Raw genomic sequence first — 42,894 nt, 5'->3', positions numbered from 1 at the left:
TTCAACGGGTATACTTATATATTATGAAGTACAGAAAATTATTCATTTAATTAAGTTATACTAATTGTAAAATTCAGAGTATACAATGTAAAAATAATATATTATAATTATATTAGTATAGCATAAATATTAAATAAATTTACACAGGGAGAACTGCATTATGGAAATAAAAGATAGCTTGATTGAAAAGGATTTACGTTATTTAAAACTCCTTTCTAAGGAGTACCCAACAATATCCAGTGCAAGTACTGAGATTATAAATCTTCAGGCAATACTTAATTTGCCAAAGGCTACGGAACACTTTATAAGTGATATACATGGAGAATATGAATCTTTTACTCATATGTTGAGAAATGCTTCAGGAGTAATAAAAAGAAAAATAGACGATGTATTTTTAGATACTCTTACGCAAAAAGAAAAGGCAGAACTTTCAACTATTGTATATTATCCTGAGGAAAAACTTAAAATTATTCAAAGTAAGAATTATAATTTGGATGAATGGTATTCAGTAACTCTATATCAGCTTGTACAGCTTTGCAAAAATATTTGTTCCAAATATACACGTTCAAAGGTAAGAAAGGCTCTTCCTAAAGATTTTGCATATATAATAGAAGAACTTTTACATGAACAAGGTGATAAAATAGATAAAAAGGCATACTATAGAGAAATAATAAAGACGATAGTTAGAATAGGAAGGGCAGATAAGTTCATTATAGCTATCTCTAAAGTTATCCAGTATTTATCAGTAGACAGACTGCATATTATAGGAGATATATATGACAGAGGACCTGGTGCTGAAATAATAATTGATGCTTTAATGAAACATCATTCTGTAGATATTCAATGGGGTAATCATGATATTCTATGGATGGGGGCTGCATCTGGTTGTGAAGCTTGTGTAGCAAATGTATTGAGAATATCATTGAGATATGCTAATTTAATTACTGTTGAAGATGGCTATGGAATAAACTTACTTCCCCTTGCTACATTTGCCATGGATACTTATGATGATGATCCATGTAGTGAGTTTAGTCCAAAAACACTAGATAAAGATATAAATAAAAGTGATTTAGAACTTTTTGCAAAAATGCACAAATCAATATCTATAATACAGTTTAAACTGGAAGGAAATATAATAAAGAATCATCCGGAGTTTCAGATGAATGACAGAATGCTTTTAGATAAAATAGATATAAATAAAAAACAAATAGATATTCATGGAAAAATGTACAAGCTAAATGACATTAATTTTCCAACTGTAGATTGGAATGATCCATATAAACTTACAGACACGGAAAAATATATTATAAAAAGATTGACCAAATCTTTTGTAAACAGTGAAAAACTTCAAAGACATATTAAATTTTTATATAATAATGGAAGCATGTATCTAGTATACAATTCAAATGTAATGTATCATGGATGTATACCTTTAAATGAAGATGGAAGTTTTAAAAAAGTCAAAATCGGAAAATTTATTTACAGTGGAAGAAGACTTTTAGATAGATATGATAAATTGGCAAGGGAAGCATATTTTCTCAAGAACAATATTAGAAATAAAAAATATAGTATGGATATGATGTGGTATATGTGGTGCGGCGAAAATTCGCCACTATTTGGAAAAATGAAAATGACAACTTTTGAAAGATATTTTATATATGACAAAAGTACCCATCATGAAGAAAAAATTTATTATTACAAATATAGGGACGATGAAAAAGTATGCGAAAATATACTTAAGGAATTTAATCTCAAAGTTAGGGGTTCACATATTATAAATGGTCACATACCTGTAAAAACCAAAAATGGTGAAAGCCCTGTAAAAGCAAATGGTAAGTTGCTTGTAATTGATGGGGGATTTTGTAAAGCATATCAACCTGAAACTGGAATTGCAGGATATACACTTATATATAATTCATATGGATTCCTGCTGACTTCACATGAGCCATTCACATCTATTAAAGATGCTGTTGAAAATGATAAAGATATTATATCATCAACTATAATATTGGAGCAGGCAGCAAAGCGAAAAAGTGTAGGAGATACTGACATTGGTATTGAACTTAAAAAACAGGTATTGGATTTAGAGACACTGCTAATTGCATATAGAAAAGGATATATAAAAGAGCAGGTATAACAGTTATTGAGTTAAAGCAGTGCTGAAAACATTCTGCAGAAAGCCTCGAAGGCCTTTATGAAAGGGGACAGACCAATAAAATATTCTTCTGTTACCCTTTTGCTCTTCAGTAGATCTTGAAAGAATAAATTTTCTAATTCTTCTGTAGTATCCCGGTCATATATAACAGCATTTATTTCATAATTTAGTTCGAAACTTCGTATATCCATATTAGCAGTACCTATAGTACACAAATTCCCATCTATAGAAACGGTCTTTGCATGTATGAAAGAGTTTTTATCATAAAAATATATTTTAACATTGCTTTTCACCAATTCTTCCAAATAAGTCCTGGAAGCATAGTAAACTAATATGTGATCATATCTTCCAGGAAACAGTATACGAACGTCTATACCACTTAATGATGCTATCTTTATAGAATTCAATATACTTTGTGTGGGAATGAAATATGGAGTGGTTATATATATATGATCTTTAGCCATGCCTATCATTTTGAAAATTGCCTGTTCAATAGATGGAAATTCAGAATCGGGACCGCTTTTTACAAGCTGCATTAATTTATTATTTATATTTGATGTTTTTGGAAAAAACTCTTCAAAGTTTCCACTATAGAAGAAATAATCTCTATTTGCATTTTTTATAGTAGTAAAATCATCTAAAAATACAGCTTGAAGACCGAATACAAAATCTCCCTTTACCATAATATGAGTGTCTCGCCAATAGCCAAAGTTGCTATTTCCAAGATATTCATCACCGATATTTACACCACCTACAAAGCCTACTTTACCATCTATAACTACTATTTTTCTATGATTCCTGTAGTTTATTTGTGTATTTATGTGTTTTAAAAGAGGTGCTAGAAAATAAGAATATTGTACTACTGTTACTCCAGCATCTTTTAATTCCTGTATGAATTCCTTCTTTAATTTTATACATCCAACTCTGTCGAGTATTATTCTTACAACAACACCTTCATGAGATTTTTTAATTAAAAGATTTTTTATTTTGTTGCCTATTATATCATCTTTCATAATAAAATATTCCATATGAATATGATGATTTGCTTTTGAAAGTTCTTCTTCCAAATATGTAAATTTTTCCACACCATCTTTAAATATTTTTATATTGTTATTTGTAAAAAGTGGTGATTCACTATTTTTAGACAGAAGTTCTATTAAAGGCTTGTAGGTGTCATCTTCTAATTTTTTAATTGCTTCATTTATTAATTTTTCGATTTTAATATTTGTTTCATTATTAAGTTTATTCTTTTTCCAGTTTCTTCCCAAAAATATGTAGGCGATTAGTCCAAAAGGTGGAAGAAGTATAAAAATAGCCAGCCAGGCAATGGTTTTTTCAGGATTTTTTCTTTCAAGCATTATAACTATAATTGAAACTAATATATTGATTTCAAATATTAAAAATAGAATATTTTTCATGATTTTCATCCTAACGTTAAAGTGTATTTTGTTGTTTTAGATGTTTATTATATTATATTGTATAAATTTGATTTTAGATATAAGATTTGAAATAATGATTAAAATATACTCTCTGATAGTTATATTTTAGATAACAATTAATATTCTGTAAAATACTTATATTATGGACTTAAAATACAATATTTATATGTGAAATAAATTTTAAGTTATGATATAATGTATTTAAATTAATTACAAGTAAGTGGACAAGTGATACTTACAAAAGATAATATCTCTATATAATTTAATATCTTAAAATTTTTAGGAGGTAAGCTATTGTTCAAATGCGAGATTTGTGGTAAACTAGCTGATAAACATCATATAGTTTATAGAAGTCAAGGAGGAGTTGATTTTCCATTAAATTTCAAATATCTTTGTTCAGAACATCATAGGGGAAAGAATGGACCACATAAGAGTAGAAAGATTGATTTGGAGTATAAGCTTGAATTACAATATAAACTTGAAAAATTATTATATAAGGAATTTTATACTTTAGATGAATTGGTTAAATTGATTCAAATAAATAAAGGTATGCTAAAAAAACTTCTAAGAGAATATAAATTATATAAAGAAGGATACAAAAGTGTAGATGTAATATTCAGATTAATGGGAAGAAAGAAATACACACAATATATGCTTGAAGAATATTATGATTTTATAGCAAGATGTTAATAGTTTTTTGAAAATATAATATTGATTGAATATATGACTTATGCAGATGACAAGTGAGGTAGACTTAACACTTGTCATTTATTGCAAGTCAATATTTTTATTTAAATTAATAAAAAATTTATAGTTAGGTAAAGGGGGCTGTTTAATATGAAGGAGAACATACTCATGTTACTAACATTGGAGGAAATAAGCAATATAACAAAGGGGTTAAAGATTGCAGTAAATTCTGTATCCGAGGGTGGTACAAAAATAGATGAAAAATTAGAAAATAATATAGAGGATGTATTAAAGAAGTTACTACAAGTTGAGGCTGAATGTTCTAGATAGTATCTGAAATCTCTGGTTTAATTTTGAATACCTCCATTGTTCATATTAAAATTAAAAAAAGGTTTTTAAAATTTAGGGAAGTGTTTGCTTCCCTAAATTTGAGGCTGTGTTGATTTTTACTTTTAATACTTACAGTTCCAATGGATACCAATAATTATATATTGCTTATAATATAAGCAAAAATGTATTTGTGGAGCATATTTGTTCTACAAATACGAAACAAAATATTGAGGAGAATGATACTTTGAATATAGCGTTTTTTATTACACCGAAAAAAGATGTTGTCTGTGAAACTCCGAATTCTACTATGAGACAGGCATTGGAGAGAATGGAAGAACATAGGTATACGGCAATTCCATTAATAGATAAATCTGGAAGATACGTAGGAACTCTTACAGAGGGTGATTTACTTTGGAAACTTAAAAATACTCCTGATCTGAATTTTAAAAATACAAGTAAGGTAATTTTGAAAGATATACCAAGACATATGAATAATAAACCAGTTAGCATTAATTCGGATATGAAGGATTTAATATCAATTGCAGTAAATCAGAACTTTGTACCTGTAGTAGATGATAATGATATATTTATAGGGATTATAAAAAGAAGCGATATAATAAATTATTGCTATGAAGAAATGTTTAAAAATCAAAAAAATAATTGTATTGACAATATTAAAATTAAATGATATTATAATAATATTATAAATATCCTTTGATAGGGAAGAGTAACTATTTAGTTTAGTTAAAGAGAGTTTAGAATGGTGTAATCTAAGCACAATAATGAATAGTGAATGGGCCTTTTAGGAGTAAAGCGAAATCTTTGGAGAGTAGTAGTTACCGTAATCCATACGTTATAATGGACGGAACATGTTAGTGTTTTAGATTAAGAGGTGCTTTTATGGCACAACTTAGGTGGTACCGCGGATTATCCCGTCCTAATTTTTTAGGATGGGTTTTTATTTTTTATATTTTATTAATATTTGAAATTATATTTTAATTTTAGGAGAGTGTTGTTCATGAATTTAAAAAAGATGATTATAAACTCTATATTACTTGCTATAGGTGCAATATTACATCAGATAGCACCACCACTTTTACTTGGAATGAAACCGGATATATCTTTGGCTATGCTTTTTATAATAGTTATACTTAATAAAAATTACAAAGTTTGCCTTTGCGCTGGTATAGTGGCCGGATTATTGGCAGCAGCAACTACAACTATACCAGGTGGACAGTATGCCAATGTAATAGATAAATTTATAACAGTAAATGTTATGTTCTTATTTTTAAAACCACTTAGAGATAGAGTAAACAATCAAATAAATATAGCATTGACTACAGCATTGGGAACTATAGTAAGTGGATCTATATTTTTGACAATTATTCTAATTACAGTAGGTCTTGCTTCTGGATTTAATGTAATGTTTGTAACAGTAGTATTACCAGCTGCAGTTATAAATACTATAGTAGCTGTAATATTGTTCAACATAATAAATGTAGCATTAAAAAGAGGAGCTATTAAACAAATTTAAATAATTTAAAACTTTCCTTGTTTTGCAAGTAGGGAAAGTTTTTTTATGTATATTCATGCAAAAATTTTCTTGATTTCAATTAATTTTATAGTTTATAAATTTAAAAAATGCACAAACTTTAAGTACACAAAACATAAAATGCTTTAATCAAAAAAATTGTTGAAACAAGGAGGAATTAATTATGTCAAGAAGAAATAGGGTATTAGTTCCAGAAGCAAAGCCAGGTTTGGATAGATTTAAGACAGAAGCGGCAAGAGAAGTTGGAGTAACTTTAAAAGATGGCTATAATGGAGATATAACCTCCAGAGAAGCTGGTTCCATAGGTGGCCAGATGGTTAAAAAGATGATAGAAGCATATGAAAATAATTTAAAATAATAGTTGAAATAAAAGACTGGATGATTTGATTCATCTAGTCTTTTGTTAAAAATAACAAATTCAGAGGGGATAGTTGTATGCCAGAAAAGTATTGGCCCGAAACTATTGTACTTTGGGGTGCCGGAGCTACAAAATATTTAGGCCTTCATGGAACTAAACAATTGATAGAATTAATTTTAAAAATAACTAAAGATGATTTTTCTTTTTTACATGGTAAAGATGAGAAATTGATAAATGCATTTAAAAAACTGATAAATTATGATCTAATTAATGATAAAAGACTTTCAAAAATATATGATATAAAAGCTTTGAAGATTATAATAAAAACAAATGCCAAACTTGATATGCATGAATTATTTACTATGATGGATCAACTTATAGAAAATAATATGGGATACAATGCATTTTTAAATGGTAATAATCATTTTTTGAGAGTAGAAAGAATACAGGCTGCAAAGAGATGCCTTATCCTTATTATTGAAGAATTAGAAAGAATAAGTGTACAAAGTAAACCTGGATATTTTGACAGACAGAATATAAGTCCGTATTATGAATTATCTAAAACTTTAACTGAACTTATGGTGGAAGAGGGGAAAGAATTTGAAAGAAGAGGATATAAGAGAGATAGCAGAAGATTTTATCTATATTCTTATGCAATAATTTCTTTTAATTGGGATCCAGTTTTATTGTGGAATTTGTGTAATACAAATAGAGAAATAAATAAAAAAAATATAAAATTAAAAGATGGTTTGAGTTTAAAATTATATGAGGATTTTGGAATACAAACAGCATTTATTGGATCAAATTATAGTGAATCGGAAATAAAATATACAGTGGATGAATCCCAGTGTAAAGGAATAAATGACTATAATTATCCATCTCGAATAATTCGTATGGGAAAAATATTGTTCCCTCATGGAATGTTTGGCTCTAGAGTTTGCCCGGAATGTGGCAAGTATATAATAAATTTATCTAACAGCTGTAATAAAATGTCAACCAATATATTTGGACCATCACTTTTAAAAGATCTTCAAACTGGCTGGCAGTATAGAACTTCTAAAGAAAAAACTTATGAAAGAGGTTCGATAGAATGCCCTTATTGTGGACAAATAACATATCCCTATGACATGCCCATTATAATGCAAACATTGGCTAATAATAAAAGAGTTTCCTGTCTTAGAGAAATTAAAACTGAAATGGGACTTATTATAAAGCATGCTAAACACATAGTATTTGCAGGATACAGTCTACCTATAGATGATATAATGGTAAAAACTTTTTTTATGTCATCTATATCCGGAAATGATAAAAAAAATTTAAAATGTTCATTGATAAATTATGATTCTGATTATTGTGGAGGAGAAAGCTGGCTGACAGGACAAAATATATCAGAGTATTTAAATGCAAATAAAGATAGTTCTAAAGTAGAGTGTATTAAAAATATATGTGATATATTCAATATTGATAATGTGAGGATATCACTTAAGGGTATACCAGACATATTTATGGATAAGGGTAAATGCAGTAAAGAAAAAGTAGTAGATTTATTGTATCCACAAGAATTTTTCAGAGAAGGTTTTCCCATAATAAGAGATTGATAATTGGCATATTGTGTTTTTTTTAACTAAGTATATTGAAAATATACTTAAATATGATAGAATAAAATTGTCGGTATCTAATAAACTGAACTAATTATAAAAAAGGAGGTTCCGAGTTATATCCTTACGGGGAATAACAGCGGAGAGAATTATGGAAAAACAAATAAAATTTTGGCCTAAATTAACTGTTAAACAGTTGACGGTAATAGGTATGTTGTCTGCAATTTCTATTGTGCTTGGGGTAACTGGACTTGGATTTATACCAATTCCACCTGTTAAAGCTACTATAATGCATATACCGGTTATAATAGGAGCAATTTTAGAAGGACCACTGGTTGGAGCATTAGTTGGATTGATATTTGGAGTGTTTAGTATAATTCAGTCTATTACAAGTCCAACACCTATTTCATTTGTATTTATGAATCCAATAGTATCTGTTTTACCGCGAATATGTATTGGCATAGCATCCTATTATGTATATTACTTAATAAAGAAGAGAAAAAAATCTGTTTCTATTCCAATAGCTGCTGCAATAGGATCAATTATAAATACTGTTGGGGTTTTGGGATTCATATTTGTTATTTATGTAACACCCTATGCAAAAGCTTTAAACATAAGTGTATCCGCAGCAAAGAAAGGCATTATAACAGTAGGAGCAATAAATGGAATACCAGAAGCTATACTTTCTGTAATAATTACTACTGCCGTTGTAAGTGCTGTTACTAGAATTAGACGTAGGTGATTATGAAATATAAAACTCTAAGCGTTGTTTTTTGCTTGGAGTTTTAATTATTAATAAAGGAAAATATGAGGTTATATATATGAAAGAAATTTTACTTAATGAAATAGATGGAATAAATATAGGAAATGCACAAAGTCTAAAAGGACAAACGGGATGTACCGTTATAATTTGCAAGGATGGTGCAACTGCAGGAGTGGATGTTAGAGGAGGATCTCCAGGTACTCGTGAAACGGATTTATTGGATCCGGTAAATTTTGTAGATAGAATCCATGCTGTAATACTTTCTGGAGGAAGTGCATTTGGATTGGATGCAGCAGGTGGCGTTATGAAATATTTGGAAGAAAAGAACGTGGGATTTGACGTAACTGTTACCAAGGTACCTATAGTATGTAGCGCGGTACTATTTGATCTCGTGGTAGGAGATTATAGGATAAGGCCCGACAAATCAATGGGTTATGAAGCATGTAAGAATTCAGAAATAAATGTGTGTAAAAATGGAAATATAGGAGCTGGAACAGGTGCTACTATAGGCAAGATACTCGGACTCGAACATTCAATGAAAGGTGGTTTGGGAACCTATGCTGTCCAGGTAGGAGATTTAAAAATAGGTGCAGTTGTTGCAGTTAATTGCCTTGGGGATATAATAGATCCCAAAAACGGAAAAATAATAGCAGGGGCATTGAAAGAAGATGGCAGATCTTTTGCAAATACCCAGCAAATAATGTTGAATAGATATAATGAAAAGAGAAATTTATTTAGTGGAAATACTACCATTGGAACCGTAATAACTAATGGAAAATTTAACAAATCAGAGATGAATAAAATTGCATCCATGGCGCATAATGGATATGGCAGAACTATGAGGCCTGCACATTCAGTATTTGATGGAGATACCATATTCACCATGGCTACAGATGAAGTAGATGCAGATATAAGTACAGTCGGATTTCTAGCTGCTGAAGTAATGGAAAAGGCCATTATAAGAGCTGTAAAAAGTGCGGAGTCAATTTCAGGTCATAAATCATATAAAGAATTGGCAACTCAAAGTTGACAGTAATTGATTTTACTGTCAACTTTTAAATATTTAACTTTTCAATTATATCTTTTAGTGTATCAGCTGAAGTTTGCAAAGCTGTTTTTTCTGCACTGTTTAGTGGAACACGGAGGGTTTTTTGAATTCCTTCAGATCCTATTACTGCAGGAAGGCCCATGTAAACATTATCTATATCGTATTCACCACTAAATAGTGCAGAAACTGTCATTATTGAATTTTCATCTCTTGACAGTGCTTCTACAATTCGTCTAACGGCTAGAGCAACAGCAAAATAAGTTGATCCCTTTCGTTCTATTACCTCATAAGCTGCATTTCTTACATTATTTATTATCCTATCCTGATAATCCGAATCGCAACTGGTATCCATCAAATTGCAATATTGTTCTAGAGGTATTCCGGCAATAGAAGTAGAACTCCATGTAGCTATTTCAGAATCTCCATGTTCTCCTATTATATAGCTATGAATATTTCTTGCATCTATATTGAAATTTTCACTTATCATATATCTGAGTCTTGAGGTGTCTAGAACGGTACCAGAACCTATTATTCTTTCAGGTGGAAATCCAGATAATTTATAGGTTATGTAAGTTAGTATATCCACGGGATTTGAAACTACCAAAAGTATAGATTTAGGGCTGTATTTTACAACTTCAGGTACTATGGATTTAAAGATAGAATAATTTCTATTAATTAAATCCAATCTGCTTTCACCAGGTTTTTGACCGGAACCTGCTGTTATTATAACAATATTCGATTCTTCTGTATCCTTGTAATCGCCAGATTTTATATCAACAGGTTTTACAAATGACACTCCGTGAGCTAGATCCATTGCTTCTCCTTCAGCCTTATCTTTATTTACATCTACGATTACTATTTCTGAAGCCAAGCCAGAACTCATAATTGAGAAAGCAGTAGTCGAACCTACAAAACCAGCACCAATTATGGATATTTTTATACCTCTAATTTTCATAAAGTAATTACCTCCATTATAAATTTCAGTCCGTACTAATAGAATTTTTACCAATTATATAAATATTATTCTTTATTATACTTTATATAATAAATGGAAACAATATCAATAATTAATAGCATCTATTTTATAATCCATATTTGTGATAAAATTAAGGTATAACATAATAATGACAAGGAGTGTAATAATGACCAATAATGAAGAAAATCTAATGAATAAATATATCAATGGAATAAATTCAACTATGGACAATATTAAAATTGGAGAGATAGTTTCTGGAAAAGTGATTTCCATATCAGATGAGAATGTAATTGTAAACATAGGATATATGTATGATGGTATACTAAATAAAAAAGATATATCTAAGGAAAATTTGAAGCCGGCTGAAATGTTTAAACCAGGTGATGAAATTGACGTTTATATAGAAAAAATTAATGATAAAGAGGGACTTCTGATTTTATCAAAAATAAGGGCTGACAAAAAAATACATTGGAATAATTTAAAAAATGCATTTGAAAATGAAGAGAATGTTGAATGTAAGATAAAAGAAGTAGTAAAAGGAGGAGTTGCAGCTTACTTAGGTGAAATTAGAGGATTTATACCAAAATCTCAACTTTCTGTAAAGTATGTAGAAAATTTAAATGAATTTGTAGATAGAAAACTAGAAGTAAGAATAATAGACATAAATGAAGCAAAAAATAATATAGTTTTGTCACGAAAAAAGGTAGAAGAAGTTGAACTTGAAGAAAAGAAAAATGATACTTTGAATAAAATCAAGCCTGGTGATAAGGTAAAGGGGAAAGTAACTAAATTGATGAAATTTGGAGCTTTTGTAGATTTAGGCGGAGTAGAAGGCTTGATACATATATCGGAGCTTTCGTGGGAAAGAGTAAAAAATCCTTCGGATGTAGTTTCCATTGGAGATGAAGTAGAAGTGTATATATTGGATATAGACAGAGGAAAATCCAGAATTTCACTCTCCCTAAAAGATATAACCCCTAATCCATGGGATAATATTGATAAAAAGTATAAAATGGACGACATTATAAAGGGAAAGATCGTAAAAATTATAAATATAGGGGCTTTTGTACAAATTGAACCGGGGGTAGAGGGCTTAGTGCATGTTTCTGAAATATCAGATGAACATATTGCAAAACCTGAAGATGTACTTCAAGTTGGAAATAATGTAAATGTAAAAATATTAAGCATAGATTCTAATGCAAAGAAAATATCTTTAAGTATAAAGGATGCAGAAAATACTTCTAAAGAAGATTATAGTGAATATACTAATAATAGCGAAGAAGGATTTTCTATAGGAGAAGTTTTTAATGGAAAATTGAAAAATTTGAAATTGAATTGAGATTATTCACAATATATATAAAAGTTGGTGTAAATTATGGAATCTAATTTCTCAAAGGTTATTGATTCATATGAAGTTAAAACTTTACTTCACAGTTTTTATAGTTTAATGGGTATAAAATGTTTGATAAAGTATAGGGAAAAAACTTTTTATAAGCATCCAGAGTTTAGGCCTTTAACGGACTTTGGATTTAAAAAATATGATGAAAATATTGTGAAACAAATTAAAGAAAACAGAAAATATGGTATTTTTAAAAGTAAAAGTGGATTAATGTATTTTGGAGTTCCTATATATGTGGATGATAATACTGTTGCTATAATGTTTACCTCTCCTATATTGTATCAAAAACTTAATTTAAAGTATTTGAGCGGAGAAATTAGTGATTTCAAGGCTCATCAAGATGATCTTGTAGATGTAGTAAAACATATACCTTATTTTTCAAAAGAAGTAATTGGAAAAATAATAGAGTATTTTTGCAATATATCATATATTATCAATAAAAACATAAGAACATATGGTAAATATAGTGAATTGCTTGAAAGCAAAAAAAGACTTGAATCAAATTATAATAATATGGTTAAAATGGCATATTACGATGAGCTTACAGGATTGGGAAATTGTAATTACTTGAAAACGGAAATGAAAAAGAGTATTGAATTATATTCCGAAAGAAGTTTTATATTATTCCATGTAGAACTATCAAATTTTAAAAATGTAAATGACATACTTGGCTATAAATATGGAGACAAGCTCTTGCAAAAAATAGGTAATACTATAAAGAAACTGTATAACAATGACATAGTTTCTAGAAATTACGGAAATGAGTTCTTGATTCTTAAAAAATTAGAAAATCATAAAATCAATTTGCATTCGGAAGCCAAGCATTTGCTCAATTCATTATGTGATGTATGGAATTTGGATGATATTGAGGTACCAATATCAGTAAGTATAGGCATGACGGTATATCCAAAAGATGGTAAGAATGTAACTGTTATGATGAGAAATGCGGATATAGCCTTAAACAAAGCTAAATCTAACGGAAAGAATTCCTACATAATGTTTGAAAATTACATGTATGATGAAATATTGATTAAAAGTGAAATGGAAAAGGAATTGAGAAAGGCCATAAGAAATGAAGAATTTGAATTATATTATCAACCTCAGGTAGAAGTAGCTACTAATAAAGTAGTTAGTTTTGAAGCACTTATTAGATGGAACAGTTCTAAATTGGGCTGGGTTATGCCGGGGGAATTTATAGGATTGGCAGAAGAAACGGGAATTATAACATCTATAGGAGAATGGGTTTTTGAAAAAGCATGTTTTCAAATTATGCAGTGGAAAAATAAAGGATATGATTATGATTTTATATCCATAAATGTTTCACCGGTTCAAATCAGAAAAGATGGATTTGTTGATATGATTAAGAGAGTGGTCAAGAAAACGGGAGTTGATACCAATTTAATTGAACTTGAAATAACAGAAAGTGTAGTAATGGAATCGCTTGAGAGAAGCTGTAGTGTTATTGATGAATTGAAGAGAATGGGAATAAGAATTGCACTGGATGATTTCGGAAGTGGCTATTCTTCACTGAATTATCTGAAAAGTTTACCTATAAACACTATTAAGATTGATAAAACTTTTATAGATGGAATATGCAAATACTCTTATGAAAATATAATAGTAGACAGTATAATAAATCTTGCTCATATAATGAAACTTGATGTAGTAGCAGAAGGAGTGGAATATGAAGAACAATTTATATCATTAAGAGAAAAAAGATGTAATAAAATTCAGGGTTACTATTTTGGAAAGCCAATGCCTTGTAAAGAGGCAGAAAAAATGTTAGAATTCACCTCATTGAGATAAATGAGGGAATTCTAAATGTTTAACCAACACCAAAGTCAGTATTATTCCAGAGGACTTCTATATTTTTTTCATCTTGGAGAAAAGAAAAATTGTCATAAAACCAATTCACTAAGTTTTCATCTCTTTTTATATTTGTGGAATTTTCTATAAATACATTTACGCATCCATATTCAAAGTATTTAAGCAAGTATTCAATATCTCTTTTTACAATATCTTTTGTCTGGCCTTTAATTCCTACTAAAAGACATATGGATTTAAAATACTTTGCTACTTCCTGGGGACTGGAAAATATTGCTCCTTTATTTAAAAACTTGTTTCTAAAGTTATTGTCAAAGGATTCTATACCACATTTAAATATTATGGGAATGTTAAAAAAATTCTCAAATTCATGAAGTCTATTTCTATATAACCAGTGACTTTCAAAAAATAGTTTTTTTATATTTTTAGAAGCTGATACAGACTCTATATCGGTTAAAGTTTCTTTCGGCAATTCAAAACAGCTTCCTGAGTTTATTACTTCTAGAGAGTTGTATTTTCCTGTAATATTTTTTAATATAGTTTTATTTAAATAAATATCCTTGTTGATATCTGAATCATTATCATCTATGTAATCACAAAAGGAACATTTTCCCCATATGCATGGTGATGATTTTAAAAGTACAATTTCTCTTTTGTTTTTAGATTCAACGATACTGTAGCGGATCATAAAGTTAATTCCTCCCTTATACATTCCTTTATATAGTACTACATATTTGATGCTTTTACATTAATATTACTATTTAAGCTAAAAAATTTTCAAAAATGTGTTGACTTTAGATGTACCCTGGAGTAAAATGTATAAATGTGTGATACACAAAATATTTTGGGGTGTAGCCAAGTGGTAAGGCAATGGACTTTGACTCCATCATTCGTAGGTTCAAATCCTGCCATCCCAGCCAAACTTTGGTTCACTAGCTCAGTTGGTAGAGCACATGACTTTTAATCATGTTGTCCGGGGTTCAATTCCCCGGTGAGCCACCATATTTTTAGTTATTAATGCTATATTTTACTTTTATGCAGGTGTGGCGGAATGGCAGACGCACTAGACTTAGGATCTAGCGCCTATGGCGTGGGGGTTCGACTCCCTTCACCTGCACCAATTATTAACAATTTTAAATTGTACTGGCTTAATAGAATTAGATATATATCTAATTCTTTATTTTTATTTGATAGTAATATGTTAGTTGAAAGGTAGGAAGAAAGTAATGGATTTAGATAAAATATTTTATAGAAAATTTCTTAAGGGAGCATTTTCAGATCCTGTTAAAGTAAGATATTGGGATGGGACTGAGGAAGACTATGGTGATGGACAACCTAAATTTGAAATTATATTCAATTCTCATATTCCTAAAAAGGAAATTTTAAGAGACCCATTTTTAACACTTGGGGAATCATATATGGATAAAACACTTGATTTTAAAGGAAATATTAGAGAAATTATTGAATCCGTTTATAAAAGTAATGGAAGCTTTTTACATAGTGCTGGAGCATTTTCAAAATTATACAAGGTAATTCCAAATACAATTAAGAAGAGTAGAGAAGATATACAATATCACTATGATGTAGGAAATGATTTTTATAGTCTTTGGTTGGATAAAACTATGACTTATTCCTGTGCATATTTTAAAAATGAAAATGATTCTTTATATGACGCACAGATAAATAAGGTAAATCATATATTGAAAAAAATGGATTTGAAAGAAGGTCAAAGGCTTCTTGATATAGGATGCGGTTGGGGCGAACTTATAATAGCTGCTGCTAAACAGTATGGAGTTAATGCTGTCGGTATAACTTTAAGTGAAGAACAATATAGCAAAGTTAAACAGAGAATAAAGGAAAATAATTTAGAAGATAAAGTAGAAGTAAGATTATCAGACTACAGAGAATTGGTAAAAGATAAAGAAAAATTTGATAGAATAGTAAGTGTAGGAATGATTGAGCATGTAGGAAGAAAAAATTTACATTATTATATGGAAGGCGTAAATTCCATGCTTGTTCAGGGTGGGGTATCACTTCTCCACTGCATAACTGCACAAACAGAATCAGAAGTAAATGAATGGATAAAAAGATATATATTCCCGGGTGGGTATATTCCATCAATAAGGGAACTTGTAAGTTTGATGGCTGATAATGATCTTCATCTTGTGGATGTTGAGAGTTTAAGACTTCATTATTATAAAACGCTTAAGATATGGTCTGAAAATTTTGAAAATGCTCTTGACGAAGTTAGTAAAATTAAAGACGAGAGATTTATAAGAATGTGGGATCTCTATTTAAATGCTTGTTCCGCATCATTCCACTATGGAGTAATGGATGTTCACCAATTTCTGTTTACCAAGGGATTGAACAATGAATTACCTATGACACGAAAAAAATTGTATGAAGACTAAATATATTGTAAAATCAGGGTTGTATACCCTGATTTTTTTGTGTAAACAAGAATTTGTAGTGTGAAGGTGATGAAAATAAAATATTATGAATTAAAAAATATGATTTTAAAAAATGATTTTCATAGAAAAAATTTAATTGTAGAAGGTACAGGTGGAAGCGGCAAAACCACTCTTGCCCAGGAAAAGTACATAAATATGATAGAAAGAGAAAAAATTAAAAGCGAAGATATCATGGTATTTGTACTCAATTCTCATCAAAAGGTAGATTGGACGGGTAAAATGCAATTTGATTTATGGGGACAGTCTAAAATAGATACATACAATAATTTTATAATTAAAGAACTAACAAAATATTGGCCTGTAATAGAGAAGAATTGTGAGCAAGTCAAGAAATACATAATAAAACCTGGAATTGTATATCAGGATACAGCTATATATATGATGGAAATATTAGTTGATTATTTTAGAAAGAATAGAGGATACTTTTTAGATATAGCTGAACAGTCAAAGAAAATTGCAGAAGAATTTATAAATAGCATGAATATTTCAGCACTTTCTCTAAAAGAATTAAAAAATATAGGAAAAACAATATATTCTTCAATAAGACTTAAAGAAAATAAAAATATAGATAACTACATACATATGGATGAAATAATAGAACATTATACAAAAAGCCTATTGTCTTCGGGGAGTATGGATATGTCTATAGCTATTTATTTGTACAATAAGTATCTTTTAAATGATGAAATATATATAGAACGTTTAAGCAGTATAAAATGTCTAATTGTTGATGATGTGGATCAAATATCAAAAGCCCAGCTAAAACTTTTAGAACTAATAGGGGGAAGAGCAGAAAAGGTCTATTTGTTTTTTAATCCACAAGGAGGATTTTGCAATTATTATGGGGCAGATATAGAATATTTGAATAAATGTAAGTTGTTAAGTTCTGAAAGATTGAAATTGGAAGATCATTTTTTGTGTAGTGATAATTTATATTTGTTTTCTAATACATTGAAAATGAATTGTGATAGTGTGCATATAGATTTGTCCTCCATATTTAGAAGTGAAATGCTTAATAAGATATCGGAAAAGGTGTTTAATCTTATTGAAAATGGGGTTGCTCCCGATGATATATGTATTATATCTCCAGTAAATGACGATATTTTAAATTATGAGATGAAGACAAGATTTGCATCCGAATCAATAAATATAAAAAATCTTTCTAAAAAAAACATGCTTATTGATAATATATATGTTAACAGTATTATAATAATATTGTGTAAATGTATAGGATATATTAATCATGATTTTACCCAAGATGATTATAGAAGATTTTTTTCTTCCGTTCTTGGTATAGATGCAATAAAGGCATATAGACTTGTTGAAAATGTCATGAATTTTGGAGAATTTACAGATTTAACTGATGAAATGAAAAATCTTATTGGCGGTGATGCAAGTATAAAATATCATCATATACTGGATTTTATAAAAGAGTGTAAGTATAAATATGAAAAAAATGAATTAAATATATCACAGATTATAAGGCTGATATTTCTTGATGTATTGATAGACATTGAGAATTCACAACAAAATATAGGTGTATGCAAAAATTTAAGCGAATTTTCAGAAAAATTTATATCAAGTTTAAAAAATTTTAAAACCATAGAAAATCCACAGCAAAAATTTATAGATTTTGTGAGAAGAGAGGCAATGGATTTCTACTCTAGATATGATATTGAAAAAATGCATATTGAGGATAGAGGAATAATTATAGGTACCCCTTATAGTTTTTTAACAAGTAACATGAAGTGTTCTGTACAAATATGGACAGATATTCAAAGTAATATGTGGTGTCCAAGAAATATAAAAGAATTTTCAAATAGCTATTTGTTTAAAGAAAACTGGGAAAACGGATGTATATATACAGAAAAAATAGAAGAAAAAAATAGATTACAGCTCTTGAAATTGTTGACAAAAGCGCTAATTAAAAAGTGCAGCAAAGGTATATACTTGTATGGAAGTGAATATTCTGTGAATGGATACGAACAGAATGGGCTCCTTTATAATTTAATAACTGGTGAATGATGCTTATTACGAATTTAAAAAAGGTGGAATATTATGAAATTCAGAGAAGATCAGGTTCCAATACTTGAATATAATGGAGGAACTATGGCTGTTTCGGCAGTACCTGGTGCGGGAAAAACTTTTATTGTAGCCTACTTGGCATCTAAAATAATAGAAAAAAAATCAGACAAGGGAAAAGTTCTGATAGTAACTTATATGAATAGTGCAGTAAATAATTTCAAAAGCAGAATCTCTCAAGTATTGGAAAGCCATGGAATAGACTCAAGTAGGAGTTATGAAGTAATGACAATACACAGTCTGGCTATGAAAATAATTCAGGAAAGGCCTGATGTAGTTGGATTAGATGAAGATATAAAAGTTTTGGATGATATCAACAAGTCAATTTATATTGGTAGATGTATAGATTTATGGAGAAGGCGAGGAGGGGAAAAGACATTTAAAAATTTGCTTAATGATTATGGAACCAAAAAATATGATGTAAAGGAAAAATATTGGTGGCAAAATTTCACTTCTGCAATAGAAGTAATTATAAGTGAGTTGAAATTGAATTCTATATCATGTGATAAAATAGACAATAGTTTAGAGATTTTAGGGAGTAATAGTATAGTTAAAATTATAAATTATATTTATAAAGATTATGAGAAATTGCTTAAATTAAATGGATATGTGGACTATGAGGATATAATAGTTCTGGCATATAGTGCATTGAAAACAGATGAAAATTTAAGAACCAAATTTCAAAATAAATATGATTTTGTATTTGAAGATGAATGTCAGGACTCCAATATGATACAATATAAGATACTATCCTTGATTTCCCAAAGTCGCAGTAATAATAATTTAGTTAGAGTTGGAGATTTAAATCAGAGTATAATGGGAAGTTTTACGTCATCAAATCCAAGGTATTTTGAAGATTTTATAGATAAAGCTGATAAAAAATACATTATGAATATGGCAGGGAGAAGCAGTAGGGAAATAATAGATCTCGCCAATTATATAGTTGAATATACTCAAAAACATCGTAGCGAAAAAAGTTGCAGAAATGCTTTGAAAAATCAAATTATAAAGCCTGTGGAAGATATGGATGATTTAAAAAATCCGCAAATGAATGAGTATGGGATTAAGACCTATTGTATGAGTTCCTGGGAGAAAGAAAAAGAGTCTACTATAAGAGCTATAATTAATTTTAAGAAAAAACATCCTGATATGACTACAGCAGTACTTGTACCATTTAATAAACATGTATCTGAAATATCTCAAGAGCTTATAAAAAATCATATAGATTGTGATGAACTGTCTAGTACATCAGGTCAAAGAATTAAAATTACAAATATATTAGGTAAATTGCTTGCATTTTTAGCTCAGCCAGATAGTATTGATAAATTTAAAGATATCATATATGAAATCATTGATGGAGATATTGAAAAGAAGGATAAAATAATAGAGTGTATTTCAAAATCAAGTGTGGAAGAAATGATTTCAGAGAATGAGTTTAGAATTAGCACTATAAACAAATTTAAAAAGATAGATGAGAAAATGGCCAATACTTTTGTAGATGTTTGTTATAAGTTAAAGAGTATTCTGGAAAATTCCAATAAGGATATTCTAAACCTGTTATTATATATAGAAAATGTATTTAGGTTTAATTCCGAAGATAGTGCCATGCTTCAATTAATAGCTTCTTATATAAAGTATGAAAGATTTCAAAATCCAAATATTACTCTTGATATGATCTCAAACCAACTTTTAGATATAAATAATTCTGTATTCAGACATATGTCTGAAGTTATTTATAGTGTGAATGGATATGAACCGAATCCTGAAAAAGTAGCAGTTGCGACTTATCATAAATCTAAAGGACTTGAATGGGATTGCGTATTTTTACTTTATCTTAATAATTATACCTATCCTTCGTCATTTAGTAGTAAATTTAGATCTGAATACTATTTTTTCAAAGATGAATTTAAAAATCCTACAGCACTTGGAAAGGCAGAGATAGAGAAAATATTAGGTAATAAAATTACATCAAATCCTATTGTTCAATCGCGAGTTGAAATATTATGTGAAAAGATAAGACTTCTTTATGTCGCTGTAACAAGGGCTAAACGATATCTTATCTGTATGTCACATTATGATAAATCAAAACAAGATTTTCCATCTGAATATTTTAAAGTAATAAAAGAATTTGTATATAAGAAATGTGGTGATTTCTCTGGACATTAGAAAATTAGAATATTTTTATTATAGTCAAACTTCCCTAAATATTTTTAGAACATGTCCTATGAAGTTTAAATTTAAATATATAGACAATATATCATGGAAAAGAGATGACTTTATAGAAAGTGGATATTATGATAATATAGATATAGGTATAGATTTTCACCTTATATGTGAAAGATATTTTTCAAGACTTCCTATAGGAAAATTAGATAAGAATCGAAATTTGGCCAAATGGGTGGATTCATTGCAGAAAACATTTTTATTATATGATGAAAATACATATTTAACGGAGTATGAAATAAAGATGAAGTCTGGTATTATAAAGCTTCAGGCAAAATATGATCTTATAGTAATAAAACCTGGTGGTAAAATTGAAATTTATGACTGGAAGACGGAAAATAGAAAACTTTTACTTGAAGAAATGGAAAACAGAATACAGACTCTTGTATATCTATATGTACTATCTGAAAATGCAGAGAAATTATTTGGAATTAATACAAAATTTGAAGACATATCCATGACTTTCTGGCAGCCCCAGTATGGTGATAATGTTTTGAACATAAAGTATTCAGAATATAAACATTCAGAAGGTGAAAAATATTTAAAAAAATTAATAGATACTATAAATTCTTATGATTTCAATTGTGATTTTGATAAAGAAGTATATAGATCCAAGTGCAAATTTTGCGAATTCAATCATATATGCAATGTACGAAAAAATAGTTATTTTTAATATGGAGGATGATTTAGTGCATAAGAGTAGAAATATAATAATTTCAGTAGTAATAATTTTAATAGTTGTTGTTGGAGCATATTATGTATATAATACAAAAAAGCATAATTCTGAAAATGCTAAAAGTACTCAGAGTACCAGCATGGAGGTAAACAAGCCTCAAAAACAGGACAAGTCAACAAATACTAATAAAAACACAAGTAGTGAGAATAATACGAATACAGATGTCCCAGAAACAAAAGATAGTGCTAAACATACTGCTAAAGAGACTAAAGACGTTAAAGAAGATAATAAAGATAATAAGACTGAAACAGACAATAAAATAACTCAGGATAAAGCAGTTCAATTAGTTGAACAATCATTGAAACAGAAGGACTCAAATACTAAAGTTGCATTTGATCATGATACAACAAGGAATAATGTAGAATATTATGTTATACATAGTTTTGATAGTATGAAGGATCATATTGCTACTAGCGGCTGGTACTATGTTGACAAATCCAATGGAAAAGTATATGAATGGGATCTGGCAACTGACAAATTAAATGCCATAAATTAATTACAAGCTTCAGAAGAGTTTAAACTTTTCTGAAGCTTGTAATATTTATCTGGATATTTTAAAGTGGTATTCAGGAGTTTTTTCTGTAATTGTTCTAAATTCATATCCCAATTCTTTATAGTGTTTAATTATTTTAGGAAGTGCTTCACAAGTATTTTTATTTTCTCCACTACAGTGTGCCAGTAAAAATACCTTGTTTTGATTTATACATTTTTTTGTACCTTCAATATATAATTTGTTTACAGGGGTATTATAGTTTATACCGTCGGACAAACATAAATTCCAGTCAAATATTTTATATCCACATGAGTGTAATTTATCTAAGAGATTTGGATTTAGATGATCTTTGCTTCCTGAAGGGAATCTTATTATTTTAGGAGAAAATCCTATTATGTTTTTCAACTCAACTCCCGATTTATTCATTTCATCTATAAATGAGGAATCATTTGCATATATTTTTTTGTAATCGTGAGTGAATGTGTGAAGACCTATACTATGTCCTTCATCTTTTATTCTCTTTAAAACAGATTCTCTTCCATCAAATTTATAGCCTATTACAAAGAAAGTGGCTTTTACATTCTCATGCTTTAAAATATCAAGTATGTTATTTGTAACTGTTTCACTTGGACCATCATCAAAGGTTAAATAAATTAATTTTGAAGTATTATCTTTTGCAATAACTTTTATTGGATTAAACAGTATACTTATTGTTAATAGTGAAATCACAAAATACCATGAAATATTTTTAAGTCTCATGCTGAAACTCTCCTTTTTCTAGATTTTATAACTGGATTTAGTATTTGCACATATTTATTTATTATTAGACATTCTATATAAAAAATAAAAATAAATTTTGTTATGTCGTTTAATTGTGATATTATATGTATTATTGACTATACTGAGTTTTATTTAATTCAACACGAAATAGGAGTGAATAAATTGGAAGTATATTTTGACAACAGTGCCACTACAAAACCATATTCAGAAGTTATGGATATTATGGCATATACAATGAAGAATTATTATGCAAATCCATCTTCAGCTTATTCTATTGGAATGAATGCTGAACGAAAAATAGATAAATCCAGAGACATAATAGCTCTTAGTTTAAATTGCAGCAGGGATGAAATAATATTTACGTCAGGTGGAAGTGAAAGCAATAATTTTCTTATAAGAGGATTCTTAAGTGCAGGTAAACATATTATAACTACTAAAATAGAACATCCAAGTGTTATAAATACATGCAAGTATCTTGAAAGTCAGGGTATAAGGGTTACATATTTAGATGTAGATAAGACTGGTAGAATAAACATAGATGAGCTTTTGAAAAATATGAATAAAGAAACAGTTCTGGTAAGTATAATGCATACTAATAATGAGACTGGAGTTTTGCAAGATATAGAAAATATAGGAAAAGCTCTAAAAGAAAAGAGCAGTAGAGTAAAATTTCATGTAGATGCAGTTCAAGGATACGGAAAGTATAAAATAGATGTAAAAAGATGTAATATAGATTTGCTTTCTGTAAGTGGACATAAAATACATGGACCTAGAGGAATAGGCATAGCTTATTTAAAAAGTGGATTAAGGCCCAAACCGCTTATATACGGTGGGGGACAGGAAAGAGGATTTAGGTCTGGAACTGAAAATTTGACAGCTATAGCTGGTCTTGCAGAGGCAGCAAAGATTACATATAAAACATATGAGGACAATTTTAAAAGGGTAAGTGAAGTAAAAGATTATTTTATAGATAAGCTAAAAGATATTCCCAATGTTAGGATAAACAGCAATGGACAGATCTATTCACCATATGTTTTAAGTGTTTCATTTTCAGGAGTTAGAGGAGAAGTTCTTTTACATATGATGGAGGACAAGGGCATATTTGTTTCTACAGGTTCTGCCTGTTCAGCCAGAGATAATAAGGAAAGCCATGTGCTAAAGGCCATTGGATTAACTGAAAAAGAGATAAGAGGTACTATAAGGTTTAGCTTTAGTCAATTTAATACGAAAGAAGAAATTGATTATACTATGGAAGTATTGGACAAATCTTTAAAATTTTTGAGGAGAATTAAAATATGAGAAAGTTGATATTAGTTAAATATGCACCGGAGATATTTTTAAAAGGATTAAATAAGGGAAAATTTGAAAGAAAACTTATGAACAATATAAAAAATGTCATGAAAGGAGTGGAATATGACTTTGTAAAAGATGAAGGCCGCTGGTTTATAGAATGTGAAAATATAGATGAAGGCGTAAATAGGCTGAAAAAAGTTTTTGGTATATCCGAAGTGTGTATTGCTTATGAGATATCAAGAGATATGGAAAGCATAAAAAAGCAGGCTCTCTCATGTGCACTTAAATGCAGTGGAAATACATTTAAAGTTGTTACAAAGAGGGCGGATAAAAAATTCCCTATAAATTCTATGGAAGTTAGTAGATTGATAGGGGCGTACATATTGGAAAATATTAAAGATATTTCAGTAGATGTAAAAAAGCCTGATTTTTTAGTCAATATAGAAATAAGAGATAATGCATATGTTTATTCAGAAAGGATAAAAGCAGAAGGCGGAATGCCGTATGGAACTAATGGAAGCACAATGCTTATGCTTTCAGGTGGAATAGATTCACCGGTAGCTGGATATATGATGGCAAGAAGAGGAGTCATATTAAATTGTGTTTATTTTCACAGCCACCCATATACTAGTGAAAGGGCAAAGGAAAAAGTAAAAGATCTTGCAAATATATTAAAAAGTTATACAGGAAGTATAAATCTTTTTGTAGCACCTTTTACTGAAATACAGATGCAGATAATTGAAAAATGCAGGGAAGATGAACTTACCATAATAATGAGAAGATTTATGATGAGAATAGCATGTAAACTTGCAGAAAAATACAATGTGGATTCTGTAACTACAGGAGAGAGTATAGGACAGGTTGCAAGTCAGACTATGTCGGGACTTGTAGTAAGCAACGATGCTGCAGACAGACCTGCATTTAGACCATTAATTGCCATGGATAAAGTTGATATAATGGACGTAGCTAGAAAAATAGGAACCTATAATACATCTATACTTCCATATGAAGATTGCTGTACTATATTTGTTCCGAAACATCCAAAAACGAAACCGCGTCTTGAAGAAATAAAAAAAGCTGAAAGTATTCTGGATATTGATGAATTAGTGAAAAAATCTATTGATAATACAGAGTTATTTAATTAAAAAAGTAGAGAATAGAATTTATCTATTCTCTATTTTGTCATGAGTCAACAAAAACAATATATAGGGGGTAGTGTGATTAAATAAGGATATGCAATATACCCTGGCACTTAATCAAAAACAATATTGAATAATAATTAATATTGTTTGATATAATTTATTATATTATACATAGTATTATAAAGCAATAGTTTTATTAAATTTCGTCTATAATTTTAATTAATGAACTCAATGCAGACTCTAGTTCTTTCTCTGAAATAACAAGAGGAGGAAGTAGTCTAACTACACTAGGTCCTGCAGTTAATACGAGAATACCATTTTCTAAAGCTTTTTTCTGAACTTCAGAGGATTTTTCCGAGTTTAGCTGAATTCCAAGCATAAGTCCAATTCCCCTAACGTCTAATACATTTTTAGAAGCAGCATTTTTGAAGAAGCTCTTAATAAAAGAGCCTTTTTTAGCTATGTCATCTAAAAATCCCGGCTTTTTCAATGTATCAACTACACAATTTGCTCCAGCCGTACTAATAGGATTCCCCCCAAATGTTGAACCATGATCTCCTGGAACAAATGTATTTTCAAGTTTCTTGTTGCATAGTACAGCTCCAATAGGAAGACCTCCTGCTAATCCCTTTGCAGTTGAAACTATATCTGGTTCTACTTCATAATTCATATATCCAAATAATTTTCCTGTTCTACCCATACCACATTGAACTTCATCGAATATAATAAGTATGTCATTTTTTTTACTTATTTCAACTACTTTGTCTATGAATTCTTTTGGTAGAGGATATACTCCACCTTCACCTTGAATTGCCTCCATCATGATTGCACAAACTGTTGGATCGATGGCAGCTTCAAGAGACTTTACATCTACATCAGTATATTTGAAACCTTCAGTAAAAGGATCAAAATATTTGTGGAATTTTTCCTGGCCTGTAGCTTTTAATGTAGTTATAGTTCTTCCGTGGAAGCTTTTATTAAGAGTAAGTATTGTACTTCTTCCTTTTCCATATTTCAAGTAGCTGTATTTTCGTGCAAGTTTAATTGCTCCTTCATTTGCTTCTGCACCGGAGTTACCAAAGAATACTTTGCTCATACTACTTGCTTCAGTAAGTTTTTTAGCCAATGTAAGTTCCGGTATATTTAAAAATATATTTGAGATGTGAGCTAGATTTTTTGCCTGCTCAGTTACAGCTTTAATCCATTCTTCATTTCCGTAGCCTAAAGATGATACTCCTATTCCTGAAGTAAGATCCAAATATTCTTTTTCTTCAGTGTCGTAAAGTTTGCAGCCCTTACCATGGGTAAATACCACGGGAAACTGGCCATAAGTGTTCATAAGATAATTTTTTGAATAAGATAAATAATCCATATAAATTTCCTCCTAATAAATCATAGTTCCTATGCCTTGTTTTGAAAATAGTTCAAGAAGAAGAGAATGAGGAATTCTTCCATCAATAATATGTGCTCTTCTTACTCCAGCTTTGATTGATTCTGTGCAACAATTGATTTTTGGTATCATTCCACCATTTATTATATTGTCTGTATATAATTTCTTGATTTCTTCTAGATTTAATTTTGACATAAGAGTTGAAGGATCATTTATATCTTTCATAACTCCTGGAACATCTGTAAGAAGTATTAATTTTTCAGCTTTTAATGCAGATGCAATTTTAAAAGCACAGGTATCCGCATTTACATTGTAAACTTCAGAGTCATATCCAAGTGCAACACTGCTTACTATAGGTATATAGCCGGTGTCCATACAATTTTTGATGACTTCTGTGTTTACTTCTGTAATTTCTCCTACATGTCCTAAATCTACATCGGAACAAATCTTTTTAGCTTTGATCAGGGAACCGTCTATACCGCATAGACCAATGGCTTTTCCACCGCAAATTTCAACTAAGTTAACAAGATCTTTGTTTACTTTTCCACACAGGACCATTTGAACTATATCCATTGTTTCATCATCTGTATATCTTAGTCCATTTATAAATTTACTTTCTTTATTTAGTTTTTTCAAATAAGAAGAAATAAGTGGCCCCCCGCCGTGAACCACTACTAGGTTTATGCCCACACATTTCATAAGTATTAAATCATTTATGACATATTTTTTTAAATCTTCATTTATCATGGCATTTCCACCATATTTAACTACTAATGTTTTACCTCTATATTTTTGAATATATGGCAGTGATTCTGCCAATACACTTCCTATTTCATTGTGATCCAAAATGTATGCCTCCTTTAATTTGCACTTTTTTTATTTAGGATCTGTAATCTCCGTTAATCTTAATATAATCATAAGTTAGATCACAGCCCCAGGAAGAAACAATAAAAGAACCACAATTCATATTTACAATTATTAAAATTTCATCTTCCGATAATATTTTTTTCGCAAGATCTTCCGAAAAATCTACAGGATATCCATTTTTGAATACTTCTATAGTTCCTTTTGAACTCTCCATGGATAATTGTAGTTTGTTTATATCAAAGTCCACACCAGCATATCCCAGTGCATCTAATACTCTTCCCCAGTTGGCATCAGCACCGAACATGGCAGTCTTTACTAGATTTGAACATATTACAGACTTGCTTAAAATTTCAGCATCATGTTCATTCGGAGCATTTATTACTTTGCATTCTACTAATTTAGTAGCACCTTCACCGTCTTTTGCCATCATTTTAGCTAAAGTTATATTTATTTCATTTAATGCTTGTGAAAATATTTGGTAATCCTGATTTTCTTCATTTATAACTGGATTTCCAGCAAGACCATTGGCAAGTATAAGGGCCATATCATTTGTTGATGTATCTCTATCTACTGAAATTCTGTTGTAACTAACTTTAACAGAATCTTTCAATGCTTTGTTCAAAAGAGCAGGAGATATGTTTGTATCTGTAGTAATAAAAGCAAGCATAGTAGCCATATCAGGATGTATCATTCCAGAACCCTTTGTCATTGCTCCTATAGTTGCAGTTTTATCACCAATTTTGAAACTCAGTGAAACTGTTTTTAGTACAGTGTCAGTAGTCATTATGGCATTTGCAGCATTTTTATGTTCATCTCCACTTAATGAATTTACTAAATCAGGTATAGATTTTTTTATAGCATCTATATTTAACTGGACTCCTATGACTCCAGTAGAAGCTACAAGAACATCTTCTTTTTTTAATTCAAGTAGATCAGCACAACATGAGCACATTTCCTCTGCATTTTTAATACCTGTATCTCCAGTACATGTATTTGCATTTCCACTGTTTATAATTATGGCCTGTGCCTTAGAATTATTTAAATGTTCTTTTGTAACTATAAGTGGAGCACCCTTAACTACATTTTTAGTATAAACACCAGCAGAATTACATGATTCTTTTGAATACACCAAGGCTAAATCTTTTTTATTTTCTTTCTTGAGACCTGTACTGACACCAGATGATTTAAAACCTTTAGGTGATGTAACGCCCCCTTTTGTAATCTTAAAATTCATATTCAATTATCCTCCTTTTAATGTACAAATAATCTATTAAAAAATAGATGGTACGAAATTAAGACCTTCTTTTTCATCAAAACCCAAGGCTATGTTCATATTTTGAATTCCCTGACCTGCTGAACCTTTGATCATATTGTCTATGCAGGAAATCAATATTAACTTGCCATTTTCCTCATCGTAGTGAAGAGAGATGTCACAGTAGTTTGAAAGCCTTACATTATTTATCTTGGAAACTTCCCCTAATGGAAGTACATTTACAAATGGCTCACTAGCATAAAATTTGCAGTATTCATCATGAATTTTTTCCATATCTACTTTTTGATTTGGAGTAGTATATATGGTAGATAGAATTCCTCTGTTTATTGGCAGAAGGTGAGGAGTAAATGTTAGTTTTATATCACTATTTGAAATAGAGTTTAATGTTTCTTCTATTTCAGGTGTATGTCTGTGTTTTGCTATTTTATATGCACTTAAGCTTTCATTACAATTAGTAAAATGTGATGATTCACTAAGACTTCTTCCAGAACCAGTTACTCCTGATTTGGAATCTGAAATTATTCCCTTTTCCTCTATAATGTTTTTAGAAATCAAAGGAAGAAGAGCAAGTTCTATGGAAGTAGCATAACATCCTGGATTTCCTATTATTTTTGCATTTTTTATCTTCTCTCTGTTAAGCTCTGGAAGACCATATATTGATTTATCATGTAAATTAGCTATGCTAAAATCTTTTCCATACCATTTCTTATATGTAAGTCCATTTTTGAATCTAAAATCGGCACCCATATCTATGCATATCTTGTTTTTATTTAATATTTTTTCTGCAATATTTTCACTTAAACCGTTAGGTAAAGCTATAAAAATTGCATCACATTTCTCTATTACAGTATCTTCGTCTTCACATATGAGATCATTTATATTATAAAAATTCGGGTATATACTTGAAAGCTTTTTCCCTTTATAACTGACTGAAGATATAGCTGATATTTCGACTTTGCTGTGGCTTGATAAAAGTCTTATTAATTCTGCTCCTACATAACCTGTGCCACCTATTATTCCAACTTTTAGCGATTTAATTACCCCCTTACTAACTATAAAAACATATTTATTATTATAAAACTTTATGAATAATTATGCAATACAGTTTATAAAAATTAATACTTGTATTTACTAATTTATAAAGACCTCTATAAATTAGTAAATACAATAAAATTATAATTTTTTATTTCATAATAGTCAATGATTTTTGTAGTAATTATATTGTGAATTATTCCTTATAATATATGTATAAGTATACATATCCTCATTAATAGATGCTGTTAATACAAAAAAGTGGAAATAGCTATTTACAACTACTGGTATTTGTTATAATGTTAATAATGAAAAATTTATACATTATGGAGGAGAAAATGAATAAAAAGGATTTATCAGATATTAGAAAAGAATTCAAAATTGATAGTTATGCACTTCCAATAAAAGAGGTATACAGTGTATATTTAAAAAAAGATAATGGACAGATAATAACAAATGAATTAACTCCATTTGAAATGATGGACATTGAAACCAGGGAATTATACTTAAATAATTTTAAAAAGGTAGTAACTGGTACAATAGACTCAAAAATATTTGAACTCAATTTTAAAAATCAAAATTTTGAAGAAAATTTGCCTGAAAGTACACAAAATATATTGTACAGTGCACTAAGCGAGAAAAAAAGCATACCTGATTTTGCCGATAAAATAGTTGATAAAATTCGTGACAATTTTAATTATGATACGGATATAGTGATAAATTTTATTAAATGTGAATACTATAGGGGAAATAAAAAAAGCAAAAATCAAGATGAAAATGTAGAAGATTATATACAAGCTATAGAATTCATACTTTGTAGTGTAAACAAAGTAGATATTCCAAAGAAAGTATTAAAGTTTGATTATTCTGAGATGAAGTTTAAATCGAATTCTATTTTAGATGTTACTATAAATTTAAATTCACCTCTTGATGGTTTTGTGTTTCCAAGTTTTAGTTCTGAATATGTAGATGTAAATAAGTTGATTTATTATTCACATAAGGCAAAACAAATAAATGATGCTTTTGTACAGGGCGTATTGGATTGTAATATGAAACCTACTGCTGTGGAGGAAAAGGAGAGTTTTACTGCTATAATTCAAACAGCAGTGGAAAATGAAATAAAACCTGAAGTCATGCAGGAAATATATGAAAATATAAACGAAAAACTTGAGTATGAAAATGAAGATGATGAAGAACCCAAAGTAGATATGAAAGAAGTTGTAAATATATTATCACAGAGTGGTATAGAAAAGCCTGAACTTGTAAAAAATGCGTTTGAAGAAGTATGCGGTGGAGATTATGAGTTTAAAGTTAAAAATATAGTGCCTGATTTTGAAAGAAGGTCTGTTAAGATAGAAAATGATAATATAAATATAACTATTACTCCGGGAAATTTGAACACAGTTAAGCAGATAAGAGATAAAGATGGTAGAAAATGTCTGATCATAGTATTAAATGAGGATGTTACAATTGATGGATTGAATATTGAAACTGAAAACCAAAATTATTAAATATGAGGTTTTTTTGCTGAAATGTTGATTATTATCAAAATAAATAGTAGAATGTAAATAGAAATAATTCTGAGCGTTTAAGTCTGATATGCTTTGAACTTATATGAGTTTGGTTTTTTTTTAATATTAAACAAGAGTTAAATACTCGGATATAAAGGAGAGATATAATGGACAATAAATTACTGAAAATAAATAATTTGAAAACAAGAGTGGGGGATACGGAAATACTGAAAGGTCTTAATCTGGAAATTGGCAAAGGAGAAATCCATGCAATTATGGGACCCAATGGTGCAGGAAAATCTACTCTTGTAAATACTATTATGGGTCATCCTAAGTATTCTATATCAGATGGAGAAATGTTATTTGAAGGAGAATCTTTAAATAACTTGAAAGTTGATGAAAGAGCCAAAAAAGGAATATTCATGTCATTCCAATATCCAGAAGAGATACCTGGAATAACTGTTGAAAATTTTCTCCGTACTGCAAAGACGGCTGTTGCAGGAAAGAATATAGGGATATTAGCTTTTAGAAGAGCGCTAAAGGAAAAACTAAAACTTTTGAAAATAGATGAAAGTTATGCACAAAGATATTTGAACGTAGGTTTCTCTGGTGGAGAAAAGAAAAAGAATGAAATACTTCAAATGGCAGTTCTCGAACCTAAATTGGCTATGCTTGATGAGACAGATTCAGGACTTGATGTAGATGCAGTTAGAATAGTATCAGAGGGAGTCAGCAAACTTAGAAATTCAAATAATTCAATACTTATAATTACTCATCACAATAGCATATTGGAATATTTGACACCAGATTATATTCATATTCTTGTAGATGGAAAAATAGTTAAAACCGGTGATGCTTCATTGGCTGATGAAATAGAGAAAAATGGATATGATCAATTTAAAGCTTTAGTATAAAGATTTACTTAAAAAGAGGTGTTTTTTTTGGAAAATGATAAAACTTATATAGAAGATGTTCATAGAAGTATTTATGATATAAAAAATGAAGTTAAATACAGTTATAAAACAAATTCTGGACTTACAAAAGAAATAATAGAGCAAATATCCGATGAAAAAAACGATCCGGAATGGATGAGAGAATTCAGACTAAAATCTCTAGATATATATAATAGCATGCCAATGCCATCATGGGGACCTGATTTAAAAGGATTGAATATGGAAAATATAGTTACTTATATAAGACCTGATACTGATATGAAACATGATTGGAATGATGTTCCCGATGATATAAAAAAGACTTTTGATTTACTTGGTATTCCAGAGGCAGAGCATAAATCACTGGCAGGTGTGGGAGCACAGTATGATTCAGAAGTTGTTTATCATAATGTAAGCGAAGATCTTAAAAAGCAGGGTGTGCTCTACATGGATATGGAAACTGCTATAAAGGAACATGAAGATCTTGTAAAACCACATTTTATGAAACTTGTTCCACCAACAGACCACAAATTTGCAGCACTTCATGGGGCAGTATGGTCCGGGGGATCATTTGTGTATGTACCGGCAGGAGTAGAAGTAGATATTCCAATTCAATCTTATTTTAGATTAAATGCTCCAGGAGCAGGACAGTTCGAACATACTCTTATAATAGTTGAAAAAGGTGCAAGAATTCATTATATAGAAGGATGTTCAGCACCTAAATATTTTGTAAACAATCTTCATGCAGGATGTGTTGAGTGCTATATAAGAGAAGGAGCTTCACTAAAATATAGTACTATAGAAAACTGGTCAAGAAATATGTACAATTTGAATACAAAGAGAGCACTTGTAGATAAAAATGCGCATGTAGAATGGGTATCCGGTTCCTTTGGATCTAAAGTTTCAATGCTGTATCCAATGAGCATATTAAAAGGAGAAGGAGCAAAGGCTGATTTTACAGGGGTAACTTTTGCAGGTTCGGGTCAATATTTGGATACTGGATCAAAAGTAGTTCATGCAGCACCTAATACAACATCCACTGTAAATACAAAATCAATATCTAAAAATGGCGGAGTTGCAATATACAGAGGCCTTTTGAGTTCTACTAAAGATGCAGATAACTCAAAAGCAAGTGTATCCTGTGAATCACTTATGCTTGACAGTGAATCCAGATCAGATACAATACCTGTTATAAGTGTGGCAAATAATAATGTTGATGTAGGTCATGAAGCTAAAATAGGAAGAATAAGTGATGATGCTATTTTTTATCTGATGAGCAGAGGTCTTACTGAAGAAGATGCAAGAGGTATGATAGTTAGAGGATTTGTAGAACCTATAGCAAAAGAACTTCCCCTTGAATATGCAGTAGAGATGAACAACTTGATCAAACTTGAATTAAAGGGAAGTATAGGATAAGGAGGTACGGTATGATAGACAGTAATAGTAAGGATATAATTTCTACTTTTGAAAATAAAAAGAATTTTAAATTAAATCAAGCATATGTTGCTACATGGAAGTACCTTGGATTAAATAGCTTTAATATGGATAATTACAGACTTCCACAAATAGAGCAATATAAAGAAAAATATATCGAGTTTAATAAAGAAGAATTTGATGGGGTAACTATAGTTCCTACCAAGGATGCATCCAGAAGTGAGTGCCTTTGTGGATGTTCAAGTTTTGATGATGCACCTTCTGTATCAAAAGATTTTGTAAGACTTGCAGAAAACGGATTTAATGCAGGTATATTTATAAAGGTTCCGGAGAACAAGATTGTAGATTCTTATTTAAGACTTAATTTCAATCTAAACAAGAATAATGCAACTCTTATAGATAATAATATAATTGTAGCTGAACCAAATAGTAAAATTACATTAGTAGTGGATTATATTACACAGGATAAGGAAACTGAAGCATTTCATAATGGATTAACTAAAGTATTTGCAAAAGAGGGATCAGAAGTAAATGTTGTAAAAATTCAGAGAATGAATGACAAATCAACTCATTTTGATTCAAATATGGCACTGGTAGAAGGAAATGGTAAAGTCAACTGGGTAACAATAGAAATCGGAAGTGGAATAAATGTTACAAATTATAATTCCGATTTAAAAGGAGATCACAGTTCAGCGGATATATACTCAGCTTATTTAGTAGATGGAGATAGAAGACAGGATATCTATTATACTACTAATCATTTTGGAAAAGAAAGCATGAGCAATATGATTATAGAAGGAGTATTGAAAGATAGAGCTAGAAAGATATTTAAAGGAAATATAGATTTTAAGAAGGGATCCTCTAAGTCAAAAGGTGCTCAGTCCGAAGAAGTATTACTTTTGGATCCTACTGTTAAAACAGATACTGTGCCAATGCTTTTATGCCATGAAGAAGATGTAGATGGAGTTCATGCAGCTAGTGTAGGCAAGATAGACGAGAATCAGCTTTTTTATTTGATGAGTCGTGGACTTGATAACAGAGAGGCAAAGAAGCTTGTAATAGAAGCTAGATTTAGTCCTATTTTCGATAGAGTACCTGCAGATGATTTAAAAGAGTTTCTGTCAGAGGAACTTAGAAGGAGGCTCGTAAATGAATAATGTGAGTTTGAAAAATTCCGATATAGATGTTAAAAAGATAAGAGAAGATTTCCCCATATTATCCATAAAAGTAAATGACAAAGACTTGGTATATTTTGACAATGGAGCAACCACTCAAAAGCCAAAGGCTGTTATGGAAGCTGTTCGCAGATATAATGAAGGATTAAACGGAAATCCTCATAGAGGAGCTCATTATCTTGGAGTTACATCTACAGAAGCTTATGAAAGTTCCAGAGAAAAAGTTAGAGAGTTTATAGGTGCAGAAAAAGATTCTGAAATAATATTTACAAGAAATGCTACAGAATCATTGAATTTAGTAGCTTACAGTTATGGATTAAATTTTATAAATAAGGGTGATGAAATAGTAATTCCTGTTTCAGAGCATCACAGCAACATACTTCCATGGCAAATGGTAGCTAGGGCAAAGGGTGCTGTACTCAAGTACATGTATCCAAACGAAGATGGAAGATTAACAGAAGAAGAATACAAGAGTAAAATAACTGATAAAACGAAATTGGTTGCTATAGCACAGATGTCCAATGTTCTTGGAACCAAATATCAGGTAAAGGAAATTGCAAAATATGCTCATGAAAAAGGTGCAGTAGTTTTAATAGATGGTGCTCAAAGTGCACCACATATGAAAGTTGATGTAAAAGATATAGATGCTGATTTCTTTGTGTTTTCAGGGCATAAGATGTTGGCTTCCATGGGTATAGGTGTACTATATGCAAAGGAAAAATTTTTATTGAAAATGCCTCCTTTTTTAAGAGGTGGAGATATGATAGAGTATGTAACTGAACAGGATGCGACTTTTGCAGAGCTTCCATTCAAGTTTGAAGCTGGTACTCAGAATGTAGAGGGTGCAGTATCAATTTCAGCAGCTATAGATTATCTAAACTCAGTAGGACTTGATAATATTGAAACTTATGAAAAAGAGCTTACGGAATATGCACTAAAAAAGCTTTCTGACATAGAATATGTTACAGTATATGGACCTAAAGATGTTAAAGATAGGGGAGGAATTGTTTCATTTAATGTAAAAGATGTTCATCCTCATGATGTTGCAAGTATATTAAATAATTATGGTGTGGCAGTTAGAGCCGGACATCATTGTGCACAACCTCTTATGAAACATTTGAAAATACAGGCATCAGCAAGAGCTAGTTTCTATTTTTACAATACTCGTGAAGAAATAGATAAATTTGTAGATAGTGTCAAACAGGTAAGGAAGTGGTTAGGTTATGGACGATCTTAGTCTTATATATTCAGAAATAATAACAGAGCATAATCAGGATACAACAAACAAGAGAAAAATAGATGATCCAGATATAAAAGAAAGAGGGCATAATCCAAGTTGTGGAGACGATATAACACTTTCATTGAAATTCAATGGAGACGTCATAGAAGATGTAGCCTATGAAGGAAGTGGATGTGCCATATCTCAAGCTTCTACATCCATGATGATAGATTTAATTAAAGGTAAAACTATTGAAGAAGCCATGGATTATGTAAATACATTTATTGGTATGATAAAAAAGAAAGTTACAGATGAAAAACAATTGGAAAAATTAGAAGATGCTATAGCACTTAAAAATATCTCTATGATGCCTGCCAGAGTAAAATGCGCAGTGCTTGCATGGCATACTTTGGATGAAGCCATAAAAAAGAAAAATGCTAAAAAAGTTCCCTCACAAAAATAAAACTTGGGCTGTTTTAATTGAAAAAAATCAATTGAGGCAGTCTTTCTGTTAATAACAGGTTTTATATCAAAAAATACTTTACATAAGAACACAAGTTCGATATAATTAAAATATTAGAAATATTTTAAACTATTTACTTAAATAACTAAATATTATATCATATCACATAATATTTAGTAGAAAATGGTAGGTAATGTAAAGTATATGAAGAACTTATTGGATGAAGTATTGGAGAAACTGAGGGATAAGTTGAATAAAATGGTGGATTCAGATGAGTATACAAATGCAGAGATATTAAAAGTGAGCCAAAAATTAGATGAACTCATTGTATATTATTACAAATCGCATTAAAATAAACAGGGTTCAACATAAAAATTCTTATATTAACATGAAATTTTTCTATGTTATGCAGGAAAAATAAAGTCTTTGTAGAATGTTTTAATTTAAGAGAAGTAATATTATTTTAAAATTATGGGGAGGATGTTAATATGAAATCTTTGAAAAGTTTTTTAACAAAAAAATCAATGAAAATGATAGGTTCCTTAGCATTATTTTTAGGGGGAATAGTTTTAGTACCAGCATCACTTGTTAGTGGACATCAACCAAAATGCCCTGATGAGTTATTAAAGTAATTAGTTTAGGCTTCTCCATAGATATATAATTTCTGTGGAGAGTCTTAATTTGTTATACATAGGAGAAAAATATGCCAGTTATAAGAGAAATAGTATTGGACAGTATAGAGGCTGTGCTTTTTTTAATGATTTTTGAAATATTATATAATAACAAGCAATTTATAAAAGAAAATAAAATTAAATCATTTATTTTTTGTATATTTTATGTTGCTGCTAGTTATTTTAGTACATTTTATATTGACAAAGTTTATCATACATTAGTACTTTCAATATTTTGTATTTTGTTATTAACGTGTATTGCTAAAATAAGATTTTTTATTTCATCTATAATATTTTTCCTGTTTATTTCAATGATTTTTATCACTGAAAATTTAGTTGAAATCATACAGATGTTTGTATTTAATATAAATTTAAATCAACTTTTTTTTAATCAAAAATACTTATTGATTTTTTTAATTAGTTCTAAATTACTTCAGATATTTATTGTAGTAATTATATTTAAATTGAACAAAAAATTTGGAAAATTTAATTTGTTTAGCCATAAAGATACAGTTTTGTCAAGTCTAATAATTCAAGTTGGTATATTTGGATTTTTTGTATTTATAATGAATTTTAGTGCGCTTAACATAAAAGATTCCAAAACATATAATATATTAATTTTTATCTTGTATTTTATATTTTTAATAGTTGAATTAAAAGAACTGAAAAATTATAGAAAATATATAAAAATAGAATCAAATTATAAAATTCAAGAACATCAGATTAAAAACATGGAAGAAATAATCAGCATAATAAGACAGGAAAAACACGATTTTGCAAATCACATTAATGTAATATGGGGATTATGTTCTTTAAATAAACCAAATACAGTAGAGAGAATAAGGACTTATGTAAGTGGAATTTCAGATACTATCCATTCATCATTTAAGTACATAAATACAGGAAATGATTATCTAGACGGATTACTATCTATTAAGAATAATTATGCAATAAAAAATGATATAAATTTTGATATAATGATTGATGAGCCATTTAGTAAGATAAAAATAAAGGAAAATGAGTTGATAAGTATTGTAAGTAATCTCATAGACAATGCTTTTGAAGCGTTTCTATTTGGATCTAATATTGAGAATAAAAAAATAACCTTTGATACTTTTATTGAAAATAAAAAGTTTTATATTGAAATATCCAATAATGCCGATATGATTCCAAAGGATATTCAGGACAAGATTTTTAATAAAGGGTTTTCAACAAAAACTAAAAAATCAAGTGATCATGGATTCGGACTCTATATTACTAAACAATTAATTGAACAAAATGATGGATTTATAGCTCTCGAAAGTAATTCTGAAATAACCAAGTTTTTAATTAAATTTGAAGTAAAGGAATCAACAAAATGAAAAATTTTATACCTCATCTAGTAGAAAAAATTTCTAAATCAAATCCTGAGTTTTCAGAGTTACAGTTAAAGAAAATGGAATATGGATTAACTTGTATTTTCGATGAGATTACGAAATTAATTCCTTACTATATAATATTTTGGATATTTTCTATTCAAAAATATTATATAATTGCCTTAATATTCTTTTGTCCTATTAGGCTATTTTCGGGTGGGTATCATGCAAAAACTTATTGGGGATGCTTTATTATGAGTTTTATTATATTTTCTACAATTATTATTGTTGGAAAATATATAACAATTAATAGTGGTATTTTATTAATACTATTAATTATTTCTTTTATTTGTATTTGCATATTTTCACCTGTAGATAATGTTAATAGGCCAATCAAGAGCAGTGAACGCAAAAATCAGCTTAACAAGTATTCTATAGTTATTACATTTATATTAATTGTAATTTGTTGTTTTATTCCTAATAAAGTTTTAACTACTGCTGTTATATCAATTTTAAGTGCTACAATAATGATGATGATTGAAAAATTAAATATATAATATATTATTATATAAAAAACATAAAATAAACTATATAAGGAGGTGAACCCTTTAGCATAAAACTACATTGTGTTTTATGCTGGGGAAGTAAATGGATGGGAAATGGAAAGATGTAAAAAATAGTACGGATATCAGAGGCGTTGTAATAAAAAATTCCGAAAGGGATGTAAACCTTATAGATAGTATGATTTCAAGTATAGCGAAAGCTTTTGTGGTGCTTTTATCCAGAAAAAAAAATAGGGATTTGAGTAAACTTAAAATATCTATAGGAATGGATTCTAGAATAACTAGTGAAAGTATAAAAGAAATTTTAATTTCTGAGATGAAAAAATTGGATTGTACTGTAATGGACTGTGGCTTATGTTCTACACCAGCAATGTTCATGAGTACAATATTTGAAAATTATAAATCAGATGGAGCTATAGAAATAACGGCCAGTCATCTTCCTTATTATTATAATGGATTCAAATTCTTTACTAGTAAAGGAGGGTTTGACAAGGAGGATATAAATGAATTGATTGATAGTGCACAAAATGAAAAGGTTTGTACAGTGCAAGAATCAGGAGTTATAATCAAACGTGATCTTATGAAAGACTATAGTGATTTTTTAATAAATAAAATAATAGATGGAATAGACGATAAAGAATATAGATTGAAACCACTTCAAAATTTTAAAATAGTTGTAGATGCGGGAAACGGTGCAGGTGGATTCTTTGTAGAAAAAGTATTGAATCAATTGGGAGCGGACACTAATGGAAGTCAATTTATCGAACCAGATGGTACTTTCCCAAATCATATACCGAATCCAGAAAAAAAGGAAGCTATGGATTCTTTAAAAAAGGCTGTACTTGAAAATAAAGCTGATATTGGAATTATATTTGATACAGATGTGGATAGATCAGCTATAGTGGATAGTTATGGAAGAGAAATAAATAGGAATCTGCTTATAGCATTGACTTCTGCAATTGTTCTTGAAGAACATCCAGGATCTATAATAGTGACTGATTCTGTTACCAGTAATGGTCTTAAAAAATTCATAGAAAAAAGAGGTGGTATACATCATAGATTTAAAAGAGGCTATAGAAATGTTATTAATGAAGCTATAAGATTTAATAATGAAAACAAAGAATGCTATTTTGCCATTGAAACTTCTGGACATGCCGCCTTGAAGGAAAATTATTTTTTAGATGATGGAGCTTATCTGGTTTGTAAAATACTTATAAAAATGGCAAAATTAAAAAATCACGATAATAGAAAGCTTTCTGATTTGATTTCTGATCTAGATAGTCCATGTGAAAGCAAGGAATATAGAATGAAAATCAAATTTAATAATTTTAAAGAGTATGGTTCTAATGTTTTGGACAACTTAAAGGAATATGTGCAAAGAATTAATGGATGGAGTATTGAACCTGAAAATTATGAAGGAATAAAGGTAAATTGTAATAAAGAGAATGGAGATGGCTGGTTTTTGTTAAGGTTGTCATTGCATGAAGCTGTAATGCCGTTGAATATAGAATCAGATAGTCAAGGAGGAGTTGAACTTATAGTTTCAAAATTAATAAAATATCTTATGAAACATGATAAACTAGACCTTTCAAGTATGATGTCTAAAAAATAAAACATAAAGCTTGTAAATTTCAAATGGAATTTACAAGCTGATTTATTAAATATCCATAGCATTTACAAATGATAAAAATTTAAAATTCAAAGTCTCTTTATCCTTTTTATCTGCAAAAGAATAATCTATGCTATTTTTTATAACCTTTTTTATATCATTTAAAGTGAAATTTTGATATTTTACAAGATATTTGAATTCATCAACTATACTTGTATTTGATACAGTTGTATTATCTGTATTAACTGTTATTATAATTCCATTATCCATATATGACTTTACTGGATGCTCTTTGTAGGAATTAACTGCAGAAGTATTTACATTACTTGTAATACAAACCTCAAGAGGTATGTTGTTTTGTTTTAGATATTCAACTACATGGTTATCTCTAAATGCAAACACACCATGACCTATTCTCTCTGCATTTAAAAGTTCTATGGATTTTATTATGTTTTCAGGATTGCCAGTTTCTCCTGCATGTACAGTACGGTGCAGTCCATAATATTTTGCCATATCAAAAGCTTCTTTATGTATTTCAGGAGGAAAATCAGCTTCATTTCCAGCTAAATCTATTGCTGAAACTCCTAAACCTATAAAATCTTTTGCCGCATTTACTAAATCTTTACTCATTTCTGAAGATTTATGTCTCATAGCACATAAAATTAAATTTGATGTAATCCCATATTTTTCTCTACCATCTTTTATAGCATCTATACTGGCATTTATTACATTTTTTAAACTTAGACCTTTCTTCAAATGGTTGAAAGGTGCAAAACGAATCTCTATATAGCATATATTTTGTCTTGCGGCATCTTCTAATAATTCCAATGTTATTCTATATATATTATCATAGCTTTGCATAATTTTTATAGGAATATCAAATTTGTTTAAGTAGTCTTTTAATGAATCACATTTTCCTGATATTTTTACATATTTTTCTAATCCGTTTATATTATAATCTGGAATACAAATCTTATCTTTTCGTGCAATATCTATCATGGTTTGTGGTCTTATACTACCATCCAAATGACAATGTAAATCTGTTTTTGGTATTGCTTTTAATAATTTATCCAAGTTCATAAAATCACATCCTTTAATTTATAATAACATAAATATTAACTAAATAATTGTAGTTGAATATATTATATAATAGTAATAAAAAAGGAGCTGCCATTTTGAATATATATGTAGTAACAGGGGGAGATTCCATATGGTCCATATCACAAAAGTTTGGAGTAAATCCAGAAAACATAATAAGGGCCAATGCTTTGGATCCAAATGAGAGTTTAGTAATAGGACAAACACTTGTAATTCCAGCAACTGAAAGATCATATATGGTACAGCCAGGTGATTCTCTTTGGAATATAGCTAATAGATTTGGAGTATCGTTAGAAAGCATAATTTCAGTAAATAATATTTCTGATCCTGCTCAAATCTATCCAGGTATGATACTTGTAATACCTGGACAGTCAAAAAATTATGGATATATAGAAACAAATGCTTTCATACAACCTGGAAGTCCTGAAAGAGATAGAAATTTAGTAAGCGGTGTTGCAAGATATTTGACCTATTTGACTCCATTTAGTCATCAGGTTACAGAAGATGGAGGTTTAACACCTTTAAATGATGATGTAGCAGTGAATACAGGAAGAAATTTTAGAACAGCACCACTTCTATCTGTAACAAATATATCAGGGGATAATTTTGATAGTAATTTAATACAAAATATATTGAATAATGAAAATCTACAAAATAATTTAATAGACAATATTGTATCTGTGCTGCAGGCTAAATCTTATTCTGGTGTTGTTATAGATTTTGAGAGAATTCCACCAGCAGACAGGGAAAAATATAATGATTTTTTAAGAAAATTAGTGGCAAGACTGCATCCTATGGGATATGTAGTTGGCACTGCTCTTGCACCAAAGACGTATGATATTACAACAGGTTCATGGCATGGAGCACATGATTATAGGGCCCATGGAGAGATAGTTGATTTTGTGATTATTATGACTTACGAGTGGGGGTGGTCAGGAGGTCCACCAATGGCC

The 42,894-nt window shown here is 29.5% G+C and carries 39 protein-coding genes, 3 tRNA genes and 1 other annotated feature; of the genes, 33 read left to right on the top strand and 9 right to left on the bottom strand.

Annotation, left to right across the window (positions count from 1 at the left end):
• Positions 1-160: 160 nt before the first annotated feature.
• On the top strand, positions 161-2,137 hold the full coding sequence (locus KM800_RS11285; RefSeq protein ID WP_254906546.1) for a fructose-1,6-bisphosphatase: 1,977 nt from the start codon (positions 161-163) through the stop codon (positions 2,135-2,137).
• Between the two features lie 11 nt (positions 2,138-2,148).
• Here KM800_RS11285 and cls read toward each other — a convergent pair whose 3' ends face one another.
• Positions 2,149-3,573: a cardiolipin synthase gene (gene cls / locus KM800_RS11280; protein WP_217813161.1), complete on the bottom strand. Its 1,425-nt coding sequence runs from the start codon at positions 3,571-3,573 to the stop codon at positions 2,149-2,151.
• 315 nt (positions 3,574-3,888) lie between these two features.
• Between cls and KM800_RS11275 the strand changes: the two genes are divergently transcribed.
• From KM800_RS11275 to KM800_RS11240, 8 genes are all read left to right on the top strand, one after another.
• Positions 3,889-4,284, top strand: a complete 396-nt coding sequence (locus KM800_RS11275; RefSeq protein WP_217813160.1) for an HNH endonuclease — start codon at positions 3,889-3,891, stop codon at positions 4,282-4,284.
• 147 nt (positions 4,285-4,431) lie between these two features.
• A complete protein-coding gene (locus tag KM800_RS11270; RefSeq protein WP_017750951.1) occupies positions 4,432-4,611 on the top strand; it encodes a hypothetical protein in 180 nt (59 codons plus the stop codon).
• 244 nt (positions 4,612-4,855) lie between these two features.
• Positions 4,856-5,299, top strand: coding sequence for a CBS domain-containing protein (locus KM800_RS11265; RefSeq protein ID WP_217813159.1), 444 nt, complete (start codon positions 4,856-4,858; stop codon positions 5,297-5,299).
• A 17-nt stretch (positions 5,300-5,316) separates the two neighbouring features.
• Positions 5,317-5,554 (top strand) — a binding site (T-box leader).
• A 69-nt stretch (positions 5,555-5,623) separates the two neighbouring features.
• Complete coding sequence (locus KM800_RS11260) at positions 5,624-6,145, top strand: tryptophan transporter (RefSeq protein ID WP_217813158.1); 522 nt, start codon at positions 5,624-5,626, stop codon at positions 6,143-6,145.
• A gap of 181 nt (positions 6,146-6,326) precedes the next feature.
• Positions 6,327-6,521 carry an alpha/beta-type small acid-soluble spore protein gene (locus KM800_RS11255; RefSeq protein ID WP_217813157.1) on the top strand — a complete coding sequence of 65 codons (195 nt, stop codon included), beginning with the start codon at positions 6,327-6,329 and terminating at the stop codon, positions 6,519-6,521.
• 77 nt (positions 6,522-6,598) lie between these two features.
• On the top strand, positions 6,599-8,119 hold the full coding sequence (locus KM800_RS11250; RefSeq protein WP_217813156.1) for a hypothetical protein: 1,521 nt from the start codon (positions 6,599-6,601) through the stop codon (positions 8,117-8,119).
• 151 nt (positions 8,120-8,270) lie between these two features.
• Positions 8,271-8,861 (top strand): ECF transporter S component, encoded by a 591-nt coding sequence (locus KM800_RS11245; protein ID WP_217813155.1) that lies wholly within the window; start codon positions 8,271-8,273, stop codon positions 8,859-8,861.
• A 79-nt stretch (positions 8,862-8,940) separates the two neighbouring features.
• Positions 8,941-9,912: a P1 family peptidase gene (locus KM800_RS11240; protein WP_217813154.1), complete on the top strand. Its 972-nt coding sequence runs from the start codon at positions 8,941-8,943 to the stop codon at positions 9,910-9,912.
• Positions 9,913-9,937: 25 nt separating this feature from the next.
• On the opposite strand, the gene KM800_RS11235 is transcribed toward KM800_RS11240, so the two are convergent.
• Positions 9,938-10,885 carry an L-lactate dehydrogenase gene (locus KM800_RS11235; protein WP_217813153.1) on the bottom strand — a complete coding sequence of 316 codons (948 nt, stop codon included), beginning with the start codon at positions 10,883-10,885 and terminating at the stop codon, positions 9,938-9,940.
• Between the two features lie 187 nt (positions 10,886-11,072).
• Between KM800_RS11235 and rpsA the strand changes: the two genes are divergently transcribed.
• Both rpsA and KM800_RS11225 read left to right on the top strand, forming a co-directional pair.
• On the top strand, positions 11,073-12,245 hold the full coding sequence (gene rpsA, locus KM800_RS11230) for a 30S ribosomal protein S1 (protein ID WP_217813152.1): 1,173 nt from the start codon (positions 11,073-11,075) through the stop codon (positions 12,243-12,245).
• Between the two features lie 36 nt (positions 12,246-12,281).
• Complete coding sequence (locus tag KM800_RS11225) at positions 12,282-14,111, top strand: EAL domain-containing protein (protein WP_217813151.1); 1,830 nt, start codon at positions 12,282-12,284, stop codon at positions 14,109-14,111.
• A 19-nt stretch (positions 14,112-14,130) separates the two neighbouring features.
• Here KM800_RS11225 and KM800_RS11220 read toward each other — a convergent pair whose 3' ends face one another.
• Positions 14,131-14,817 (bottom strand): radical SAM protein, encoded by a 687-nt coding sequence (locus tag KM800_RS11220; RefSeq protein WP_217813150.1) that lies wholly within the window; start codon positions 14,815-14,817, stop codon positions 14,131-14,133.
• Between the two features lie 157 nt (positions 14,818-14,974).
• Here KM800_RS11220 and KM800_RS11215 point away from each other — a divergent pair.
• The 8 genes from KM800_RS11215 (at position 14,975) to KM800_RS11180 (ending at position 22,137) form a co-directional block, all read left to right on the top strand.
• Positions 14,975-15,049, top strand: a tRNA-Gln gene (locus KM800_RS11215).
• A gap of 6 nt (positions 15,050-15,055) precedes the next feature.
• Positions 15,056-15,131, top strand: a tRNA-Lys gene (locus KM800_RS11210).
• Between the two features lie 35 nt (positions 15,132-15,166).
• A tRNA-Leu gene (locus KM800_RS11205) sits at positions 15,167-15,249 on the top strand.
• A gap of 106 nt (positions 15,250-15,355) precedes the next feature.
• On the top strand, positions 15,356-16,540 hold the full coding sequence (locus tag KM800_RS11200; RefSeq protein ID WP_217813149.1) for an SAM-dependent methyltransferase: 1,185 nt from the start codon (positions 15,356-15,358) through the stop codon (positions 16,538-16,540).
• A gap of 69 nt (positions 16,541-16,609) precedes the next feature.
• Positions 16,610-18,625: a UvrD-helicase domain-containing protein gene (locus tag KM800_RS11195; protein WP_217813148.1), complete on the top strand. Its 2,016-nt coding sequence runs from the start codon at positions 16,610-16,612 to the stop codon at positions 18,623-18,625.
• A 33-nt stretch (positions 18,626-18,658) separates the two neighbouring features.
• Complete coding sequence (locus KM800_RS11190; protein ID WP_217813147.1) at positions 18,659-20,848, top strand: ATP-dependent helicase; 2,190 nt, start codon at positions 18,659-18,661, stop codon at positions 20,846-20,848.
• Positions 20,826-21,578 carry a PD-(D/E)XK nuclease family protein gene (locus tag KM800_RS11185; protein WP_217813164.1) on the top strand — a complete coding sequence of 251 codons (753 nt, stop codon included), beginning with the start codon at positions 20,826-20,828 and terminating at the stop codon, positions 21,576-21,578. Before KM800_RS11190 ends, KM800_RS11185 begins: the two co-directional genes overlap by 23 nt.
• Before the next feature lie 16 nt (positions 21,579-21,594).
• On the top strand, positions 21,595-22,137 hold the full coding sequence (locus KM800_RS11180) for a hypothetical protein (protein WP_217813146.1): 543 nt from the start codon (positions 21,595-21,597) through the stop codon (positions 22,135-22,137).
• 45 nt (positions 22,138-22,182) lie between these two features.
• On the opposite strand, the gene KM800_RS11175 is transcribed toward KM800_RS11180, so the two are convergent.
• Positions 22,183-22,893 (bottom strand): polysaccharide deacetylase family protein, encoded by a 711-nt coding sequence (locus tag KM800_RS11175; RefSeq protein WP_217813145.1) that lies wholly within the window; start codon positions 22,891-22,893, stop codon positions 22,183-22,185.
• A gap of 183 nt (positions 22,894-23,076) precedes the next feature.
• Between KM800_RS11175 and KM800_RS11170 the strand changes: the two genes are divergently transcribed.
• A complete protein-coding gene (locus KM800_RS11170; protein ID WP_217813144.1) occupies positions 23,077-24,213 on the top strand; it encodes a cysteine desulfurase family protein in 1,137 nt (378 codons plus the stop codon).
• Positions 24,210-25,352 carry a tRNA uracil 4-sulfurtransferase ThiI gene (gene thiI, locus KM800_RS11165; protein ID WP_217813143.1) on the top strand — a complete coding sequence of 381 codons (1,143 nt, stop codon included), beginning with the start codon at positions 24,210-24,212 and terminating at the stop codon, positions 25,350-25,352. The genes KM800_RS11170 and thiI overlap by 4 nt, the downstream gene beginning before the upstream one ends.
• A gap of 193 nt (positions 25,353-25,545) precedes the next feature.
• Here the strand turns inward: thiI and KM800_RS11160 are convergent, their stop codons facing one another.
• From KM800_RS11160 to argC, 4 genes are read right to left on the bottom strand one after another with little or no spacing between them, the layout of a single operon-like run.
• Complete coding sequence (locus KM800_RS11160; RefSeq protein ID WP_217813142.1) at positions 25,546-26,721, bottom strand: aspartate aminotransferase family protein; 1,176 nt, start codon at positions 26,719-26,721, stop codon at positions 25,546-25,548.
• A gap of 12 nt (positions 26,722-26,733) precedes the next feature.
• On the bottom strand, positions 26,734-27,588 hold the full coding sequence (argB, locus tag KM800_RS11155; protein ID WP_419195471.1) for an acetylglutamate kinase: 855 nt from the start codon (positions 27,586-27,588) through the stop codon (positions 26,734-26,736).
• Positions 27,589-27,619: 31 nt separating this feature from the next.
• Positions 27,620-28,840, bottom strand: coding sequence for a bifunctional glutamate N-acetyltransferase/amino-acid acetyltransferase ArgJ (gene argJ / locus KM800_RS11150; protein ID WP_217813140.1), 1,221 nt, complete (start codon positions 28,838-28,840; stop codon positions 27,620-27,622).
• Between the two features lie 36 nt (positions 28,841-28,876).
• On the bottom strand, positions 28,877-29,917 hold the full coding sequence (gene argC / locus KM800_RS11145) for an N-acetyl-gamma-glutamyl-phosphate reductase (protein ID WP_217813163.1): 1,041 nt from the start codon (positions 29,915-29,917) through the stop codon (positions 28,877-28,879).
• 332 nt (positions 29,918-30,249) lie between these two features.
• Between argC and KM800_RS11140 the strand changes: the two genes are divergently transcribed.
• The 11 genes from KM800_RS11140 to KM800_RS11090 all read left to right on the top strand — a co-directional run bounded on the left by KM800_RS11140 (position 30,250) and on the right by KM800_RS11090 (position 40,846).
• Positions 30,250-31,422, top strand: a complete 1,173-nt coding sequence (locus KM800_RS11140) for a DUF4317 family protein (RefSeq protein ID WP_217813139.1) — start codon at positions 30,250-30,252, stop codon at positions 31,420-31,422.
• Positions 31,423-31,589: 167 nt separating this feature from the next.
• Positions 31,590-32,336, top strand: coding sequence for a Fe-S cluster assembly ATPase SufC (gene sufC / locus KM800_RS11135; RefSeq protein WP_217813138.1), 747 nt, complete (start codon positions 31,590-31,592; stop codon positions 32,334-32,336).
• A gap of 27 nt (positions 32,337-32,363) precedes the next feature.
• A complete protein-coding gene (gene sufB, locus KM800_RS11130) occupies positions 32,364-33,770 on the top strand; it encodes a Fe-S cluster assembly protein SufB (RefSeq protein ID WP_217813137.1) in 1,407 nt (468 codons plus the stop codon).
• Between the two features lie 11 nt (positions 33,771-33,781).
• Positions 33,782-34,945 carry a Fe-S cluster assembly protein SufD gene (gene sufD, locus KM800_RS11125; protein WP_217813136.1) on the top strand — a complete coding sequence of 388 codons (1,164 nt, stop codon included), beginning with the start codon at positions 33,782-33,784 and terminating at the stop codon, positions 34,943-34,945.
• A complete protein-coding gene (locus tag KM800_RS11120; protein WP_254906544.1) occupies positions 34,938-36,200 on the top strand; it encodes a cysteine desulfurase in 1,263 nt (420 codons plus the stop codon). The genes sufD and KM800_RS11120 overlap by 8 nt, the downstream gene beginning before the upstream one ends.
• Complete coding sequence (gene sufU, locus KM800_RS11115) at positions 36,187-36,645, top strand: Fe-S cluster assembly sulfur transfer protein SufU (RefSeq protein ID WP_217813135.1); 459 nt, start codon at positions 36,187-36,189, stop codon at positions 36,643-36,645. The genes KM800_RS11120 and sufU overlap by 14 nt, the downstream gene beginning before the upstream one ends.
• A gap of 204 nt (positions 36,646-36,849) precedes the next feature.
• Positions 36,850-36,996 carry an aspartyl-phosphate phosphatase Spo0E family protein gene (locus KM800_RS11110; RefSeq protein WP_217813134.1) on the top strand — a complete coding sequence of 49 codons (147 nt, stop codon included), beginning with the start codon at positions 36,850-36,852 and terminating at the stop codon, positions 36,994-36,996.
• Between the two features lie 137 nt (positions 36,997-37,133).
• Entirely contained in the window at positions 37,134-37,277 is a 144-nt protein-coding gene (locus KM800_RS11105; RefSeq protein WP_217813133.1) for a cyclic lactone autoinducer peptide, read from the top strand.
• A gap of 71 nt (positions 37,278-37,348) precedes the next feature.
• Positions 37,349-38,677 (top strand): sensor histidine kinase, encoded by a 1,329-nt coding sequence (locus tag KM800_RS11100; protein WP_217813132.1) that lies wholly within the window; start codon positions 37,349-37,351, stop codon positions 38,675-38,677.
• Positions 38,674-39,228 (top strand): accessory gene regulator B family protein, encoded by a 555-nt coding sequence (locus tag KM800_RS11095; RefSeq protein ID WP_217813131.1) that lies wholly within the window; start codon positions 38,674-38,676, stop codon positions 39,226-39,228. Before KM800_RS11100 ends, KM800_RS11095 begins: the two co-directional genes overlap by 4 nt.
• 91 nt (positions 39,229-39,319) lie before the next feature.
• Entirely contained in the window at positions 39,320-40,846 is a 1,527-nt protein-coding gene (locus KM800_RS11090) for a phosphomannomutase/phosphoglucomutase (RefSeq protein WP_217813130.1), read from the top strand.
• 45 nt (positions 40,847-40,891) lie between these two features.
• Here KM800_RS11090 and add read toward each other — a convergent pair whose 3' ends face one another.
• Positions 40,892-41,923, bottom strand: a complete 1,032-nt coding sequence (gene add / locus KM800_RS11085; RefSeq protein ID WP_217813129.1) for an adenosine deaminase — start codon at positions 41,921-41,923, stop codon at positions 40,892-40,894.
• 95 nt (positions 41,924-42,018) lie between these two features.
• Here add and KM800_RS11080 point away from each other — a divergent pair.
• A partial coding sequence (locus KM800_RS11080) for a LysM peptidoglycan-binding domain-containing protein (RefSeq protein ID WP_217813128.1) occupies positions 42,019-42,894 on the top strand: 876 nt, incomplete at its 3' end.

Origin of the sequence: Clostridium tyrobutyricum, from assembly GCF_019144085.1 — a bacterium.
Lineage (GTDB): Bacteria > Bacillota > Clostridia > Clostridiales > Clostridiaceae > Clostridium_B > Clostridium_B tyrobutyricum_A.
The sequence above is the reverse complement of the archived record's forward strand: the minus strand, read 5'-3'. Positions and strand labels throughout refer to the sequence as shown.

What these genes read in the sequence shown, in the direction of transcription:
- KM800_RS11285 (WP_254906546.1), top strand. Translation starts at nt 161, where the DNA reads ATGGAAATAAAAGATAGCTTGATTGAAAAGGATTTACGTTATTTAAAA.
- cls (WP_217813161.1), bottom strand. Translation starts at nt 3,573, where the DNA reads ATGAAAAATATTCTATTTTTAATATTTGAAATCAATATATTAGTTTCA.
- KM800_RS11270 (WP_017750951.1), top strand. Translation starts at nt 4,432, where the DNA reads ATGAAGGAGAACATACTCATGTTACTAACATTGGAGGAAATAAGCAAT.
- KM800_RS11255 (WP_217813157.1), top strand. Translation starts at nt 6,327, where the DNA reads ATGTCAAGAAGAAATAGGGTATTAGTTCCAGAAGCAAAGCCAGGTTTG.
- KM800_RS11250 (WP_217813156.1), top strand. Translation starts at nt 6,599, where the DNA reads ATGCCAGAAAAGTATTGGCCCGAAACTATTGTACTTTGGGGTGCCGGA.
- KM800_RS11245 (WP_217813155.1), top strand. Translation starts at nt 8,271, where the DNA reads ATGGAAAAACAAATAAAATTTTGGCCTAAATTAACTGTTAAACAGTTG.
- KM800_RS11240 (WP_217813154.1), top strand. Translation starts at nt 8,941, where the DNA reads ATGAAAGAAATTTTACTTAATGAAATAGATGGAATAAATATAGGAAAT.
- KM800_RS11235 (WP_217813153.1), bottom strand. Translation starts at nt 10,885, where the DNA reads ATGAAAATTAGAGGTATAAAAATATCCATAATTGGTGCTGGTTTTGTA.
- rpsA (WP_217813152.1), top strand. Translation starts at nt 11,073, where the DNA reads ATGACCAATAATGAAGAAAATCTAATGAATAAATATATCAATGGAATA.
- KM800_RS11225 (WP_217813151.1), top strand. Translation starts at nt 12,282, where the DNA reads ATGGAATCTAATTTCTCAAAGGTTATTGATTCATATGAAGTTAAAACT.
- KM800_RS11220 (WP_217813150.1), bottom strand. Translation starts at nt 14,817, where the DNA reads ATGATCCGCTACAGTATCGTTGAATCTAAAAACAAAAGAGAAATTGTA.
- KM800_RS11200 (WP_217813149.1), top strand. Translation starts at nt 15,356, where the DNA reads ATGGATTTAGATAAAATATTTTATAGAAAATTTCTTAAGGGAGCATTT.
- KM800_RS11195 (WP_217813148.1), top strand. Translation starts at nt 16,610, where the DNA reads ATGAAAATAAAATATTATGAATTAAAAAATATGATTTTAAAAAATGAT.
- KM800_RS11190 (WP_217813147.1), top strand. Translation starts at nt 18,659, where the DNA reads ATGAAATTCAGAGAAGATCAGGTTCCAATACTTGAATATAATGGAGGA.
- KM800_RS11175 (WP_217813145.1), bottom strand. Translation starts at nt 22,893, where the DNA reads ATGAGACTTAAAAATATTTCATGGTATTTTGTGATTTCACTATTAACA.
- thiI (WP_217813143.1), top strand. Translation starts at nt 24,210, where the DNA reads ATGAGAAAGTTGATATTAGTTAAATATGCACCGGAGATATTTTTAAAA.
- KM800_RS11160 (WP_217813142.1), bottom strand. Translation starts at nt 26,721, where the DNA reads ATGGATTATTTATCTTATTCAAAAAATTATCTTATGAACACTTATGGC.
- argJ (WP_217813140.1), bottom strand. Translation starts at nt 28,840, where the DNA reads ATGAATTTTAAGATTACAAAAGGGGGCGTTACATCACCTAAAGGTTTT.
- KM800_RS11140 (WP_217813139.1), top strand. Translation starts at nt 30,250, where the DNA reads ATGAATAAAAAGGATTTATCAGATATTAGAAAAGAATTCAAAATTGAT.
- sufC (WP_217813138.1), top strand. Translation starts at nt 31,590, where the DNA reads ATGGACAATAAATTACTGAAAATAAATAATTTGAAAACAAGAGTGGGG.
- sufD (WP_217813136.1), top strand. Translation starts at nt 33,782, where the DNA reads ATGATAGACAGTAATAGTAAGGATATAATTTCTACTTTTGAAAATAAA.
- KM800_RS11120 (WP_254906544.1), top strand. Translation starts at nt 34,938, where the DNA reads ATGAATAATGTGAGTTTGAAAAATTCCGATATAGATGTTAAAAAGATA.
- sufU (WP_217813135.1), top strand. Translation starts at nt 36,187, where the DNA reads ATGGACGATCTTAGTCTTATATATTCAGAAATAATAACAGAGCATAAT.
- KM800_RS11110 (WP_217813134.1), top strand. Translation starts at nt 36,850, where the DNA reads ATGAAGAACTTATTGGATGAAGTATTGGAGAAACTGAGGGATAAGTTG.
- KM800_RS11105 (WP_217813133.1), top strand. Translation starts at nt 37,134, where the DNA reads ATGAAATCTTTGAAAAGTTTTTTAACAAAAAAATCAATGAAAATGATA.
- KM800_RS11100 (WP_217813132.1), top strand. Translation starts at nt 37,349, where the DNA reads ATGCCAGTTATAAGAGAAATAGTATTGGACAGTATAGAGGCTGTGCTT.
- KM800_RS11095 (WP_217813131.1), top strand. Translation starts at nt 38,674, where the DNA reads ATGAAAAATTTTATACCTCATCTAGTAGAAAAAATTTCTAAATCAAAT.
- KM800_RS11090 (WP_217813130.1), top strand. Translation starts at nt 39,320, where the DNA reads ATGGATGGGAAATGGAAAGATGTAAAAAATAGTACGGATATCAGAGGC.
- add (WP_217813129.1), bottom strand. Translation starts at nt 41,923, where the DNA reads ATGAACTTGGATAAATTATTAAAAGCAATACCAAAAACAGATTTACAT.